This window comes from Salinimicrobium catena (assembly GCF_900102915.1).
Lineage (GTDB): Bacteria > Bacteroidota > Bacteroidia > Flavobacteriales > Flavobacteriaceae > Salinimicrobium > Salinimicrobium catena.
In genome coordinates this window covers 236,788-294,458 of record NZ_FNGG01000003.1, presented here as the reverse complement: position 1 = coordinate 294,458, position 57,671 = coordinate 236,788, and the positions used below count along the sequence as shown (strand labels likewise).

At 44.5% G+C, this 57,671-nt stretch carries 47 protein-coding genes (2 of these 47 only partly in view); 22 read left to right on the top strand and 25 right to left on the bottom strand.

The window, feature by feature from the left end; all coding sequences use genetic code 11:
* Nucleotides 1-1,468: the 5' portion of a flavin monoamine oxidase family protein gene (locus BLS64_RS09155; protein WP_093113213.1), read on the bottom strand. 11 nt of this gene lie to the left of the window's left edge; 1,468 of the gene's 1,479 nt are visible here — the first part of the coding sequence; its start codon is at nt 1,466-1,468; its stop codon lies beyond the left edge, outside the window.
* Nucleotides 1,469-1,763: 295 nt separating this feature from the next.
* Between BLS64_RS09155 and BLS64_RS09150 the strand changes: the two genes are divergently transcribed.
* Nucleotides 1,764-2,222: a hypothetical protein gene (locus tag BLS64_RS09150; RefSeq protein WP_093113212.1), complete on the top strand. Its 459-nt coding sequence runs from the start codon at nt 1,764-1,766 to the stop codon at nt 2,220-2,222.
* A 70-nt stretch (nt 2,223-2,292) separates the two neighbouring features.
* Here BLS64_RS09150 and BLS64_RS09145 read toward each other — a convergent pair whose 3' ends face one another.
* Both BLS64_RS09145 and BLS64_RS09140 read right to left on the bottom strand, forming a co-directional pair.
* Nucleotides 2,293-4,137: an adenylate/guanylate cyclase domain-containing protein gene (locus BLS64_RS09145; protein ID WP_093113211.1), complete on the bottom strand. Its 1,845-nt coding sequence runs from the start codon at nt 4,135-4,137 to the stop codon at nt 2,293-2,295.
* Nucleotides 4,138-4,144: 7 nt separating this feature from the next.
* The gene (locus BLS64_RS09140) at nt 4,145-4,555 is read right to left on the bottom strand and encodes a hypothetical protein (RefSeq protein WP_093113210.1); all 411 of its coding nucleotides are present in this window, start codon (nt 4,553-4,555) and stop codon (nt 4,145-4,147) included.
* A 255-nt stretch (nt 4,556-4,810) separates the two neighbouring features.
* Between BLS64_RS09140 and BLS64_RS09135 the strand changes: the two genes are divergently transcribed.
* Together BLS64_RS09135 and BLS64_RS09130 are read left to right on the top strand one after the other, a co-directional pair.
* Entirely contained in the window at nt 4,811-5,722 is a 912-nt protein-coding gene (locus tag BLS64_RS09135) for a YitT family protein (protein WP_245693408.1), read from the top strand.
* Between the two features lie 5 nt (nt 5,723-5,727).
* Nucleotides 5,728-6,306 (top strand): HD domain-containing protein, encoded by a 579-nt coding sequence (locus BLS64_RS09130; protein WP_093113209.1) that lies wholly within the window; start codon nt 5,728-5,730, stop codon nt 6,304-6,306.
* Between the two features lie 2 nt (nt 6,307-6,308).
* Here BLS64_RS09130 and BLS64_RS09125 read toward each other — a convergent pair whose 3' ends face one another.
* The gene (locus BLS64_RS09125; RefSeq protein WP_093113208.1) at nt 6,309-8,798 is read right to left on the bottom strand and encodes a glycogen/starch/alpha-glucan phosphorylase; all 2,490 of its coding nucleotides are present in this window, start codon (nt 8,796-8,798) and stop codon (nt 6,309-6,311) included.
* Between the two features lie 213 nt (nt 8,799-9,011).
* On the opposite strand from BLS64_RS09125, the gene BLS64_RS09120 reads away from it, so the two are divergent.
* A complete protein-coding gene (locus BLS64_RS09120; RefSeq protein WP_093113207.1) occupies nt 9,012-9,497 on the top strand; it encodes a glutathione peroxidase in 486 nt (161 codons plus the stop codon).
* Nucleotides 9,498-9,555: 58 nt separating this feature from the next.
* Here BLS64_RS09120 and BLS64_RS09115 read toward each other — a convergent pair whose 3' ends face one another.
* Nucleotides 9,556-11,115 carry a glycogen synthase gene (locus BLS64_RS09115; RefSeq protein ID WP_093113206.1) on the bottom strand — a complete coding sequence of 520 codons (1,560 nt, stop codon included), beginning with the start codon at nt 11,113-11,115 and terminating at the stop codon, nt 9,556-9,558.
* A 219-nt stretch (nt 11,116-11,334) separates the two neighbouring features.
* Here BLS64_RS09115 and xseA point away from each other — a divergent pair, with 219 nt between their 5' ends.
* Together xseA and xseB are read left to right on the top strand one after the other, a co-directional pair.
* Nucleotides 11,335-12,648, top strand: a complete 1,314-nt coding sequence (gene xseA / locus BLS64_RS09110) for an exodeoxyribonuclease VII large subunit (RefSeq protein ID WP_093113205.1) — start codon at nt 11,335-11,337, stop codon at nt 12,646-12,648.
* Nucleotides 12,645-12,860 (top strand): exodeoxyribonuclease VII small subunit, encoded by a 216-nt coding sequence (xseB, locus tag BLS64_RS09105; protein ID WP_093113204.1) that lies wholly within the window; start codon nt 12,645-12,647, stop codon nt 12,858-12,860. The genes xseA and xseB overlap by 4 nt, the downstream gene beginning before the upstream one ends.
* A 53-nt stretch (nt 12,861-12,913) precedes the next feature.
* Here the strand turns inward: xseB and BLS64_RS09100 are convergent, their stop codons facing one another.
* The 5 genes from BLS64_RS09100 to BLS64_RS09080 all read right to left on the bottom strand — a co-directional run bounded on the left by BLS64_RS09100 (nt 12,914) and on the right by BLS64_RS09080 (nt 18,670).
* Nucleotides 12,914-14,455 (bottom strand): SulP family inorganic anion transporter, encoded by a 1,542-nt coding sequence (locus BLS64_RS09100; RefSeq protein ID WP_093113203.1) that lies wholly within the window; start codon nt 14,453-14,455, stop codon nt 12,914-12,916.
* Between the two features lie 172 nt (nt 14,456-14,627).
* Nucleotides 14,628-15,053, bottom strand: coding sequence for a response regulator (locus tag BLS64_RS09095; protein WP_093113202.1), 426 nt, complete (start codon nt 15,051-15,053; stop codon nt 14,628-14,630).
* Complete coding sequence (locus tag BLS64_RS09090) at nt 15,043-16,881, bottom strand: PAS domain-containing protein (RefSeq protein WP_093113201.1); 1,839 nt, start codon at nt 16,879-16,881, stop codon at nt 15,043-15,045. The genes BLS64_RS09095 and BLS64_RS09090 overlap by 11 nt, the downstream gene beginning before the upstream one ends.
* 326 nt (nt 16,882-17,207) lie before the next feature.
* A complete protein-coding gene (locus BLS64_RS09085) occupies nt 17,208-17,438 on the bottom strand; it encodes a ferredoxin (RefSeq protein WP_093113200.1) in 231 nt (76 codons plus the stop codon).
* Nucleotides 17,438-18,670: a peptidase U32 family protein gene (locus tag BLS64_RS09080; protein WP_093113199.1), complete on the bottom strand. Its 1,233-nt coding sequence runs from the start codon at nt 18,668-18,670 to the stop codon at nt 17,438-17,440. The genes BLS64_RS09085 and BLS64_RS09080 overlap by 1 nt, the downstream gene beginning before the upstream one ends.
* A gap of 213 nt (nt 18,671-18,883) precedes the next feature.
* Here BLS64_RS09080 and BLS64_RS09075 point away from each other — a divergent pair, with 213 nt between their 5' ends.
* Together BLS64_RS09075 and BLS64_RS09070 are read left to right on the top strand one after the other, a co-directional pair.
* Nucleotides 18,884-19,855, top strand: coding sequence for a DUF438 domain-containing protein (locus BLS64_RS09075; RefSeq protein WP_093113198.1), 972 nt, complete (start codon nt 18,884-18,886; stop codon nt 19,853-19,855).
* Nucleotides 19,856-19,951: 96 nt separating this feature from the next.
* Entirely contained in the window at nt 19,952-20,554 is a 603-nt protein-coding gene (locus BLS64_RS09070) for a hypothetical protein (protein ID WP_093113290.1), read from the top strand.
* 4 nt (nt 20,555-20,558) lie between these two features.
* Here the strand turns inward: BLS64_RS09070 and BLS64_RS09065 are convergent, their stop codons facing one another.
* Complete coding sequence (locus tag BLS64_RS09065) at nt 20,559-20,891, bottom strand: DUF3140 domain-containing protein (protein WP_093113197.1); 333 nt, start codon at nt 20,889-20,891, stop codon at nt 20,559-20,561.
* Nucleotides 20,892-20,895: 4 nt separating this feature from the next.
* Nucleotides 20,896-21,393, bottom strand: a complete 498-nt coding sequence (locus tag BLS64_RS09060) for a VOC family protein (RefSeq protein WP_093113196.1) — start codon at nt 21,391-21,393, stop codon at nt 20,896-20,898.
* 125 nt (nt 21,394-21,518) lie between these two features.
* On the opposite strand from BLS64_RS09060, the gene BLS64_RS09055 reads away from it, so the two are divergent.
* From BLS64_RS09055 to BLS64_RS09040, 4 genes are all read left to right on the top strand, one after another.
* A complete protein-coding gene (locus BLS64_RS09055; RefSeq protein WP_176763459.1) occupies nt 21,519-22,010 on the top strand; it encodes a rhodanese-like domain-containing protein in 492 nt (163 codons plus the stop codon).
* Between the two features lie 85 nt (nt 22,011-22,095).
* Complete coding sequence (locus BLS64_RS09050; RefSeq protein ID WP_093113195.1) at nt 22,096-23,031, top strand: NAD-dependent epimerase/dehydratase family protein; 936 nt, start codon at nt 22,096-22,098, stop codon at nt 23,029-23,031.
* 138 nt (nt 23,032-23,169) lie between these two features.
* Nucleotides 23,170-23,538, top strand: a complete 369-nt coding sequence (locus BLS64_RS09045) for a SpoIIAA family protein (RefSeq protein ID WP_093113194.1) — start codon at nt 23,170-23,172, stop codon at nt 23,536-23,538.
* Nucleotides 23,525-24,154: a class I SAM-dependent DNA methyltransferase gene (locus tag BLS64_RS09040; RefSeq protein ID WP_093113193.1), complete on the top strand. Its 630-nt coding sequence runs from the start codon at nt 23,525-23,527 to the stop codon at nt 24,152-24,154. The genes BLS64_RS09045 and BLS64_RS09040 overlap by 14 nt, the downstream gene beginning before the upstream one ends.
* Here the strand turns inward: BLS64_RS09040 and BLS64_RS09035 are convergent, their stop codons facing one another.
* From BLS64_RS09035 to BLS64_RS09015, 5 genes are all read right to left on the bottom strand, one after another.
* Nucleotides 24,155-24,712 carry a biliverdin-producing heme oxygenase gene (locus BLS64_RS09035; RefSeq protein ID WP_093113192.1) on the bottom strand — a complete coding sequence of 186 codons (558 nt, stop codon included), beginning with the start codon at nt 24,710-24,712 and terminating at the stop codon, nt 24,155-24,157.
* Nucleotides 24,693-25,271: a response regulator gene (locus BLS64_RS09030; RefSeq protein WP_245693407.1), complete on the bottom strand. Its 579-nt coding sequence runs from the start codon at nt 25,269-25,271 to the stop codon at nt 24,693-24,695. Before BLS64_RS09030 ends, BLS64_RS09035 begins: the two co-directional genes overlap by 20 nt.
* A complete protein-coding gene (locus BLS64_RS09025; RefSeq protein WP_093113191.1) occupies nt 25,268-27,499 on the bottom strand; it encodes an ATP-binding protein in 2,232 nt (743 codons plus the stop codon). Before BLS64_RS09025 ends, BLS64_RS09030 begins: the two co-directional genes overlap by 4 nt.
* A gap of 4 nt (nt 27,500-27,503) precedes the next feature.
* Nucleotides 27,504-31,157 carry a chemotaxis protein CheB gene (locus BLS64_RS09020; protein ID WP_093113190.1) on the bottom strand — a complete coding sequence of 1,218 codons (3,654 nt, stop codon included), beginning with the start codon at nt 31,155-31,157 and terminating at the stop codon, nt 27,504-27,506.
* Between the two features lie 352 nt (nt 31,158-31,509).
* Nucleotides 31,510-34,404 (bottom strand): MopE-related protein, encoded by a 2,895-nt coding sequence (locus BLS64_RS09015; RefSeq protein WP_176763458.1) that lies wholly within the window; start codon nt 34,402-34,404, stop codon nt 31,510-31,512.
* A gap of 487 nt (nt 34,405-34,891) precedes the next feature.
* Here BLS64_RS09015 and BLS64_RS09010 point away from each other — a divergent pair, with 487 nt between their 5' ends.
* From BLS64_RS09010 to BLS64_RS08975, 8 genes are all read left to right on the top strand, one after another.
* Nucleotides 34,892-36,037: a carboxypeptidase-like regulatory domain-containing protein gene (locus BLS64_RS09010; RefSeq protein ID WP_176763457.1), complete on the top strand. Its 1,146-nt coding sequence runs from the start codon at nt 34,892-34,894 to the stop codon at nt 36,035-36,037.
* A gap of 209 nt (nt 36,038-36,246) precedes the next feature.
* Nucleotides 36,247-37,464, top strand: coding sequence for an exonuclease SbcCD subunit D C-terminal domain-containing protein (locus BLS64_RS09005; RefSeq protein WP_093113187.1), 1,218 nt, complete (start codon nt 36,247-36,249; stop codon nt 37,462-37,464).
* Between the two features lie 3 nt (nt 37,465-37,467).
* Nucleotides 37,468-40,488, top strand: a complete 3,021-nt coding sequence (locus BLS64_RS09000; RefSeq protein ID WP_093113186.1) for an AAA family ATPase — start codon at nt 37,468-37,470, stop codon at nt 40,486-40,488.
* 101 nt (nt 40,489-40,589) lie between these two features.
* Nucleotides 40,590-41,270: a type 1 glutamine amidotransferase domain-containing protein gene (locus BLS64_RS08995; protein ID WP_218124608.1), complete on the top strand. Its 681-nt coding sequence runs from the start codon at nt 40,590-40,592 to the stop codon at nt 41,268-41,270.
* 102 nt (nt 41,271-41,372) lie between these two features.
* Nucleotides 41,373-42,029 carry a helix-turn-helix transcriptional regulator gene (locus BLS64_RS08990; protein ID WP_093113185.1) on the top strand — a complete coding sequence of 219 codons (657 nt, stop codon included), beginning with the start codon at nt 41,373-41,375 and terminating at the stop codon, nt 42,027-42,029.
* Between the two features lie 109 nt (nt 42,030-42,138).
* Nucleotides 42,139-42,888 carry a helix-turn-helix transcriptional regulator gene (locus tag BLS64_RS08985; protein ID WP_093113184.1) on the top strand — a complete coding sequence of 250 codons (750 nt, stop codon included), beginning with the start codon at nt 42,139-42,141 and terminating at the stop codon, nt 42,886-42,888.
* 185 nt (nt 42,889-43,073) lie between these two features.
* On the top strand, nt 43,074-43,646 hold the full coding sequence (locus BLS64_RS08980) for a pseudouridine synthase (protein ID WP_093113183.1): 573 nt from the start codon (nt 43,074-43,076) through the stop codon (nt 43,644-43,646).
* A 68-nt stretch (nt 43,647-43,714) separates the two neighbouring features.
* Nucleotides 43,715-44,578, top strand: coding sequence for a universal stress protein (locus tag BLS64_RS08975; protein WP_093113182.1), 864 nt, complete (start codon nt 43,715-43,717; stop codon nt 44,576-44,578).
* Here BLS64_RS08975 and BLS64_RS08970 read toward each other — a convergent pair.
* From BLS64_RS08970 to BLS64_RS08955, 4 genes are read right to left on the bottom strand one after another with little or no spacing between them, the layout of a single operon-like run.
* Nucleotides 44,532-45,242: a DUF6064 family protein gene (locus BLS64_RS08970; protein ID WP_093113181.1), complete on the bottom strand. Its 711-nt coding sequence runs from the start codon at nt 45,240-45,242 to the stop codon at nt 44,532-44,534. The two genes, BLS64_RS08975 and BLS64_RS08970, sit on opposite strands and share 47 nt — an antisense overlap.
* A gap of 58 nt (nt 45,243-45,300) precedes the next feature.
* Nucleotides 45,301-45,975, bottom strand: coding sequence for an ABC transporter ATP-binding protein (locus BLS64_RS08965; protein ID WP_093113180.1), 675 nt, complete (start codon nt 45,973-45,975; stop codon nt 45,301-45,303).
* A 5-nt stretch (nt 45,976-45,980) separates the two neighbouring features.
* Nucleotides 45,981-47,243, bottom strand: a complete 1,263-nt coding sequence (locus BLS64_RS08960) for an ABC transporter permease (RefSeq protein ID WP_093113179.1) — start codon at nt 47,241-47,243, stop codon at nt 45,981-45,983.
* Nucleotides 47,240-48,295 (bottom strand): efflux RND transporter periplasmic adaptor subunit, encoded by a 1,056-nt coding sequence (locus BLS64_RS08955; RefSeq protein WP_245693405.1) that lies wholly within the window; start codon nt 48,293-48,295, stop codon nt 47,240-47,242. The genes BLS64_RS08960 and BLS64_RS08955 overlap by 4 nt, the downstream gene beginning before the upstream one ends.
* A gap of 135 nt (nt 48,296-48,430) precedes the next feature.
* Here BLS64_RS08955 and BLS64_RS08950 point away from each other — a divergent pair, with 135 nt between their 5' ends.
* The gene (locus BLS64_RS08950) at nt 48,431-48,817 is read left to right on the top strand and encodes a hypothetical protein (RefSeq protein WP_093113177.1); all 387 of its coding nucleotides are present in this window, start codon (nt 48,431-48,433) and stop codon (nt 48,815-48,817) included.
* A gap of 18 nt (nt 48,818-48,835) precedes the next feature.
* Entirely contained in the window at nt 48,836-51,220 is a 2,385-nt protein-coding gene (gene ppsA, locus BLS64_RS08945) for a phosphoenolpyruvate synthase (RefSeq protein WP_093113176.1), read from the top strand.
* Between the two features lie 6 nt (nt 51,221-51,226).
* Here ppsA and ypfJ read toward each other — a convergent pair whose 3' ends face one another.
* From ypfJ to BLS64_RS08925, 4 genes are all read right to left on the bottom strand, one after another.
* Entirely contained in the window at nt 51,227-52,072 is an 846-nt protein-coding gene (ypfJ, locus tag BLS64_RS08940) for a KPN_02809 family neutral zinc metallopeptidase (protein WP_093113287.1), read from the bottom strand.
* 98 nt (nt 52,073-52,170) lie between these two features.
* Entirely contained in the window at nt 52,171-54,576 is a 2,406-nt protein-coding gene (locus BLS64_RS08935) for a glycoside hydrolase family 65 protein (protein ID WP_176763456.1), read from the bottom strand.
* A gap of 5 nt (nt 54,577-54,581) precedes the next feature.
* Nucleotides 54,582-56,105 carry a trehalose-phosphatase gene (otsB, locus tag BLS64_RS08930; RefSeq protein WP_093113174.1) on the bottom strand — a complete coding sequence of 508 codons (1,524 nt, stop codon included), beginning with the start codon at nt 56,103-56,105 and terminating at the stop codon, nt 54,582-54,584.
* A gap of 17 nt (nt 56,106-56,122) precedes the next feature.
* Nucleotides 56,123-57,671, bottom strand: partial view of a cation-translocating P-type ATPase gene (locus tag BLS64_RS08925; protein WP_093113173.1) — the 3' portion only. Its footprint extends 1,175 nt past the window's final position; 1,549 of the gene's 2,724 nt are visible here — the last part of the coding sequence; the start codon falls outside the window, past its right edge; it ends in the stop codon at nt 56,123-56,125.

Sequence of the window (57,671 nt, the reverse complement as noted above, 5' to 3'; positions counted from 1 at the left end):
CTATTTTTTGTGCAGCACGCATCCCAGATCTAAGGGCACCCTCCATGGTACTTCTAAGCACGCTGGTGTGTTCCCCGGCAAAATGTATACGGCCATGGGAAGACTGCAGGTCTTCCAGGTATGCAGTAACATCTCCGGGAGCTGGCCAGCTGGGGCCGCCTAAAGCATATGGATCAGTACTCCACGCCTTCACATGACCTTTCTGAAAATGGTCTTCAATTCCAGGATATACTTTTTCCATCTGAGTCTTAATCTCCTTGATCACCTCCTCTTCTGGCAGACGGGCAAGGCTTTCTGCTTTCGGTCCGGCCACATATCCTTCAAGTACAGCCGGATTATTCTGTGGATCCTGAGAATGGAAATAAGGATTAACCTGCCCTACTGCAAGATCTGTATGAGCAGCGCCAGATAGGCCTTCCTCAAGCCAGTAAGGATTATCCACTTTTAAGAAAGTTCGCGTTAGGTGCATTACCGGCATATTTTCAAGTGCCGACCTTTTTGCTGCAGAAAGCTGCGGCTCAAAAGCAATTTTCTGGGTTACCTTTAAAGGAACGGCCACGATCGCCTCATCGGCTGTGTATTCCTTACCATTTTTATCTCTCACAACTACCCCTCTTCCGTTATCTTTGACCTGAGCCACTTCCACTCCATATTCTATATTATCTTTCATTTTATCAGCCATAATCTGGGGCAACTTATCGTTTCCACCTTTCAGGATAAAGGGAACACCGCCCATCATGAAAAGCCCGAAGTCTGAAACTCCTGTAGACAAGGCCGAAGTTTCTCCGGGCACTGCGGCAAACCACTGGGTGTTTCGAATGAGCTTGATGGCGCCCTCACTGGCCCCTTGTTTTATTAAATATTCTTCCAGAGATTGGTGATCCAGATTAACCACTGGTTCTTTCTTCCACAAATCGGGTTCTCCAACTTCTTGGGGCAATGTGTCTATTATATACATCTTGACCAGAGCCATTGGATCCATTCCCTGCTCTTTCTCATTGAGCTCATAAGGCCAGACTACCTGTTCCCCAGGACTATAGGTGATGCGTTTTCCATTAAGATGATAAACCGTCTTTTCCGGCATGGGATAAGGCATTGTTTCCAGTCCAAACTCCTCGATCAGGTTTTTCGCGACAGTGTAGGTAGCTCCATAGGCGGCTGCTCCCTCCTCGGCATATAATCCCTCTGAAAAAGGTTTTCTAAGAGTAGAAACCCTGCCGCCGGAACGGTTTCTAGCCTCCAGCACGGTAACGTCATGCCCGGCTTTCTTTAACTCCCAGGCAGCTCCAAGCCCGGCAAGTCCTGCACCGATCACCAGAACTTTCCTGGGGTTATTAGTCTTACCCGAAAGAAACTCTGCCGCGCTGAGACTCCCTGGAAAGAAAATTCCGGTTCCCAAAGCACCAATTCCGATACTGAGCTGCTGTAAAAATAGTTTCCTGGAAATGTGATTTTTCCTTGCTTTCATAACGTGTATATTTAGGTTGGTTATTCTTTTTATCAAAAGGTTAAAATCGCAGGGGGTAGAACCGGGGTGAGGTAAAAAACAGATTTACAACCTATTACCACTCTAATATAAAATTTTTTTTTGATCCTGCTGAACCTCTGATCATCCAAAATGACCTACAACTTGGTTCCGGTCTTAGATCGATGAATAGGCCGCTTTCAACGAAAATCCGCTCCCTATAAGAACCCATATTCTTAAAAATCAGTAAATTAAAAGTAATTAATATCATTTTTTAACTATCTAAAAACCAGAAGTCATGAAATTATTCAAACTATCATTCACCGTCCTGGCCTTTCTTTTTTGTTTTCATTCCATTTCTGCTCAGGAAGAGGAGATGAAGCCCAAGAAATATGATAATCCCGAATATTATGTAATCACATATCTGAAGTTCGATACCGGAAAAACCCAATCGGCAAAGAAGATTATAAAGGATTATTTTGCGGCTGCAGGAGAAAATGCAGGTATTCCGGGACCTGCCATGATGCTGGATCTTGTAACCGGGGAATGGGATATGATGATAACCTGGCACTTAAAAGATGGACCGGAAGCTCTGAATTGGGAAATAAGTCCAGAAGATGTTAAGTGGGGAAAAGCCTTCCATGAACTTGCCGGAAGCCCTGAGAAAGCCGAAGAGATCAATAAGGAGTGGCAATCTTACGTCAAATCATCAAAAACCCAGCTGGCACGTAGGTATCAGTCGTCTCCAACTAAATAAATGCAAATATCCCTCATTTTTAGATAGACAGCAGCTTTACCTACTTATTGAAAAAACATGTAGCCCTGTATCATTTTCCTGAAAGCTGCATCTCATTCTGAGGCCAGGAAGCAGGATCTTTCATACAATCCACAAAATACATTTTCATCATGCCTTTATGCTTGACCGGAATTTCTCCGCGGAAGCTGCACTGGAATTTTTCCTTTATGAGTTGGTAAGTGTTCTCTGAAATATTGATCTTCCCGTTCTCTGAAGTGGTTTCCATTCGTGAAGCGATATTCACAGCATCTCCCCAAATGTCATAGGCGAACTTTTTACTGCCCACTACCCCCGCCACTACCGGCCCCGTGTTGATCCCGATCCTGATGTCAAAGCGGGTTTCCACTTCTGAAGTAAGATTTTTTGCATCATTCACAAAATCCAGCATTTCACAGGCTGCAGCCACTACCCGTTCTGCATGATCTTCAGATGGAAATGGGACCCCCGAAGCGCACATGTAGGCATCTCCCACTGTTTTGATCTTTTCGAGCCCGAATTTTTCCACGATCCTGTCAAATTCAGAAAAATAGAAATCCACACTCTTTACCAGTTCTTCCGGGGAAAGATTTTCGGCATAATGAGTGAAATTTTTAAAGTCGGTAAACAAAATAGTTGCCGATTCGAACCTTTTTGCCGCTACCCTTCCTTTCTCCTTTAATTCCAATGCGGTCTCCTGCGGAAGTATGTTCAGCAACAGCAGCTCAGACCGATTTTTTTCCTTTTCAATGATCTTTTTTGTCCTTCCAATGAATTTGTTCCTCCGGTAAAGACCAAGGGCTAACAGAAGGATCAATCCCAGGGCAATGATAGAAGCCACAACGATGATCTGCTGATTCTTTCTCTGCTCATTGAGCAGGTCAACTTCATTCTGCTTCTTCGCCAGTTCATAGTCTGTTCGCAGGTTGGCCATATTACGATAGGCTTCCACATTCTCCAGGTTATCCTTGAACCTGACGAATTGTTTGTAATGCTTAAGGGCTTCCTCGCTATCCCCAACAGATTCATACAGCTGGGAAAGCTGAAAATGGGCATTCTTAAGGTCTTCCTTAAGTTGAAAATTTTCAGCGGCCTCCAGGCTTCTTTCTGCGAATCTTATAGCTGCCAACGTATCGCCTCTTTCCAGGGCGACTTCTGCAAGGGTACCGGCAAAATCTGTGATAGCTATGTAATCTTCATATTGTTCAAGAGTATCAATAGCCCTGTTTAAAAGACCTTCTGCCCGGTCCATTTGCCCCTGCCGAGCATAAATACGGCCCAAATTCCCTAAACTGTAAGCTTCGTAATCAGACCTTTTGTATTTTTTAAAGATCGTTCTTGCCTGACGGGTCACAAGTAAAGCGGAATCTAACTTTCCGCTTTCATACAGGTCATCTCCAAAATTATAAAGAGTTAGGCCAACAGCCAGAGAATCACCTCCTCTTCTCAAAGCTTCGATCCCTCTGTTATAATAAGAAAAGGCCAAAGTAGAATTGTCACTCTCTGAGTAAACATTAGCAATTTCTATATAGGTATTTCCAAGGCTGGAAATACTATCTATAGCGTCAGCCAATTCCGCGGCTTTGAAAAGGTCTTCCAAAGCCTTATCATATTCTCCCTTCCTTTGCCAGGCTACTCCCCTTTTGTGATTTCCTTTCATTAAGAAGTACCTGTTGGAACTTTCCAGTGAGGCTTTTATAAGCAGATCAGAAAATTTAACAATGCTATCCGGTGCCATCGAACCATAACTTATAGCTCTTAATAGTTCCAGATCATTTTGGCGGGAAGGAGTGGAGTAAAATATTTGTTTTAGACTATCAAGATCATAGCGCTCCTGACCTATACCCGGGAAGCCCGGTAATAGGAAAAGTAGTATTACGATGATTCGTAAAGTATACATCGAAAAATTAGTTTTCTTCCATTGCAAGTTTAGGATCAACCCTGTACACAGAATGTTTATTGTGATTTATGGTGAATTCGATATAATATCCCTCCACTCCCTTAATAAATTCATCCTTAACATTAGCCTTGTATTTACCATTAGAATCCGGTCCTTTTCCACGTGACTGCAATAACTCGGGTTCGTGGGTTTCCTTTTTGGTAATATTGGTTATTTGGATCGTATCATCAGATTCATCTCTGGCATTTCCAGACCATGTTACTTTTTTACCCTTACTGATTTGAGAAGTAAAATTTTTCGGATCCTTAGAAGGTTGTTTATTACTGCGGTTGTCTGTCAATGTTACATGGCTGTCTACATTGTGCTTATTGATGTTCTTGGTATCGACCTGCATAGTGATATCAGTATCTTGTCCCATAATTGAAAAAGTTTGGTTAATTAACTGATAATTAAGATAATAAAGATTGTATCGATTTTAAATAATTTTCGGTAAAGGGTAAATATCTGCTGTCAACTGCATTAAATTTCTGCCTTCCTTATGATAATTAAATAAAAAACTTATATTTATAAGAAGCTCCCTCTTTAGCCGAATCCATTTGTTCTTCCCCCAGAGAGCAATTTCTTTTAACCATCAAACTTTAAAAGAAGATACTCTTAACTAAATCAATTCAGTTTGGAATCCAAAAACCGACTTCAGGAGAACGGGCATAAAAGCATTGACTGGGGCTCACTTATTTCTATACAATCGATCTTGTATTCTATCCTGGGAGTATTTTCAGCAATGATCGCTTTGGAGGGTTTTATGCTGCCCAATCACTTTCTTGATGGCGGAGTAACGGGTATTTCCATCCTGGTGGAAGAGATCCTGCAAGTACCTTTCACCTACCTGCTGGTGGTCTTTAACCTGCCTTTTCTTTACCTGGGCTACCGAAGGATCGGAAAAACTTTTGCCTTCAGGGCCCTCCTATCCATTCTAATGCTCACCGTCCTCATGCATTTCATAGAGATCCCTGCGGTCACTGAAGACAAGGTGCTCATTGCCGTTTTTGGAGGATTCCTGATCGGCCTCGGAATTGGCCTGGTGATCAAGGCGGGAGGTGTGCTCGACGGAATTGAGATCATGGCCTTATACACCACCCGAAAATCGGCTTTTTCAACGGCAGAGATCATCATTGCATTCAATGCCCTTATCTTTTTGAGCGCAGCCTTTGTTTTTGATATAGAAACAGCGATGTATTCTTTTTTAGTATATTTCACAGCTGCACGCACTACAGATTATGTGGTGGATGGCTTTGAAGAATTCACTGCGCTCACCATCATTTCAGGTGAATGTGAGGAAGTAAAATCCTTAATTGTAAATGAATTTGGAAAAGCAATAACTGTGTATAAAGGCGAAAGAGGCTATCTTCCCAATTCATTCAAAGTGAAGCATGATTGTGATATCGTAATGACCATCGTAACCCGGCTGGAAATTCACCGAATAAAAGAAGCTACCCTTCAAATAGATCCCAATGCCTTTTTCTTCGTTCAGCGAATAAAAGAAGTTAAAGGAGGTATAGGAAAACACACCTCAAAAAACCTATAAAGACCATGTTCGACAAGATTTATAAAAAATTGATGTCACGGCTCGAGAAGAGTCTGCCCTCCTGGCTGTATTACCACAGCCCCGATCACACCAGGTATGTTCTGGAAAAAGCGATCTTTCTGGCTGAAAAAGAAAGTGTTTCAGGAAAAGATCTTTTACTGCTGAAGATCGCTGCGGTGTACCACGATGCCGGTTTCCTGGTAGGACCAAAAGATCATGAAAGAACAGGATGCAGGATCGCTGCTGAAGACTTACAGAAATATGACCTCTCTAATAAGGATATAGAAAAGATCTGCGGTATGATCATGGCCACCCGCATTCCTCAAAAACCGAACACCCGGCTCGAAAGGATCCTGGCAGATGCCGACCTGGAATACCTGGGGACCGACAAGTTCGAAGAATTTGGGCAAGACCTTTACAAGGAGCGTCTACACCTGGATCCGCGATTAAGCCTTGATGACTGGAATAAGGTACAGGTAGAATTCATTTCAAACCATCAATACCACACCAACTTCTGTAAGACTTACAGGGAGCCGATCAAACAGGAAAACCTGCGACTCCTGCTACAGGAGATCGACCAATAGATTTAAACCACCTTTACGGTCTCCACTTTCCAGATGTCTTCACAGTAATCAGATATTGACCTGTCAGATGAAAATTTTCCCATATTGATCACATTTAGTATAGATCTTTTCGCCCATTCATTCTGGTCCTTCCATGTTTTATGGACCTCATCCATAGCCTCTATGTAGGACTGGTAATCCTTTAATAACAGATATGGGTCCTGTTGTAACAGGTTGTCGTATATGGGCCGGAAGAGTTCCTTGTCTCCTTTTGATAATTTTCCTGAGATAAGAAAATCCATTACCTCTCTCAAATCATTATTCTGTTCATAGATCCTGTACGGATGATAACCTGCTTTTTTTGTTTCCTGTACCTCCTCGGTAGTAAGACCGAAAAGAAAGAAATTCTTCTCCCCTACCTCTTCTCTTATCTCCACATTGGCGCCATCAAGGGTTCCAATGGTAAGTGCTCCATTGAGCGAAAATTTCATATTTCCGGTACCCGAGGCCTCTTTCCCTGCCATGGAGATCTGTTCAGAAAGATCGGCAGCGGGATATACCTGTTGTGCCAGTTTAACGCTGAAATTAGGAAGGAAAACCACTTTCAACTTCTTATTAACTTCAGGATCATTATTGATCAGGTCAGCAACAGCAGTGATGAGCTTAATGATCCTCTTGGCCATAAAATATCCGGGAGCGGCCTTACCTCCAAAAATAAAAGAGGTAGGCGAAATATCTTTTCCTTTTCCATTTTTGAGACGCAGATACAGACTTAAAATGTGCAGGACTTTAAGGTGCTGGCGTTTGTATTCGTGGATACGTTTTACATGGATGTCAAAGAGCATTGAAGGATCTAGTTTTACCCCTGTCCGCTCTTCGATCAATGCTGTTAATCTTTCCTTGTTCTTAAATTTGATATTCCTCCACTCTTCCTGAAAGCTTTTGTCGTCAGCAAATTTCTCAAGATTGCGCAAAGCCGAAAGATCTGTAAGCCATTCTTTGCCTATCTTTCGGGTGATGAGATCTGCCAGTCCCGGATTGCTTAACGCCAGGAACCGTCGATGTGCAACTCCATTGGTCACATTGGTGAATTTTTCAGGCCAGAGCTCGGCAAAATCCTGAAGGACCATACTTTTCAACAAGCGGGAATGCAGTGCCGATACGCCATTCACCTTGTGACTACCCACAGTAGCCAAGTGAGCCATTCGAATACTTGGCTCTCCCCTGTCATCGATCAAAGACATCCTGGAGATCTGTTCTGTACTGAAATTCTGTTTGCGGAGTTCGTTCAGGAAACGGCTGTTGATCTCGTAAATGATCTCGAGGTGTCGGGGCAGCAATCTTCCCAGCAGGTTTACAGACCATTTTTCAAGAGCTTCGGGCAGCAGGGTGTGATTGGTGTAGGCGAAGGTATGCCGGGTGACATGCCAGGCTTCATCCCATTCCATCTGATGTATATCTACCAGGATCCGCATCAGCTCGGCCACTGCGATGGAAGGATGGGTATCATTTAGCTGAATGTTGAACTTTTCATGGAAGTTTTCCAGTTCCCGCCCCTGCAGCAAGTGCAACCTAATGATATCCTGCAGCGAACAGGACACGAAAAAATACTGCTGTTTCAACCTCAGTTCTTTTCCTGAAAGATTTTCATCATTGGGATATAAAACCTTGGTAATATTCTCGGAACGCATCTTCTTCTCCACTGCCCGATAATAATCTCCCATATTATAGGCTGCAAAGTCAAAAGACTCTATAGCCTCGGCGCTCCACAGGCGCATGATGATCCCGTTGCTCCTGTAGCCCAGAATAGGCGTGTCGTATGCTGTTCCCCTAATTTCAGAATCGGGGATCCAGTTAACCTGTAATTTATTATTCGAGTCATACTTATGCTCGGTATATCCTCCGAATTTCACCTCAAAGGCGATCTCGGGCCGTACCACTTCCCACGGGTTGCCGTAATGCAACCATTTATCGGTCACCTCGGCCTGCCAGCCGTCTTTGAGGGTCTGGTTGAAGATCCCGAATTCGTAGCGTATGCCGTAGCCAATAGAAGGCACACCCAGGGTGGCCATTGAGTCAAGGTAACAGGAAGCCAGCCTTCCCAGACCCCCGTTTCCAAGCCCCGGTTCCACTTCCTGCTCCAGGATCTTGTCCAGATCAAGGTCCAGATCGGCCAGGGCTTCACGGGTGGTTTTTGTAATGCTCAGATTAAGCAGATTATTCCCCAGGTGCGGCCCGGGAAGATATTCCGCAGAAAGATAGGCGACCCCGCGGGAATCCTGCTCGGCATATTCTTCAAGGGAACGTACATATTGCCTAAATACCCAATCGCGGACCGCGAGCGCGAGCGCGCTATAGTAATCGTTATCTGTAGCCACTGTAGGGATTCGTCCCAATCCGTAAAACAACTTTTCTAAAAATGACTTTTTTATCTCTTCCTTTGAAAGGTCTAAACCCGATCCAGGTTTGGAGGAAGTGAAATAGTCTTCAATATTTTTGTTTTGAGTTTTCATAGGGTCAATTTTCAGAAGAAATTACTAAATATTACACGAACCTAAAACCATAAAACCCACTATATGAAAACTTTAAGAGTGATTTTTATATAACCGCTATGGGAATTTCCCTTTTCTATTTTGTCGTCTTTGCCTAACAGCTAAAAAAAAGGCGATATTTGCTTTGATCACCTCCAGGGTAGTACAGTGAATAATTTCCTTAAGCAAAACCAAATGAACAGTGAATTCTATGATCTTACAGCTCTCGATCTTCAGGGAAAGGAAGTAAAGATGGATAAGTTTACAGGCAAAACAGTACTTGTAGTCAATACTGCTTCCAATTGTGGTTTTACTCCGCAGTTTGAAGGCCTTGAGAAACTGTATAAAAAATACCAGGATAAGGGACTAGTGATCCTTGGATTTCCCTGCAACCAGTTCGCAAATCAGGAGCCGGGGGATGAACGATCAATAGCCGAAGGATGTGTGGTCAATTACGGCGTAACTTTTCCCATGTTCTCAAAAGTAGAGGTCAACGGAAAAGGTGCCCACCCGATATTCAAATTCCTCAAAAATGAATTGCCAGGGCTTCTGGGAAAAAAGATCAAATGGAATTTCACCAAATTCCTGATCGATAGTACCGGCAGACCGGTGAAGCGCTTTTCACCGACAACCAAACCTGAGAAAATTGAGAAGCACCTACTAGACCGATTGAAAAACTAGTCCAAAGCTTATTTACTAAGCCTGTTGATCATAATGCGGGCTTCCCATTATATTCCTGTTAAGCGATACCCACTTCCATAGCGTTGCCTGTGTACAGTAGTTTATAATACTCGTCCACAGATTTCTTCCAGGTAAACCTCATTTTACGGGCATTGAGCTGGATCTGTTTCCAGGTGCTCTTTTCATGTTCGAACAGGTACAAAGCCTCCTTGAAACCTTCTACCATGTTGTAGACCTTTTCGTCATAGGTCTTACCGTCAAAAGTAAACCCGGTGTGAACATGCTGTACGGTATCCTTTAAGCCTCCGGTGTGGTGTACCAGGCAGGGCTGCCCGTGGCGCATCGCAAGCATCTGACTTATTCCGCAGGGTTCAAATAGACTCGGCATGAAATACAGGTCAGAATCGCGGTATATGGAATTCACCACTTCTTCGCTCTGGGTATTTATAAAAATGAAATTTCTCTTCTTGTAACTGATGTCCCGCAGCAGTTCTTCATAATCTGGCGCGCCTGTGCCCAGTAACACATAGATCCCTCCCACTCTTTCCAGCTTGTCCAGGATCTGTATAAGGGCTTCGGGCGACCGTTTGAAGAAATAGAATTTCTGCTCAGTAAGGCGTGCCACGCTGGCACAGATAAAATTCGGCCTCTTTTTTAAGAACGGCACAACCTTTTCACCGGTATGGGCCAAAAATTCAGCTTTTTGTCGGTTATGTTCTTTTTGAAGTTGTTTAAAAATACCGGTGGCAATATTCGGAAATAACTTGTTCTTCTTGGTTTCTTTCAGGTCGTGATAATTCGATCCGTTGAGGATTCCGTGGAAGCGTCCGTCCTTATCAGCCTGTCTCAGATCATTTTCCAGGCCTTCTCCGCCAACAAATTCGGGAGCTTCGCTTGGCAATAGCACATCCTGCTTATAGGAAGGCGAAACGGTATGAACCGCATCTGCAAACCTTATCCCAATGGCCATAAGGTTATAACAATCGGCATATCTTGGATCCCGCAGGGCATCCTTGTCAAAATCTATCTTCGGAAACCAGTTCTTCAGGGAAGAATAACTATTCTCGAATGGCCTAATTCCCTGCAGGGCAAGATTGTGGATACAGTATACAAACCTCAACTTTTCCAAAGCCGAATAAGCGGGATGATATTCTTTCAGGAACAGCAAGGTGCTGGAATGCCAGTCATGCAAATGAACAATATCCAATTTTCCGAATTTCTTCTGCTTTATGGCCTCGGCCACCGCGGTACAGAAAATGGTAAATTTGATCACATCTGTGTAAAATGGCTCGAATGCATCGTGCTGATAAATGCCCCCAAGATTTCCGGCCTCAATTTCTGGATGGTGGATCACATAATGGCTGATGTTCTCATCCTCCTCTTTTGCCTTGACTTCATACAGATAGGTGACGTAAGTTACCTCCCGTAATTGCACATTCAATTTAGAGATCAAAGTCCCTTCCTGGTGAAGTCTTGAATAGGACGGAGTGACCACATGCACCCGATCTCCCCTTTTTGAGATCTGTCGCGGCACATCTCTTATCACATCACCCACACCCCCTACTTTACAATTGGAAATTGCATCATTCTCTGAAGCGACAAAGAGGAAATTGTTCATAATTTTACGATTAAGATTAGCTTGTTCTTCCGGCTTCGAAAATAGCTGAATAACACCTAACAAACAGCATTTCAGTAAGTTAAAGATGTATTAAAAAAGTAGGAAGGCTTCCCAATTTTACAAACATCCAAAATCATTTTGATTTTTTTTTCGGACGCATGGTTGGCAGCAGTGTAAAAGGGAAATTCGTAGTTTAGCAGGAAAAGTAATTTCTCCGCCTTGATCGAAAAAACTGTCTACAGCCTCTCTCAACTGGCACGCTCTATACAAAAGGTGATGAATGCTCATTGCAGTAAGGTGGTATGGCTTAAGGCTGAGATCGTAAAGCTGAATTATTATTCAAAATCAGGTCATTGTTACCCGGCTCTGGTTGAAAAAAAAGACGGCAAGGTCATCGCAGAGATGAGAGGAAATATCTGGAAAGATACCTTTGAGAATATAAATGTGAAGTTCAGGAAGGTACTAAAAGAAGAGCTTAAAGATGATATGACCGTGGTACTGCAGGGATCGGTGACCTATCATCCTGTTCATGGTCTCGCTCTGAACATCCTGGATATCGATCCCGAATTCACACTGGGAGAACTGGCCAGGGAAAAAGCCCTGACCCTGGAAAAGTTGAAAAATGAAGGAATTATCCATACCAATAAAGAAAAGGACCTGCCGCTTTTGCCAAAGACCATTGCTGTGATCTCTGTTGAAAGCAGTAAAGGCTACCAGGATTTTCTGAGTGTCATAAACAGTAATGCGCAAGGGTACAAATTCCATCACCTGCTGTTTCCGGCCATCTTGCAGGGAGATAGGGCCGTAACCACCATAAGTCAACAGCTGGAGAAGATCAAACGTTTTTCCGAAGTTTTTGACGCCGTGGCCATAATTCGTGGCGGGGGCGGCGAGATAGGTCTTAGCTGTTTTGACGATCTTGACCTGGCAAGGAAGATCGCTACCTTTCCAATTCCGGTGCTAACGGGAATTGGCCACTCTACCAATGAAACGGTGAGCGAAATGGTCAGTTACCAAAGTTTCATCACGCCCACAAAGATCGCGGAATTTTTGTTGCAGAAATTTCATGATTTTGCGGTGCCGGTACAGCAGGCTTCCGAAAAGATCACCAAAGAAGTGAACTGGTTATTCCGCGACCAAAAGTCGGGCCTGCAGGAGAGCGCAAGGCTATTCAATTCCCTTAGCATTAGAGCGCTGGACCGGAACAAAGCCAATTTAGAGGAAGTTTCCCGGTCTTTGCTGAGCGGCAGCAAAAAACTCTTCCGAAGTAAAACAACGGAACTGAACCTTCTCGAAAAGGATCTGCTTCAGGCCACGAAAACACCCTTCAAAGAAGCCATTCAGAAATTACATTTTTCAGAAGAAAAACTGCGGCTGCTTTCTCCTGAAAATGTCTTGAAAAGAGGTTACAGCATTACCCGGCAGGACGGAAAAGCCCTTAGGGATGCCCGGGAGGCAGACCCCGAAAAAGCTTTGGAAATAAGCCTTTACAAAGGAAAGATCATAAGCCGAATAGAAAAAACAGAAAAATGAACGAAGAAATCACCTATACCGAAGCCTATAACGAGCTCCAGGAGATCGTTACCGAGATGGAAAACTCAGAGATCCAGATCGATGAGCTGGACACCCGCATCAAAAGGGCTTCCCTGCTTCTAAAGATCTGTAAGGACAAGCTTTTCAAAACCGAAAAAGAGGTGTCGGCAGTCCTGGAAGAGATCAGGAATTATTCTGTGGAAGGAAAATAAAAAAGGGTGTCAAAAAGGACATTTTTGGCACCCTTTGAAAAATATAGTTGGCGTTAAGCCTTATCTGTAGCCACTTTCCAGGTAGGGTCTTCCAGGATATTCACCTCAATGATCTCATCGGCGTTTTGCAGCAGGTTACGGCAGTCGCGGCTAAGGTGCCTTAAATGCAGTTTTTTGCCCTGCTTCAGGTAGCGTTCGGTGAGTTTATTGACGGCTTCAATGCCGGACATGTCCACTATCCTGCTTTCAGAAAAATCTATGATCACCTCTTCAGGATCGTTCAGCACATCGAACTTTTCATTGAAGGCGGTCACACTTCCGAAGAAAAGCGGACCATAGATCTCATAATGCTTTACTCCTTTATCGTCAACATATTTTCGGGCACGGATGCGTTTGGCGTTATCCCACGCGAAGACCAGCGCCGAAATGATCACCCCAACCAGCACGGCAAGAGCCAGGTTGTGAAGGAAAATGGTTACCAGCGTGACCAGCACCATCACCAGCACGTCTGACTTTGGCATTCTGCGGAAGGTTCTTAAACTCGCCCATTCAAAGGTTCCTATGGCCACCATGATCATCACTCCCGTAAGGGCAGCCATGGGTAAAAGTTCAATAAGATCGGCAGCGAACATGATGAAGACCAGCAGCATCACAGCCGCCACTATTCCCGAAAGCCTTGCGCGGGCTCCCGAAGAAACATTGATAAGACTTTGTCCAAGCATGGCACATCCTCCCATTCCCGAGAAAAATCCTGAAAGTACATTTGCGGTACCCTGGGCCACACATTCTTTATTACCACGGCCGCGGGTTTCGGTTATTTCATCCAGAATATTCAACGTCAGTAGACTTTCAATAAGACCTACTCCTGCCATAATTGCGGCATAAGGAAGTATTAAGGCAAATGTTTCCCAGGTGAAAGGCACCATTGGAATGTGGAACGGAGGAAATCCTCCCTGTATAGAGGCAATATCTCCTACCGTTTTTGTATCAATACCTAAGAAGGCTACAACTCCAAAAATAACAAGGATTGCAGCAAGAGAGGATGGAAAAACTTTTGTCAGCTTAGGGAGACCCCAGATGATCAGCATAGTGGTCAATACCAAGGCTAACAAGATGTAGAGGGGCTCTCCTGTCATCCATACAAGTTCCCCGGCTTCGTTCACTGTTTTGAACTGATCCAATTGAGAGGTGAAAATAATGATTGCAAGACCGTTTACAAATCCGAATATCACCGAATGAGGCACAAGTCTTATAAGTTTTCCCAGACGCAGCACTCCGGCCAGTACCTGGATCAGTCCCGCAAGAACTACTGTGGCAAAAACATATTCGGGACCATGAGAAACTGCCAAAGCAACGATCACCACAGCAACCGCACCGGTGGCACCGGAGATCATTCCGGGTCTTCCTCCTAAAATGGACGTAACCAGCCCCATCATGAAAGCTGCGTAAAGACCGGTCAAAGGGGAAAGTCCTGCGATAATGGCAAAAGCCACTGCTTCGGGGATCAAAGCCAAAGCTACCGTTAGGCCTGCCAGGATCTCGGTCCTGTAATTTACTTTTTGTTTAAAATCGAAAAGATTGAAGATCTTCTTCATCTAAAAATGGATTAAATATTAGAGATAGGAAATGTTGATCCTTTGTACAAGGATATATAGAAGACTGAAAAAGGTATTTTTCAGGGCGGAGTAACCGGGGAAACGGATGATTTTGTCTTGCTCGTCATATGAGCCGGCAAAACTATGACTTTTTTTAAAATAGGGAAATCTCTTACCGGGATTTAAGCACAGGTTCAAAGTACCCGTACACTTCGGGCAGTTGTAGGATATCTTGTAGCACTGAGGGAGTAATGGGTTTGGTATAGTATCCTATCACCTGTTGATATGAGGCTGCTTTTTCTTCATCTTCCCAGAAAAGGGAAGAGGTCACCACAACCACATTCACTTTTTCTGCGTAGGTACTATCCTTACAGGCCTCCAGGAAATCCCAGCCGTTCATTTCGGGCATGTTCAGGTCAAGAATTACCAGGATCTTTTCTGAATCTCCTGCATTCCGCTCTAAAAACTCCAGGGCTTCCCGGCCATTTTTGCACATCACAGGAGACAGAGAGACCGCCTTTTCCAGAAGGAACTTCTGGATCCGCGCTACCACCTGGTCATCTTCTGCAATAAGTATTTGGCTCGAACTATTTTTCAATTTTAATGCCTTCGGTTTTCCTGATTATACCTGTAACGATCCTGTCCAGTTCTTCTGCAGAATCTTTGATCAACTGCAGGATCTCTTCTTTTTCCCATTCGCCATTGTAGTCCTCATCAAAAAGGTTGAGTAGCCCTTTTAAACGGGCAATGGGTGCCCGTACAATGTGGGCTTGCTCCCAGGCTACTTCTTTTAAAAGCTTATTTTGTTTTTTGATCTTCTTCAACATCTGCCGCGATTCGGTCACATCAAGAGTCGCGCCAACCATTCTTACCGCCTTCCCCTCAGGGTCACGAATGATGTACCCCCGGTCTATCACGTAGGCATTTTGGCCATTGGGCTTCCATATCTTATACTCTTCCCTCCATTTATCAAGAGAAGGATCTTCAAGAGTCTTGTATAGAGAATCTTTGATACGATACCGGTCTTTCTCCACGATACGTTCAAACCAAAAATTCTCTACAGAAGATTTTTCATGCACCTCGATCCCGAACATCTTTTTAAATGCCTTACCACGATCAATATAACCTTTCGTGATGTCCCAATCCCAGATCATCTCTTTGGTGGCCTTCATGGCATAGGTGAATCGCTTATTGGCCAAGCGTAAGGCATTACGCCTGTTTACAAGGCCGGAGATATCACTGGTCGCGCCTATAAGTCGTACTGCCTTCCCTGCTTCATCCCGCAGGATCATACCGCGGTCGATAAGATGTGCGTAACTGCCATCGGCCCTTTTTATCCTGTAAGTGGTTCTTATCTGTGACCTGTTAGTATCGGCCAGCGCGCTTTTTAGAATTTTCCGAAGGTCTTCAAGTTCTTCAGGATGAACATGTTCTTTCCAGAATCGCCGCTGATCTATCTCGTCGCGTTGATAGCCAAACTGTTTCTCCTTTCCTGTAAAAAAGCGTTTTACAGAATCAGTGACAAGATCCCAGTCGTAAATAAGATCCCCGGTTGCCGCGGCTGCCAATTCGTAGCGTTCATGCAGCTGCTGTAATTCGCAGTTCTTTTGAATAAGATCGGTCACCTCTCGGGAATTGATCACCACTCCTTCAACATTAGGATCATCAACCATGTTGGTGACGTTAGTTTCAAACCATCTCCAGACCCCATCTGCGTCTCGGTACCGAAAGGGTGCAATCCTAAGCTTCTTTTTTTCTTTTATCTGTGAAAATTCTTCAAATACCCGTCCTTTGTCCTCCGGGTGAATAAAATCAAAGGCATTTTGTTCATTGAAATCTTGCGGTGGAATTCCCAGAATGGAAATAGAAGATTCACTGACGAATTTATAGTTTCCCTCAATATCCAGAATTCCTACCAGATCAAAGGCTTCCTGCACCAGGGCTTGATAACGTTTCTTCCGCTTCCAAAGTTCTTTTTCCTTTTGTTCAAGCTCTGTCGCTATTTGTTTTCTTGCCCTCTCTTTGAAGATCTCGGCTGTTTGATCTGTTGCAGTATGAAGAATATACTTTACAGTTTCATCTTTACTAAAGATGGGAGTGTTTTCGGCCTCCCAGTATTTTTCTTCTGTCTCTCCCGTCTCATGGTTTACAAGGTCTAACCTAAAACAAGAAACCTTATCAGGTTTGGCCGAGCTTCTTACTTTTTCAACAGAGTTTTCCAGTTTACCCAGCACCTCGATTTCCTGCGGAGTGGTTTGAGGAAAGACCTCCCTTACTTTCTTTCCGATTAATTCTCCCTCCTTCTTTCCCGTGACCTCAAAATATTTTTTATTGACATCCCTGATCCGCAACCCTCCCTCTACCGGTTCTAAAAGAACCGCAGGCAAAGGCAAACTTGAAAACATTTCCAGGTAAAAGTCGGTCATAAGGTTGGCAGTTTTTGAGACAAAGCTGTTTTAAAATTACAAAGGTTTATTTGAAATGGCTGATAAAACAATCATAAAGAAAGGAAAGAAATTTGGACTTATCAACAGTAAAATTTACATTTTATCGTTGATTGGAATATTTTTTAATCAAAATTGTAGGAAATTTCCTAATTTTTATTTCTGTCATAGTCGCTCAAGATCAACCTGCAAAGAAAGAATAGTTTCTGAAAATTTCGCTTTGAAAATATCCTTTTAAACGGATTTAATTTTCCGGTTAAATTTGATCTAAAAAAGGAAGAGTAACAGCAGATTATACTGAAAACGAATCAGATCTCTTTTACTGAAATGATCTTGACGGGGCAGGCTTTTGCGGCCGCTTCTGAAGCTTCGGCTATGGAATGATCGGGAGATTTGAGGGTGTGAAAGCCTTTCTTGTCAGTGGCTTTGAGCAGAACCGATTTGCCGTCCTTTTTGGACATCCGGAATTGCTCGGGTGCCAGCTCCACGCAATAGTTACAGCCAATGCATTTGTTCCGTTGAAGGGTAATGACCACCATTAGGCCTCAACAAGTTTATATAGTTTGTCTGAAAGTCTTACCCTAAAAGGTAATTTTATGGTACAGCTATCCCCTTTAGATGCTTTTTCTGCAGCCGCGTCGTTCACGAACATTTCATCCAGGTCAAACTCCTTAGCCCCTGTGGTGGGACCTGTCACCAGGATCCTGTCGCCCTTTTTGATGTCATAGGCCTCGATCTGGAATTCGGCAATTCCGGCTTTTGGAAAATAATGCATCCCCTTACCCACATATACTTTTTTCTGAGTGGCCTGTGAGCCTGAAGTTTTGCTCCACTCCCCCATTTTCTGGCCCAGGTAATATCCGCTCCAGAATCCGCGGTTGTAGACGGTACTCAATTCTCCCATCCATTTTTCCACCTTTTCTTCGGAATAAGTTCCTTCATACCAGGCATCAATGGCTTCCCTGTAGGCCCGGGTAACGGTTGCCACATATTCGGGGGCACGCCCTCTTCCTTCAATTTTCAACACCTGCACTCCCGCTTCCATGACCTCATCCAAAAAATTGATGGTGCACAGGTCTTTTGGGGACATCATGTATTCGTTGTCGATCTCGATCTCAAAACCAGATTCCTGGTCAATGACCATATATTTTTTCCGGCAGTTTTGTTTGCAGGCGCCGCGATTGGCCGAAGAATTATGGGAATGAAGGCTTAGATAACATTTTCCGGAGACCGCCATGCAAAGCGCACCGTGGCCAAAGATCTCTATCTTTACCGGCTTTCCTGAAGGGCCTGTAATATTCTCTTTTTGGATCTGCTCTGTGATCTTTTTTACCTGCCTAAGGCTAAGCTCCCTGGACAAGACCATGGTCTCGGCAAAAAGGCTGTAGAACTTCACCGTTTCCACATTGGTGATATTGAGCTGGGTGGAAATGTGAATATCTATGCCCATACTCCTGGCCGAGGCGATCACCGCCTGGTCTGATGCGATCACGGCAGTCACTCCCGCTTCCTTTGCTTTAGAGAGCAGGTGCTTGATGAGGGAAAGATCGTGGTCGTAGATAATGGTATTGAGGGTAAGATAGGTGCGAACCTTTTTTGCTTCACAGCGCTCTACGATCTCCGCCAGGTCATCTATGGTAAAATTGATAGAGGCACGCGCCCTCATGTTTAATTGTTCTACCCCAAAATAAACCGAATCTGCCCCGTTGTCAAGGGCTGCCTGTAAAGATTCAAAATTCCCCGCCGGGGCCATCAATTCCATTCTTTCCATTTCTAAAGCAAAAAAGCCGCGGTAGATGTTGTGAATTCCGGGGCAAAATTTTCAGGCTGCAAATAAAAAAACTATGAAAAAGGTAAAATATGACACAGATCATATTTTGAAAATGGATCTTTTCGTTCAGGGCCAAAACTGACTTGTGACCAGGGTCATAATTCAGACCAAAAGGTTCTGTTTTCTTTGTTCCTGAAAATAAATCAGATCAAAATGACAGAAACCATAGACATTTCGAACCTTCCGCAGGGACATCCTGTGAGCATATATTTTGAGGAAAAGGCACTGATCCAGAAACTGGCCGAAGAACTGCAGCAAACAGACCCTGAAGCCGAGGCCCAAAAATTCTATAACATCTTCAATCAGCTGTCGGGAATTGAAAGACGGTTTGAGCGAAAGGAGAATCAGTTATTTCCGTATTTGGAGAAACGCGGATGGAACGGGCCCTCTCAGGGAATGTGGTCTTTTCAAGATAACCTGAGGGAGCAGTTCAGATTGCTTCGGAAGAAGATCGAAGCAAGGGACTTCGAAGAGGTGCAACGTGATTCGCAATATTTAATAAGCGGGATTTACAGGCTGCTGCTGGTAGAGCAAAATGTGCTCTTTCCCAATGCCCTTAATATGCTGACGGAAGAGGACTGGAAACAGGTGCGCAAAGGCGAAGAAGAGATCGGCTGGATGCTGGCTGAAACTCCCGCTGCTTTCCCCAAAGAACAGGAAGAATACGTTCACCCCAGCCAGGACCATATCAAGCGGGAACTCTCCTTTTCACTTGAAGACCGGCATCATTATGATGAAGGGTATATGACGGTGGAACAGGTGAACCTGCTGTTAAAGACCATGCCGCTGGACCTCACCTATGTTGATGAAAATGATAAAGTGATCTTCTACAACCGGGGCGAGGAACGGGTATTCCCACGAAGCGCCGGGATCATTGGCCGTGAAGTTAAATTCTGCCACCCTCCAAAAAGTGTGGGCACCGTGTTGAGGATCCTCGAAGAATTCAGGAAAGGAACGAAGAACGAATCTTCATTCTGGATCAATTACAAGGGCCGGTTGATCTACATCAGGTATTTCGCGGTGCGGGACAAAGAAAAGAAATATCGCGGCGTGATCGAGATGTCACAGGACATTACCGACATCAAGAACATTGAAGGCGAAAAGAGGTTGCTGGACTGGAATTAAAATAAAGATTCAAGAGCTTCAGGAGACTGTATACCAGGTTTCTCTGACCGCTTTTTTGTACATTTATTGGAATATCAACCATTAAAATTCAAAAACATGAAATTGCTGAAGCTCTTTTTTCTCCTCCTATTACCGGCAGGCATCTATGCGCAGGCCGATGTTCCTTCACCCGAGGTACAGATAAAAACCGCCGTGCTTGCCGCGCCCGAAGACCTGCGTGACGGAGCAATGGTCTACGGCTATGATGATTCCGGAAAGATGGTGGTCCTCAGAGAAGGAACCAATAACCTCATGTGTCTTGCAGATGATCCCGCCAAAAAGGGTATTTCGGTTTCCTGTTATTCTAAAAAACTGGAACCATTTATGGCCCGCGGAAGACAACTCATCGCTGAAGGGAAATCCGAAATGGAGAAAAGGGAGATCCGTCAAAGAGAGGCCGAATCGGGAGAACTTCAAATGCCCGATGCTCCCAGTATGACCTACATCTTATCCGGAAGTGAAGAAAATTATGATCGTAATACGGGTGAATTGAAAGACGCGAATTTCAGGTATGTGATCTACATTCCTTATGCCACCGCCGAGTCCACAGGTTTACCAACCAAACCCTTTGCCCCGGGAATGCCCTGGATCATGGACCCCGGCACCCACAGGGCCCATATCATGGTAACTCCTCCCACGAAATCCAAAGAAAAGGAGTAAATTATTATTTTACAGGGTCATGGCCCCAGTTCATTAAGCTGTACCTCCAGGGGGTGTTTTTTACATCCCCTTCAGGTCGCTGAGCTTTATGCCTTTTGATGTACCCATTCACTTTTTGCATATGCTCGTAATCTGAGGTGCTGAGTTCGGCTTTTTTGGTACGCTTTATCTTTACGATCTTTTTGGCGCTTTTCCGGCCAATGGATTCCCCGTCACCGCTATCCAGCCCTACTTCCTTTGACTCTTCCTTTTCAAGCCAGTCCTCAATTTCTCCAGGGCTCATATTCACCAACTCATTAAACTCCTTGTAAACTTCCTCTTTTTCTTCTTCTTTCATAGTTCTATTTCTTATTGATCTCTTTCAGCAGATCCTCCAGGTCAAGCCTGCGGGTAAACATTTGCAGAGATCCGTCAGGCTTTTTAGGCCACTGTTCCCTGGGACGATCGTGGTACAACTCCACTCCGTTACCATCGGGATCATCAAGATAAATGGCTTCAGAAACTCCGTGATCGGCAGCACCGGTAAGTGGATAATTGGAGTCGCGCAGTCGCTGAAGAATTTCAGCAAGATCTTTCCGGGTTGGATAAAGGATCGCAACATGGTAAAGTCCCACTCCGGTTGGAGCCGCTTTGGGAGCATCTTCACTGTGCCAGGTGTTCAAACCAATATGATGATGATAGCCGCCCGCCGAAAGAAACACTGCGGAATTTCCCATTCGTTCGGTCACCTCAAAACCTAAGAGGTCACGATAGAACTTAAGGGCCCGTTCAAGATTGGAAACCTTCAGGTGAACATGGCCAATCGTGGTTTGAGAAGGAGCTTTATACTTTTCTGGCATTTTTAGATTTTTTTATCCTATAAAAGATAAGGATTAAATTCAACTTCCGCAGCAAGAGAGAAAGCAGGGGGAGAACAGGATAAAGTCCGGGTGAAAATCTTATTTTTGACAATAAATTTTCGACCATGTTCAAACGTACCTTTATCGCCCTTTTGATCCTGATGGCCATACCTGTTTTCCAGGCCTGCCAGGATTCTCCTTCTAATCAGCAACAACAAAAGCAAGAACAGCAAAAGCAGGAAAAACAAGAACCGTGGTCTGAAGAACAGCTCATGGAACCGGCAGAACTTGCCGGAACTTTAAAAGCTGATGACCAGGACATCCCCGTCATAATAAGCCTTGGTGCCGGTAATATTATCGGGAATTCAAAGGATACCGGTCCTTCAGGTGAAAAAGAGGGACTTCAAAATTTGAGGAATGAGGTTAAAGATCTTCCAAGAGATACAGACCTTGTAATTTATTGCGGCTGCTGTCCCTTTGAACACTGCCCTAACGTGAGACCTGCATTCAGTTTACTCAATGAAATGGGCTTTGAGAATCATAAACTGCTCAACCTTCGGGATAATATAAAGGTAGACTGGATAGACAAGGGATACCCGGTAAGTAGGCAGCAATAGATACAGAAAGATCTGCACGAAGAAAAATGTTCAAATATTTGTTGGGATATTCAGTATCTTTAATAGTAAACATTCCTGACAGCTCATGCAGACGATCTTAGGGGCAGGCGGTCCTATTGGTACCGAACTGGCAAAAGCATTAACAGTATATACCGGCAACATCAGGCTGGTTAGCAGAAATCCCAAAAGGGTAAATCCCGAAGATGAACTTCTTGCCGGAGACCTGCTGGATTATGCCGTGGTTGATGAAGCAGTCAAAGGATCTGAAGTGGTTTATCTAACCATTGGTTTTCCATATGATCATAAGGTATGGGAAAGGAACTGGCCCAAACTGATCTCAGATGTTATTAAAGCCTGTAAAGAACACGACTGCAAACTGGTCTTCTTTGATAATGCCTATATGTATGATAAGGACAAGCTGGACTGTATCACAGAAAGCACACCGGTAAATCCCTCTTCAAAAAAGGGACAGGTAAGGGCCAGGATAGCTGAAATGATCATGCAGGAAGTATGGACAGGAAAACTCACCGCCCTCATCGCCAGGTCGGCTGACTTTTATGGCCCGGGAATAGAGAACAACAGTTTACTTATAGAAACGGTTTTCAAGCCAATTTACAAAGGGAAAAAGGCGATATGGTTAGGTTCTGCCAGGTATAAACACTCCTTTACCTATACGCCCGATGCAGGGAAAGCCACGGCTTTACTCGGCAACACAGAAGATGCTTTTAACCAGGTTTGGCATTTGCCTACTGCTCCTAATCCTTTTACCGGAAAACAATGGATCAATGAGATCGCAAGACAAATGAACAGAAAACCCGGCTACTGGTCCATTCCAAAATGGATTGTAAGGTTCATGGGCTTGTTCATGCCCATAATGCGTGAAACTGTGGAAATGATGTACCAGTACAACAGGGACTACGTTTTCGACAGCTCAAAATTTCGGGAGAGATTTGACTGGCAGGCAACCTCCTGCAAACAGGCGATAAGAGAAATCATAAAAGCTGACTTTCCGTCAAAATAAGTACCGGAGGAGTCGGAAGGAATCTTTTTACGAAGATCTTAGGTAACATTAACAATAACTTAACCTAAGGGCAACTTTCCGGGCTTGGCAAAATCTCGTTTTATTCTGAAATTGTAGAAGGACTTCAAAAAGTGAGGTATGACATCTATTCAGACCGATCAAAATATCGTCTATACCATTGCTGAAGGTCAGCTGGATGACGAAGATTACAATCGCATCATTCCGCTGCTGAAGGAAAAGATAGACAACTTCGGAAAAGTGCGCTGGTATTTTGAAATGAAAGACTTTACAGGCTGGACCTTTAGTGCCATGTGGAAAGATCTTAAGTTTGATGTGAAGAACAGGAATAACCTGGAAAGAGTTGCCATGGTTGGAGATAAAACCTGGGAAAAACAGCTCACTCAGCTGATGAAGCCTTTTACAGAAGCTGAAATTAAATTCTATGAATCTGAGGATAGAGAGAAAGCCAGATACTGGATAAAAGCGATTACAGATGAAGATCAATGAATCATATAACGCGTGGGCAAAATCTTATGATTCCATGGAAAATAAGACAAGAGACCTTGAGGCCGTCGTCCTGAGGGAGACCTTTCTTAATCCGCATTATGGAAACATCCTGGAGTTGGGCTGCGGCACCGGTAAAAATACCGGCTGGCTGTCGCAAAAGGCCGATCATGTTAATGCTCTTGATTTTTCTTCTGAAATGATCGCCAAAGCCAGGGCCAAGGTAGAAGCAGATAACATCACTTTCACCCAGACAGACATCAACACACCCTGGCCGGTAAAACCGGGTTGGTCAAATCTTATTACCTGCAGCCTGGTACTCGAGCATATTGAAGACCTGGATTTCATTTTTCGGGAGGCTGCACGAGTATTAAAAAGAAGGGGGAATTTTTACATTTGCGAACTGCATCCATGGAAGCAGTATTCGGGAAGCCAGGCACGGTTTGAAACTTCTGACGGCGTACATAAACCCACCGCCTTTGTTCACCATATCTCAGACTACTTAAATGCAGCAAAAGCCAATGGCTTTAAATTGATCGATCTTAAAGAATATTTTGATGACCGTGAAAAGGAGAACATTCCAAGATTGATCTCCCTGGTCCTGGAAAATGAAGCCTGATCATGAATGCAGGACAGTTCTCTCCATCCTGAAGACTTCCCGGAAGAACCGGAAGGTATCCTTTGCCTTTTCCAAAGCTTCCTCTTGTTCCTTTTCTGAAAAATCCTGCTGAGAAAGTTCATTTTTGAAATCGTTCCAGGCCTTTAAGCTATCCTTGTCCCCATTGAAGAAATGGTGCTTTTCTATGGAAGATAGTCCGGCACACTTTTTAATGTTCCTGGCGAGGACCATTCCTCCCAGCGCAGAACCTTCCACAACGTAAGCAGCGCCAAACGCCTCTGCCCTGGAATTACAGCTGAACTCAAACTCAGGAGCAAACTTTGAGATCTTAAGCTGTTCAAGGTCCTTCTGCAGTTGTTTATGCTTTTGTCCCTGATAACCCTTGATAAAAGGCGCAATGGCATTTTCGGTCTTTTGGTATGCCAGAAAATTCTGCAGTAAAAGCAGCTTATAGGTTTCCACGTCCATGCTATGGTCCATTATGAACCTTGCCAGGTTCTCCTCCTCTACCTGTTGATGCAGGTCTTTGGTTGCTTCTTTAAGCCTTTCCGTCTTCATCTCCTAAATCAAATTTGCTCAGGTTTTCCTTGATCCTGATAATGTTTTCTTTCTGTTCTTTGTTGTCGCTGTTCAGACTTTCCAGGTAATCATAGATCTGGTTAACAGCAATACGATTCTCCCTTAACCTTTCCCTAAGCTCATCTTTGGAGCTGAGGTTAAAAACCACTTTTTTGAGAAGAGGCTTTAGCCTTTCCTCAAGATCGTTCATATCCTTCTTTAGAATATATCCCCAGGCTCCTGCCAAAATGGTATTTGCAGCAAGTTCTTCATCATTGATGGTCCCTGTAAGGAAAATGAAAGGTACGCTGCCGTCTATTTCCTGCACCAGCTGCAGCACATCAAGGCCTGTACAGGAAGGCAGGTTATAATCTGATATCACCACATCGGGCGCAAAGTTCACCATGCGTTCTCTACAGGCAGTTAGATCTTCTACCACAGCTATCTCGGGCTTTTCTACGATCTTTTTGATGGTCCTTTTGGTAAGGATCACATCTGCCTCATTATCCTCAACTAACAATATTCGTAATGGGATCGTGATCATTCTGTTCAGTTTCATTTTCCTTCACCGGGGTTGGTGTAAAAGTAAAAAGTAGTGCCTTCATTCCCGGCGCTTTCAACCCAAATCTCTCCCCGATGTTTATCTATAATCTTTTTTACTATTGCAAGACCTATGCCGCTGCCTTTAAAATCTTTGCCGGCCACACGGGTAAAGCTTTCAAATATCTGTCCAAAATCTTTTTCGTCAATGCCAATCCCGTTGTCTGAAATAAAGTAGACCTGTTCCTCGTTTTTAATTGTCATCCCTATCTGCACTTCAGGATTTTCCTTTTGAGCTGAATACTTAAGCGCATTACTAATAAGGTTTGACCAAAGCTGAAGGAGCATTCTGCGGTCTCCTTTCATCGCCGGAAGATCTTCCTGCACCATTAACCGGGTGTGTGGGTAATTTGCCCTCACATTGATCATTTCCAAAAACTCATTAATAAGATCTTTCACAGGAATTTCCTGAAGCCGTAGTGCGCCCAGTTGGGAAATCCTGGAATAGGAAAGAATATCATCAATAAGGCTGTGCGTTTTCTGGATCAGGTCTGAACCCATTTTTAGCAGTTTTTGACCGTCTTCATCCAGGCTATGCCCATAATCTTCTGTAAGGATCTGCAAGTAACCTTCCAGCCCCCTAATTGGGGCCCTAAGATCATGCGAAAGTCCGTAACTAAAAAGCTCCAGCTCTTTATTGGCTTCCAGCAATTTCTCGTTAAGAGCCTCTATCTCATGTCTTTGTCGGGCCAGTAAAATATGACTAATGTTCTCTCCAAGCGTCTTTACAACGCTTATATCATAATCTTTAAAAGCCTTTGAGACGCCGGTGACCTGTTCGCTCCATTTGGAAAAGGATTTTCTGGGGCTCAACCGCTTTTTCTCTTCATCGTAAAAAGCTTTATTGGCAGGATCACCACCCCAGTTCACGTTCTCCACCTCTTCGGGCCTTAGCCAAAGAATGTACTTATCTTCTGCCAGCCTAAGGCTTAGTAATCCGGATATTTTCTTCTTATAAGAATCGGCTTCGGGAAAAAGTTCTGATAACTTTCGGGTGAAAAAAAGGTTTTCCTCTTTTCTTGCTATAAAATTCTGCAAAAGACTGTCCATTTTCTCCTTTTCCGGGACACTTCCGCAGAATTTCCATTCCCCCTGGAAATACAGAGCTCCCCCACTGCAGGAAATAAGATCGGTAAATTTCACCGGTCCTTCCGCAAGGGCTTCAAAAAGGCCATTTCTTTCCCGTATTTGTTCTACCAGCTGATTCCTGATCTTTTCTGAAACCTCGGTGTTCTTAATGAAGTTGTTCGACTCCTGCAGGGCGATCTTGGTTGAGAACATCTCTGCCAGAAATCGGGCGCTTTCCCGCTGATAGTAACTGATGAATTTCGCTGTTCTGTGATGGCATGCGATAAGCCCCCAGAGTTTGCCACCCACGACAATGGCCGAGGTCATAGAAGCTCCCACCTCCATATTGATCAAATATTCGATATGTATGGGTGAAACCGCCCTGAGGTCCAAATGGGAAAGATCAAGGGGTTTTTCTGTAAGCGGAGAGATCTCGGGAAGGATCGCCTGAGGTGTATAATGTACATCGGCTATCATTCTTACCCGATTCTTGAGAAAAAGTGCGCGTGACTGCGGCGGAATGTCGGTAGCCGGATATTTTAGACCCAGCCAGCTTTCCATTTCCGGTGCTTTACGCTCTGCAACCACCTCCCCGTTCCATTCTTCATCAAATTTATAGATCATTACCCTGTCATACCCGAAAATTTGCTGGGTAAGCAGGGCCGCCGACCGGCAAAGCTCAGCAATAGAGCCTGAGGCCTGTAATTTGTTAAGTATCCTGGTAAGGTGCTTCTGAAAGAAAAAAGAATCTGAAACCTCTTCAAGGGGTTCAAATTCAAGCACCAGATTTATTCCTGAAAAATGGGCCAGCAAAAGAAAATCTTTGCCGTTCACCTTGACCTGCAGCGGAAGGGCTGTATCTTTTACAGCCAGTTTATCCTTAAAAAAAGATACCTGCTCCTCCCCAAGAAGCCTGGCAAGGGGCTCGTCCAAAAGTTCATTTCCTGCAATTGAAAAATACTCCAGGCTATTGGCACCTGCCTGGGTGATCTTCAAACTGAGCGGGTCACACACCAGGATCACGCCATACTCCTGCGTTTTTCCTATAATATGTATGGGTTCTTTCGCACAATTATCCAGATCTATTTTTTCCGGATACTTCCGAGAGGTCAGGGCCATTATATCATTCCGCTTTAAGTTTGAAATAGAAGGAACTTCCAACACCTACCTGTGAATCTACCCACATGGTTCCTTCGTGAAGGTGTACGATCTTCTCAACATGCGCCAGGCCTACCCCTGTTCCGTCTTTCTTACTCTCTTTTTCCACCCGGTTAAAGATGGTAAATATGTTTAATTGATCCTCTTTGGAGATCCCCACCCCGTTATCTACTACAGAAAAGATCCAGTAGTCTGCTTCTCTATACGCCGAAATACGCACTTCAGGTTTACGATCTTCGGGGGTGTATTTGATGGCATTGCTGATAAGGTTCTGGAAGAGCAGCCTAAGCTCCACTTCATACCCCATGATCTTCGGAAGGTCACCGCAGTGAATTTTTGCTCCACTGTCTTTGATGCTCTTTCCAAGGTCGTATTTCACCACCTCTACCAGCTCTTTAGTGTCAACACTCTTTTTCTTTCCATTTCGGCCAATCCTGGAATGTTCGAGTAAGGCTTTGATCTGCCTGGACAGCCTGGAAGAAGCATCTTCTATATAATTGATATAGTTTTTGCCCTTATCATCAAGCCTGGTTGAATAGATCTTCCCAAGCACATCACTTCCAAACTTAATAGTGGAGAGCGGTTCCTGTAGATCGTGGGAACAAATGGACACGAATTGCTCAAGGTCGCTGTTGGCGCGCTCAAGATCTGCCTTCTGCTCCTGTAGTTTCTTTTCAACTGCCTTAAGTTCAGAAATATCAGCATAAGTATAGCGGATGGAAAGCACAGCGTCATTCTCGTCCCTCTCTGCTATCGCGTTAAGAATAACAGGAATGGTATCGCCGTTCTTGGTAAGCAGTTTTTGCTCCAGATTCACCAGTTTCCCGTCAGTCTGGAATTGCTTGTTAGATTTTATTGCCTCCAACTGTGCCTCTTCACTGTACAGGTCAAAGATAGGACGTCCTATAAGCTCTTCTTTAGATTTATATTTAAGTTGTTTCACCGCCATTTTATTGCACTCGGTGATCAAAGAACTCTGAGGGTCCACACTTATATGCATCATAGGATTTTCCTCATAGAAGCTCCTGTACCTTCTTTCACTCGCCTGCAACTTCTCTCTGGATTTTTGCAGAAGCTCAACATCAATAAAGGTGATCACGACCCCATTCACTTTCTGGTTGGAATCTATGTATGGAGACAGGCGTCTTAAGTAGTGGTTCCCATTTTTAGCGACAACCACCTTTTCTAAAGTCTTACCTGTGTTCAAAACCCTGTTACATCTGTCTACAAGGTTATTTTTCCCCATACTACCGGTAAAGTGACTAATAGGCCTTCCTATATCGGAATTGAGAAAACTGAAGTGTTCTTTAATAGCAGGAGTAAATCTTCTAATAGACAATGAGGAATCCAGGAAGATCGTACCTATCTGAGTACTCTCCAAAAGGTTGTTCATATCTGCATTAAGGGCCGCGAGATCATCTACCTTTTGAATATTCTCGGCGTTGACCGTATTGATCTCCTCATTCACACTTTGCAGCTCCTCATTGGTACTTTGCAACTCCTCGTTAGAAGCCAGTAATTCCTCGTTTGCCGCCTGCAACTCTTCGTTACTGGTCTCGATCTCTTCAAGGGAAGCCTGCAGCTCCTCTTTGGTCTGCTTTAATTCTTCCTCAAGATTTGAAACATATTCTTTGGTTCTCTTGGTAAGGGTTATATTATCGACTTCTTCAACGCCGTCAAGTTTCAGCTCCTTTTCGATGAAAGTGATCACATAATGAGTCCCTCCCTCAAGGTTTTGTTGCTCAAAAGGTTTTACAATAATGTCTACTCCCTTTTTCTTTCCCTCATGACTAAATGCCGCATCTTTGTAATAAACTTTCTGTTGAAGTTTGTCTGCTTTCTTCAGGGTATTCTGTACCAGATATTTGAGGTCAGACTCCAGCATTTCAAGCAGGTTGATCGAAAACCCGCTGGTTGGAAGGTTGGCATATTTCCTGAATTCTCCTATCGCCTCCAGGATGTTGTATTCGTCATCTATGAAAACACTGGCCCCGTTAAAATGCTCCAGAAGAGTTTCGTTGAACTCATTGTTCATCTTTTGCTTTACGGGACGGTTTGGAGTTCTTCCCTTATTCGACTCCTTAGAGCCAATATTTTCAAGAAGAGAAGAGGTTGCCGCGTGTGAGATTCCAGAAGTAAGCCTTTTTGAAGGATTAACATTGCGATAGATCTTCCACTTTCGGTCTATTTCCTGGAATTGCTGACGATGACTTTGCACGCTTTCACTGGTACCCAACACCAGCACGCCGTTTTGCTTAAGTGCGTAATGCAAAACTCCCAGAGCTTTCTTTTGAATGGCAGGCTGAAAATAGATCAGCAGGTTCCGGCAGGAAACCAGGTCCATATTGCTGAAAGGAGGGTTTTTAATAACGTTGTGCCTGGAAAAAACTACTGATCTCCTGAGCTTTTCCACCACCCGGTAAGAATGGGGTTTATTAATGAAATATTTTGCCAGGAAATCTGCCGGTACATCTGCGGCTATGCTTTCCGGATATTTTCCTTTACTACCAATTTCCAGATGTTTTTCAGAGATATCTGTAGCAAAGATCTTCACCTCCAGATCCTTTTCCTGCTTTTCCATCTCCTCAAAGATGCACATGGCAAAAGAATAGGCTTCCTCTCCGGTACTACAGGCTACATTCCACAACTTCAAAATATCTCCATCCTTCTTATCTCTCACCAGTTCTGGAATGATGTTTTCCTGAAGCAACTCCCAAACCTTTCCATCTCTGAAAAATTTGGTCACCCCTATCAGAAATTCCCTGTATAAGATCTCGACCTCTCCTTCCCGGGAGGTGAGGAAAGAATAATATTCGGCCAAAGACCTGCATTTGCAGACATTCACACGCCGCGCCACTCTTCGGGCAAGGGTGGACCGTTTGTATTCCCTAAAATCCAGCCCTGTTTCCTTATTGACATAATTGAGGATCTTCATCAGTTCAGATCGGTCGAACTCTACGTCTCCGTCTTCAAAATGAAAAACTTCAGGCGCAGATATGAAGTTTTGAAGTTCACCTCCCATTTTCTTCACCGGGATCACATAATCTACCAGGCCGGTATTAATAGCACTTTGAGGCATACCGTTGAACTGCGCTTCATCAGGCTCCTGCACCATGATCATTCCATCACTTTCTTTGATGGCGCGTGCACCACGGGTTCCATCGCTGCCGGTGCCACTCAATATCACCCCTATCGCCTTTTCCTTTCTCTCCCTCGCCAAAGATTCAAAGAACATGTCTATGGGAAGATTGAGGGTTTGGTCTTTAGGTTTTTCTTTAAGAAACAGCTTTCCTTCCTTGAGAATTAGATTATTGACAGGCGGGATCAAATAGATCGTTCCCGGCTTCACATCCATTTTGTCCGAAATTTCGGTAATGGGAAGCTGGGTATTTCTTTTCAACAATTCCCCCATCATACTTTTATAATCGGGAGAGAGATGCTGGATCACTACGTAGGCATTTTGAGAGTCATTGGGAACGTTCTCAAAAAATGCTTTTAAAGCCTCCAATCCACCGGCACTGGCACCAATGGCCACAATGCGGGTTTCTTTTATTTCAGAAGAATCTTTTTGAGGGATCTCAGCAAGGGTTGAAGGGGAATTATTATTGGTTTTCCTCATGGGAATGTATGGGATATAACTTAAATTAAAATATGCTAAATGTCCAAAAATAAGGGATGTAACTCCAGCCCTTGGCCGCTTTTGCCATTAAGATTAACGTTTTACAAAAATTAACTAAATTCTTTTTTCAGAAGCGTGAAGTTATCACAATCTATCAAAACGTATTGTTAATGATATGTTAAGCATCCCTACGCATAGGCACTTCAGCTGAAAATCGATGTCCTTTGTCGGTATATGAAATTTCATTCTCTGGCTACAAAACCAGTTAAATCCAGATCCTTACTAACCGTTTCATCTACGGATTTCATACATGCTCAATATCCTTTTTCTTCTACAGCCTGAAGAGAGTCTACTACAGCCCCTTCATAAGCTGTACCTGGTATTGCTGATAAGGTCCCATTAGATTAAGAATATAAATTCCCTCGCTCCACCCACTATGATCAATGTTCCAGAAGATATTACCACCTTCTGAGGGAACTTCAAAAATGGTCTGAACCAAGACCCTTCCGAGGTTATCATAGATCTCTGCAGTAAAGGACTGTCCACCGAGAGCATTTGGAAAGGATATGTAAAATCCGGTTTCATCGATGGGGTTTGGAAATACACTTACTTCCTCGCTATTTTGAAAAGTAGAAGTATCTGCTTTTACGGTAGAAACTGAAGCAGGCGAACTACAACCGGTTCCTGATGCATTTACAGTAGACTTCATCTCACCTCCAAAGCTGTCCATCCAGTAAACAGAAACCTGAGTTTGTCCTTTAGAGGCCGCCTGGGTGGTGAAGGTGGTGGTTTCTCCGGCCCCTAAAGTAAATGTTCCTGATTCATTGCTTTTACGCACCTCCCATCGCCCGGTAGTAGAACAACTGCCTTCGTTAGAAAGGGTCCAGTAGACAGTTGAACCGGAAGTACATTCGGTAATGATCAAAGAATCTGTTCCTATACAGACTGCATTTTCACAGGCATCACCTATCCCGTTTCCATCGGCATCCAGTTGGTCAGGATTAGAAACCTCAGGACAATTATCCACAGAATCTGCAATTCCATCCTTGTCTGTATCCACTATTGAGCTTGTAGCGTCTGCTCCATCACAGTCCTGGTCAACCCCGTCATCAGGAATGTCTTCTGCAGCGGGGTTTATAGTCGGTTCAGAATCATTGCAATCTCCGGCAATCATAACATAATTCCCTTCAGGTTTTGTGCAGGATGAAATATTTGTTGCCGCAGAATCTACTCCAAAGGTATCATTGTCGGCATCAACATACCAGGTTTGCAGAGTACAATTTCCAGTGACCTGTACTTCGGTGCTGAATTCGGAGGTATTTCCTGCAGCATCAGTGGCGGTGGCTACAATTAAATTGCCCGGTTGTAAGCTGCTAGTAGCCGGGGTCACCAAAGAAGCCGAAGCGGAATTCTTTCCTTTCGGAATATCATTCTCGGTGTAGATAATTTCCCCCAAATATTCTATTCCTTGCCGGTTTCCATCACTTTTGTAGATATCAATGGTCAATGGAAAGGCGGAATATCCGGGCTCTGAAGAAATGGTATAGCTTACATTTAAGGTTCCATCCTCCAAAGAAGCTCCTTCACTCAAATCCGGATAATTTTGAAGATGATTGGCCCCGTCATCTGCATCATTCCTGTCATTCTGGGTAACTCCATCAGAATTCAGATCTATTCCAATGTCTGAATTTCCAAAAATTCTGTTTCCCCAAAGCGAATTCTGTAAAGGCTGAGTTTTGACCTGAGATCCAATGTAATCAGAATAATATATAACAATCCCGGCACCAGTATTAAATGCTATTGTATTACTCTGCCCTAATGAAGAACTTCCTATTTCATTATTTTCACTACCATTCACAATCATGATCCCATTCTCACCATTGCCCAAAGGAGAAACCCCATCAACTTTGGTACCTATAAGGTTATTGTACACTTTTGTGTCTTTGGAAGCGTGAAAACTTAATCCGATGCTTTCATTTCCGGAAATTACGTTGTTTGCAATAGTAGTTGCATGAGCGGTTATTGACATCCCTCTATAATTGGGTATTGCCCGCTGTCCAGAGGGGTCAGTTCCTATGTAATTTCCAAGGACCTTATTTCCAACAATAGGATATTCTGGTGACGCACCAATCGTAATAGCATTAAAATAAATATTTCCTGAAATGACATTGCCTTCACCCGGATTGAGCCCTCCTATTGTATTTCCCGAGGCCGACGAAGTCCACAGTCTTATACCCTGCTGCCGTGACTCTCCAAGATCAGTAAGCATTTCACCATCCACGCTCAGACCAATGTAATTTCCGGAGATAACATTGTCAGGACTTAAAACATACACACCCGTTCTTATATTTCCAGAAATTACGTTCCTTTCCTGCGCTGTAGCACCTCCAATGAAGGTGTTATTCGCTCCTACGTGCGTTACGATACCCCAGTGGTTAGGAACTGCCCGAGTACCTGTTGCATCTGTACCTATAAAATTTCCCAGTATCCTATTCTCAAAGGATTCTTCCCCGTGAATGTAAATACCTATTCCCCACCCATCTTGTATAAAATTTCCGGAAATAACATTTCTGTCGCTTACCTGTTCCCCTCCAATTGTATTTCCTGAACTATTTACCAATGCCATTCCGAAAGTATTAGAAAATGCAGATATACCATTAAAAGCAATACCCAAAAAATTTCCTGTAAAATGATGAGATCCTGTAGAATTAGCATATATCGCAGTTCCATTCTGAAGGATATCGGCTTCTCCCATCATATTGAAGTTACCCATGACAAAACCCTTTATTTTACTACCAGAGGACTGTCCCTCTAATTTAAATCCGAATCTGGCTACTCCCTTGCCATCTACCACAATTACAGGTGTAGACCAGGAATAACCACTTTGAGTGGTCGCATCAAGAATAATTGTTTCTTTGATAGGAGGAAGGTCTTGAGTTAAATTAAAGACGAAAGGAGATGTACCCTGAAGATCAAAAATAATTTTATCAATTTCAGAAGTCTGGTTTGCGGTTTCTATAGCTGCACGTAAGGTGCATTTTCCATTCCTGTCAGCGCATATTCCATCTGTAAGATCAGTATCGGGATCATCATTAGTACTTTCTACAATAATGATATTCTGTCCAACCATGCTGACGCAAAAACAAAAGATAATTAGCGGTGTAAGAATAATAGTCTTTATCTTTCCATTTAATTGAAAGATAGACCTCCATAATAACCTTCCTGAAGACGTGTAAAACTTTTCCATGTTGACCATTTATAGCTTCCCCATCGTAGGGCTTTTGGACAAGCAGAAGTTATTGAATGAGCTTTTCCAGGTTAGGGAAAGTGGAAAGATGCTGTAAAAAAACGTGATAAATAAGACTATTAAAGCAGGTATAGCAATACATACTTTTTAGTTCCAACTTAAATATAACGATTTAAACCACTGAAAATAAAAGTGATACATATTTTTCGATAAAAGCATCAAAACATCGGAAGAAGTAATACCCTACAAACCATTTTATCTTTATTTGATCCTTTCTATTCTTTTTCCCAGAGCTTAAATAATTAACTATTTTTCAGTAAATTAGGGAGACTATCTTTTAATCTCTACTACCATGAATAATGCACCTATCTTTTTTTGCAGGAAACTGAGTTTTTTAATTGTCTTCTTCACGTTTGTACAAGTATCCTGGGGGCTTTCCACAGGCGATGAACACTCTTTATTCCAGGTAAGTGAGTACAAGGGAAAAGTGGTGAATTCATCCGGTGACCCTATCAACTCCGCCTACCTGGCTGTTGAAGGCACTAACATTTCTACCGTTACAAACAGTGACGGATATTTTTCCCTGAAGATCCCTGCTGATATGCAGGAGGTTTCTGTCACCGTTTCCCATCTGGGCTACAGGAGCAGGACGCTTCCCCTTGAATTCTTCAAGTCAGAAAACGTGGTGATCGAACTACAGGAAACCATGGAAGAGCTTTCCGAAGTAAGTATTCTTAGCTATACCGACCCGAGAGCTGTGGTGGAAAACATGCTGAAAAATCGCGGCAACAACTACTTTGAGGACAGGGCAACCATGACCGCCTTTTACCGTGAAACCATCAAACGCGGAAGAAAGAACGTCTCCCTTTCTGAAGCCGTGGTAACTATTCACAAAACTCCCTACAACTCAATGAGTGATGACGACATTGCTTTGGTAAAAGCACGAAAAACAGCCGATTATGACCGTTTGGATACAGTAGCCCTGAAGTTAAGAGGCGGACCCTATAACCCGCTAAGCATTGACCTGATGAAAAATCCTACGTACATCTTCGGTCAGGATGAACTGGAAAGGTTCGAGTTCAGTTTTGATCAACCTACCAAAATAAACGACCGGTATCTCTACGTTGTTAACTTTAAAGAAGAAGACCAGGGAATGCCATGGTATTACGGGAAACTCTATATTGACGCACGCTCCTTCACCCTTGTAAAAGCTTCTTTTAATTTAAACGTGGACAACCGCTCTGCGGCAACCGATCTTTTCGTGAAAAAGAAACCCGGCGGCACCAAAGTCTATCCGGTAGAGGTTCACTACGATATTCAGTATAGGGAGCGGGACGGAAGGTGGTATTACGGCTATGGCAACACAAACCTGGAATTCGTGGTCAACTGGAAACGCCGCCTTTTCAATTCCCGGTACAAAGTGAGCAGTGAATTGGCAGTTACCGACTGGAAGATCAATACTGAAGGTAAAGTTAAGAAGGATAATACATTTTTAAGCAACAGAGTGGTAATGGCCGATGACATATCGGGATTTGCCGATGTAGGTTTCTGGGGTGAGAACAACATCATTGAACCCGATAAATCTATTGAAAATGCCATAGATAAGATAAGGAAGAGGCTTGAAGAAAACTAACAAGTTTCTTCTTTCGCAGAACTAAAAAATAGCTCCCGGGTGACCTGGAGCAATCATTGACAGCCGCCGATTCTATTCGGCGGTTTTTGTATTAAAATTGGCTCACCGACAGCTTTTGTCGCCGACCTTTTTTTACTTTGCAAACAAGAAGCTTATATCGTATTTTCGAACCCGCCTCTTTCCCCTGATTAAAACAAAATTTCTGATCCATGAAGATCCTCCATACGGCAGACTGGCACATTGGTAAAAAACTGCATAAAACTGAACTTTCCGAAGATTTTGACCTGTTCATCGACTGGCTCTGCGAGCTGCTTGAAAAGGAGCAGGTTGAGCTGCTGCTTATTTCGGGAGATGTTTTTGACCTTGCCAACCCCTCTTCCGAAGCCAGGAAACAATACTACCGGGCGCTCATAAAACTGAAGCGGTTCGACTGCAAGATCATTTTGACCGGCGGAAACCACGATTCCCCGGCCATGCTCGATGCTCCTAAAGAAGTGCTTCGGGAACTCGATATACACATCATTGGAGGATTGCCTGAAAGTATGGAAGAGGTCGTTATTCCAGTCTTCGGAAAAGAGGGCCAGCCCGAACTGCTTGTGGCTGCCTTGCCCTTCCTGAGGGATTCTGACCTGCGGAGTGCCAATGATGGCATCACCTATGAAGACCGGCTGGAGGCCACCAGAAAAGGTATCCAGAATTGCTTTATTGGAGCTGCAGATCTCTGCAGAAAAGAATACCCGGGAATTCCCGTGGTGGCTATGGGCCATTTATTTGCCGCAGGAATAGAGACTTCAGAGAGCGAGCGCGATATTCAGCTGGGCAACCAGGCGGCCTTTGAAGCCTCTCGCTTTGGCGATCACTTCAGCTATATCGCCCTGGGCCACATCCATAAACCCCAGCGGGTTTCGGCTGCGGTGCCCGCCTTCTACAGTGGTTCTCCCCTGCCCCTGTCTTTCAGCGAAAGAAAAGATGAAAAAAGGGTGTTGTTGATCGACACTCAAACCGGCTGGGAACCACGGAGTATTAACATCCCTTCTTTCAGAAAACTTCTGAAGGTAAGCGGAAACCTGGAAGAACTGCGCCAAAAGCTGCAAGAGCTTTCAGAAGAAAAAGAGCTGGAAAGCCTTATTGAAGTAGAATTGCTGGAAGAACAATATGACGCCGTTAAGCTTTACGATCTGGATGAGCTGGTCTCTAATTTTAACAAGCCGGGTTACCGCATCGTAAAACACCGGGCCACCTTTCAGAAACAAAGAAAAGGCGCCTCTGAAGCCTACGAAACAGGCGTTGCTCTGCAAGACCTGAAACCAAAAGATGTTTTCCTGGAACTTATCGCCAACCATGAATATGAAGAGGAGACACGGCAGGAGATCCTCAGCGCCTTTGACGAGATCATGGAGGAAGTTAACCAGGATGAAAAACTGTAGTTTATGAAGATCTTAAAAATCGAATTTCAGAATATAAATTCTTTGAAAGGGACCCACGAAATTGATTTTTCTGCAGCTCCCTTCACCTCCAGTTCTCTTTTCGCGATCACCGGCCCCACAGGCAGTGGAAAAAGTACCATTCTGGATGTCATCTCCCTGGCACTTTTCAACCAGGTGCCACGGCTGGGCAGGATCTCAAAGAACGAGATCCTGAACAAGGGTGCTATTCTTACCCGCAATCAAAAAGAAGCTTTTGCACAGGTCACTTATGAATCAGGAAGCGGTGTTTTTGCTTCCCTGTGGAGCATTTCCACCAACAGCAACAACAACCTGCGAGATTACGAGATGCAGATCTTTGATCTTGCGACAGGAAAAGCGCTGGACCTGAAAAAATCTGATGTCCCTGCAAAGAACGAGGAGTTAATAGGGCTTAACTATAACCAGTTCATCAAATCTGTTTTGCTGGCCCAGGGGGAATTCGCTCAATTTCTCAGAGCCAAAAAAGACGAAAGAGGAGAACTTCTGGAAAAGATCACCGGCACCGGCATTTACAGGCAGGTGGGCATCAGGGCCTTTCAGAAGTATAAGGAGGCGAATGCCCAGATAGAAGACAGGCGCAAGGAAATAGAACTGCTGCAGAAGGAGCTGCTGGATGAAGAGCAGCTAAAGGTCCTGCGGAAGTCCTTTCAGGAAAAGGAAGAACAGATCTCGCCACTTGAAAAGCAGATAAATGAACTTGAAAAAAGCCTGGACCTGAAAAAGAACATCAGGGATCAGCAAAGACAGATAGCCGAACAGGAAAAACTAAAGTTGGAGGTTGAGCAGGACTGGAAAAAATTCGAAGCTGAAAATATCCTTTTGCAGAAGCATGAGGAAATACAGCTTTTCGCCGAAGAGCTGCGGGCCTGGAGAAGCCATACCGAAACCCTGAACGACTTGCAAAAAGAGATCTCTCTAACAGTTCAAAAAGAAGAAGAGGTCGAAAAAGGAATTTTCAACTGCCTTAAAGAGGTAAGCGATTTCATTCAGGCAAATTCTGCAGCCGAAGAAGTGGAAGATAATCTGCAGCGTTTTCTTAAGAACATCCAGCAATTGCAGCAGGCACGAAAGGAGAAATTGAGCTCTTATGAAAACCTGAAGCGGCAGTTCGATCTTGAAGTGAGGGAGGTGCCCTTTCAACTGAACGGGGACCTTGAAGCTTCGGAAAAGAAACTGCTGGAAATGCAGTTTTTGAGCAGGAAGAAATTGGAAGGGTTAAGTTCCTGCCTGGAAAATATTGACCTGGAGGAAGCGGGAGAAGAAAAATTGAGGCTGAAAAGAGAACTGGAAAAAGCCCGCCTGGCTCATAAGAAGTTCGGGGCAATTGAAAATCTTTCAGCTGAACTTCTCAAAAACCACAAAGAACAGGAAGAGCTTCTCCCCCACCTGCAAAGCCTTCCGAAGGACTTAGAGCTAAAACAGGCGCAAGCCGCAACACTTTCAGAAAGATTGGAGAAGCTCCAGTTAAAGCTCCAAAACCAGGTGTTACAGGCAAGTTTAGAAGAGCACCGGGCACATTTAAAAGACGGGGAACCCTGTCCGCTTTGCGGGGCGCTGGAACATCCCTTCGCGACAGACCTTCCGCAGCAGGAAACCGGACTAAGGGAAGAGTTAAAAACCACCGAAACCCGGCTGAAAGACCTGCAAAGCAAAATAGTCGCCGAAAAAACCACTTTACAGCACCATGAACAGCGAACCTCGGCGCTTCAAAAAGAGGCTCAACGAATGGAACAGGAGCTCGATCTTCAAAAAAGTGAATTCAAAGAGGAATTTTCTGAATTCATGACGGCGGAAGAAGTGAATTGGGAAGAACTTTGCGCAGGTTATGAAGAACAAATGCAGCAGCTGGAAACCCATCAGCAAGAGGATAGAAAGCTAAAGGCCATTTCTGCGGGACTTCCGTTGATCGAAGAGCTTAAGCTGGTGCTTGAAGAAGGCAAGGGAATAAAGGAACAGCTGGATTCTTTATATACCGGAAATAATATTCAGAAGGATTGCCTCGACCTGCAAAACAGGTGGACCGAATTTCAGCATAATAAAAAGAGCCTGGCCAGACAAAAAGCCGACCTGGAACAAAAACTGATAACCAGGCGCAGCCAACTACAGGAGCTTGAAAAGGAGTTAGAGTTAAAGATAAAAGAGAAGGGCTGCAGATCAATTTCTGAAGCCTTGGAGCGATTACTCCCGGAAGCGCGATATGTTGAGCTTCGAAGACAACGGGAAGAACTAAACTCCAGAAATAAAGAAATACGATCTGCTTTGAAAACTCTGAACGCACAGCTGGAAAAGCTTCGGGAGAATGAGGTGGAAGCAACTTCAGAAGAGCTGGAACAAAAGCTGCAGGAGAAACGAACGAACCTTAAAAATATCACTGCAGAGTTTGAAGAACTAAGATGGAAGATAAGGAACGATGAGAAACTGCAGGCCAGGATCAAAAAGATCGAACAGAGTCTGCAATCAGAAAAACAGCACATTCGCCGCTGGGAATTACTAAACCAGTTAATTGGCGATGCCACCGGCAAGAAGTTCAACGATTTTGCGCAGGACCTGAGCCTTTCCCAGTTGTTGCGGCTGGCCAATATCCGATTAAAAGATCTTAGCGATCGATACAAAATTGATAAGCCTGAAGCGGGCGAAGATGACAGCCTCGTAGCCATAGACGAGCACATGGGCGGGCAGCGAAGATCGGTAAAGACACTTTCGGGAGGAGAGACCTTTATCCTTAGTTTGTCGATGGCCCTGGCCCTGTCTGACCTGGCCTCCAAAAATGTGGAGATCAACAGCCTTTTCATAGATGAAGGTTTTGGAACCCTGGATCCCGAAACGCTTGATCAAACATTGACCACCCTGGAGAAACTACAGGCCGAATCTTCAAAGACCATCGGGATCATCAGCCATGTGGATTCATTAAAAGAACGTATCGCAACGCAGGTAAGGCTAAAAAGGAACGGGCAGGGCTACAGCTCCCTTGAGGTGACTTCCTGAACATAAAGCCTCTTTTTATTAATAAAATAATAAAATGAAAGGAGGCTTTCCCGGTTTCATTTAAAACTCTTAAATTCAAACCACTAACCAAAACTGAAGAGATGAAAAAGATCTTGATGGTGCTTACCTCGCACAGCGACCTGGTAAACACCGATTCAAAAACAGGAGTTTGGCTGGGAGAATTTACAGACCCCTACTACGAATTCATAGATAAAGGATATGAAGTGACACTGGCGAGCCCAAAGGGAGGAAAACCACCGGTTGATCCGCGCAGCCAGCTCACCGAAAATATTACCTCCTCCAACAGGAGGTTTCAGAAGGACGAAAAAGCACAAAAAGACTTTGAATTCACTAATAAATTAGAAGACCTGCACGCAGAGGATTTTGACGCTGTTTTCTTTCCCGGCGGGCACGGCCCAATGGGTGACCTGGCCACTGATGAGATCACGGCACACCTGGTAGTGGATTTTTACCGCCAGCAGAAACCTATCGGCGCCATTTGTCACGGCCCTGCTGCCCTTCTAACGGCAGCCATAGAAGAACCCGAGCTGCTGATAGACAAAGAAGTGACCGCCTTTTCTAATGCCGAGGAAAAAATGGTGGGCTTGAGAGACAACATCCCTTTTAGCCTTGAAGACCGTTTAAAAACTTTGGGAGCCAAATATACCTCTGCGACCATTCCCTTCACTTCGAAAGTAAAGGTTTCAGGAAGGTTAGTGACAGGGCAAAATCCGGCTTCCGCAGAAAAAGCGGCAAAAGAGGTCATCAAGCTACTCGGCTGAAGTCGGTTACATCCTCTTGCCCCTTTCAACCCGTGAATACTACCGATTTTTTGGCAGTTTAGTGATTTCAGGAAGAACGAATTTACTTTCTTTGCCATTACTATGACGATCGAAGAAAAAATCGAGCAATTTGCGCCGGTAGCCGAACATCTACCCGGGGTGGTGGTGATCCATAAAATCGAAGGATTTGCACCATTGTACATGTCTTCAATGGGATTGGACCTTATTGGGATGAACCTTGAAGAACTGAAGAAAGTTGGGGAAGATTACAATAAAAGGTTTCTAAATGAAGCTTTTATGGATGATTACCTGGTGTTTCTTAAGAAGATGATAAAGGAAAAAGGTGATGACCATACCTATAATTTTTTTCACCAGGTTCAACTAAAAGAAGGAGAAGAATACGTTTGGTATAATTCCACCATTAAAGTCTTTTACAAGGATGATAATGGCTTTCCCACCCATTCTGTCACCATAGCTTTTCCCCTTGGCGATCTGGAACATATTCCGCAGAAAGCAGAAAAAATGCTTGATGAAAGTTTCTTTCTTAAAAGGAACCGCCAGAAGTTTCACAGCCTGAGCAGCCGCGGAAAAGAGGTTTTGCGGCTGGTAGCCCTTGGAAAAACTTCTGCTGAAATTGCCGAAGAGCTCCACCTTTCTACTGAAACAGTGAATTCACACCGAAAGATCGTAAAGCAAAAACTTGGCATTACTTCAACCTACCAGTTTACCAAGTACGCCCGATCTTTTGATCTTATTTAAAATTTTGTAACAATTACCCATTTCTGGGTACTAACCATTACCCCTAAATCTAGCTCGACTTTCCTGCAGGATGTAGTGGCCAGCTATGTCTAACCAAAAATTTTAAGATTTGGAAACAGCAGAAGACAAGATCAAACATCTTGAACCCTTTGCCGAACTCCTACCCGGGGTGGTCGTGATCCATGAGATCGTCGATTTTGCAGACTTTAAAACGGTATATATGAGTTCCAAAGGACTGGACCAGTTGGGGGTGAGCATGAGCGAACTTTCAGAAATGGGCAGCAAGTACCATGAGCGGTTCTTCAACAATGAAGATATGGAAGGCTTCATGATAAAGCTCGAAAAGCTGTTAAAGGAAAGGGATCCTAAGGAAACCTTTACCTTCTTTCAACAGGTAAAGTTCAAGGACAGGGATGAATGGGTGTGGCACATAGGCTCCATTCGCATATTTCACCAGGACAATGACGGTAACCCTACCCACACCATTACGGTCAGTTTTCCAGTAGATCAAATGAAACATATCCCTAATAAAGCGGAACGCCTTTTGGCTGAAAATACCTTCTACAAGAACAACCTTGAAAAATTCCACAGCCTGGGCGACCGGGCGAAAGAAGTTCTGCGCCTGGTGGCATTAGGAAGAAGTTCTGCTGAAATTTCAGAAGAGCTGAATATCACAGTGGACACTGTAAACACTCACCGAAAAATAATAAAAAGGAAATTGGGTATTCAAACTACCTACGAATTCACGGAGTATGCTCACGCTTTCGACCTGATATATAAAAAAAATCGGGGCCCCTACACCCCCGATTTTTTAATCCATCGGGCTAACATTACATCTTTTCCCGATTTCATGTTGTAAAAATAGAGGAATAAGAGACTTCACACAATACCCACTTTTGGTGAATTTTTTCAGAATTTTACATTTTTTTACTGAAAATCAGCATTATCTGTACACTTTACATTTATAAATTCTCAAATAATCTGCTGTTTTACTGCTTTAATCCAATCTCATCTCTTTTCTTATTTTAGCAGCAAAACAAGAAAGTGCATCGACATTTCAAGATATACAAACCCTACGGTTATCTTAGTCAATTCATCACCAATCAAAAGACCCGGAAGAACAAAAAGTTACTGGGGGAACTATTTGATTTCCCTGAGGCCACCATGTCTATAGGAAGGCTTGACCAGGATTCTGAAGGCCTCCTCTTACTTACCACCGATGGCAAGGTAAGCGCAGATATCACCGGCAGGAAGGTAGAAAAGGAATACTATGTTCAGGTGGATGGTCTCATAGATGAAACGGCCATAGAGAAAATGACCTGCGGAGTGGAAATCGGGATCCAGGGGAAAAAATACATGACCAATCCCTGCAAAGCCTCCATACTCTCCTCCTCTCCCAGTTTTCCAGAACGCGCCAAAAAGATAAGGGATGAAAGGCATGGCCCAACCAGCTGGATAAGTGTGACTCTTACAGAAGGAAAATTCCGCCAGGTAAAGAAGATGACCGCCGCTGTAGGTTTTCCAACCTTGCGGCTTGTCAGGGTAAGGGTCGGCAACGAACTGCTTGATAATATGGATGCAGGAGAAGTAAGGGAAGTGGAAGAATTCAGCTACTAATAAAATTGACGGCTGTCATTGCTGCACTTAAGAGTATTCCTTAAATTAAAGGTATAAATCCTGTAGCGATGAAAAACATCCTTTTGCCCACCGATTTCTCAAAATGCTCCACAAATGCCATTTTGTATGTGCTGAACCTTTTCAAAGGCACCTCCTGTACTTTTCATCTTTTAAGCGTTTACAAATCTTCCAGCTATACCAGCGGAGATCTCATGCAGGCTTCTACAGATGCCTCTCTCTACGACATCCTTATTTCAGAAAACAAGCGTAAACTGGACAAGCTCATTGCTAAAATGGAGAAAAATTGCGCCGGGGAAGATTTTCAATACGATGCTATAACAGATTACAATGTTTTTACCGACTCCATCAATAAATTCATCGAAACCGAAAATATCGACCTTATTGCAATGGGCACCGATGGGGTTTCTGATGCCCAGGAAAGGATCTTTGGAAGCCACACCCTTAGAGTGATCAGGAAGGTAGATTCGCCTTTGCTGATCATTCCCGAAAATGCCACTTTCCATTCCCTTCGGCAATTATTGCTGAGCCTGGACCAAACGGTTGAATTCGAAAAAGAAGCTCTTCAGCCATTATTGAAGCTGATCGGCAACCATTCCTTCAGTTTACACATTCTGAAGATCACAAAAACCGATGCCGATGCTGAAGCAGAAGCCGAGGAAGAGATGATTTTAAAACAGCATTTTGAGATCTATAATCCTTCCTACCATAAGGTGAGCGACGTTCCCGTCAATGAAGCCATCAACACCTTTGTGCAGTCCATGGAAATTGACATGAATATTCTGCCTGTCAAAAAAGAAGAATTCCTTGAGCGGCTTTTTGGTTCGAATCTTTCAAAGATCATTTATTCCACAACGATTCCCCTATTCATTCTGCATAGTAAGGAAGAGGGAGACGAAAAAGATGAAGAATAAAAAGCTTTTTTTTAAGGCTGACTTCCCTCCCATTGTTCTTCGGATACTTCGAAAAGATAAGGAACAAGGCCCCTGTAATTCCGGCCACCAGAAGGCTGTAATCCTCTTTCATATCCAGATTAAGAGCTGCGGAAAAGCCGATGAAACTCCACAGCAAGGGAATAATAAAGATATACCACGGAAGCTTTTTTGCCGAGAACAATAAAATTCCGAAGGTAAAAATGGTCGTGGGGCACGGAAGCCCGAAGGTGGGAGTCTGAGGATAGGAATGGCCGAAAAAAGCAGATAAAAATGGATAAACCAGGAATGAAAATATCACGAACAGAAATCCTACGATGCCTTTAATATCCAGTTTCCACCTATACACCAGCTGTTTTCCCAAAACCCCGCTCCAGATAAATATTGCCGATTGAATAATGAAAAAAATTCCAAACAGGAAGGCAAGGGAATTAATGGTACTAAAATATAGCAGGTGATATACAGCTCCCATCCAGAACCAAAGTATAGCCAATGCTACATTGACCGCCACTCCTTCTGTTCTTTTTCTTATCATAATAAAGGTGATGGCAAAGATGCCGAGAAGATAAAGCAGCATTTGCAGCGGCCACAAAGAAAGATTGTATTCTTCGAACAGGTTGAGGAATTCATCTGAAGTAAAAGGCATGACCAAAGAGTTACCTTTTAAAGATAGCTGATGCAAAGGGTTATAAAAATGACAAATATCAGGCTAAGATCCTGCCGTCTTCCATTTGAATGATGCGATCGGTCTTGTCGGCGAAATCCTGGTCGTGAGTTACAATTAGCAGGGATAGTCCCTGCTCATCGCTGAGTTCTCTAAAAATATTGAAAACGTTCTCTGAATTATGACTGTCGAGGTTCCCCGTTGGCTCATCTCCCATGATAATGACGGGATCGTTGATAAGTGCCCGTGCGATGGCGACCCTTTGTTTCTCCCCGCCCGAAATTTGGGATGCCTTTTTCAGAGCGAGTTTGTCAATTCCAAGGATCTGTAGTTTCTCCATGGCCTTCTGCTCAATTTCCTCGTAGGATCTTTCGGCCAGCTTCCGGGCCGGCAGCATCACATTTTCCAGTACGGTGAATTCAGCTAAAAGATAATGGAACTGAAACACGAAACCTATGTGCTTGTTCCTTATGTAAGCAAGCTTGTCTGCAGGCTGGCCCGAAACAAGTTCCCCGTGCAGGAACAGCTGGCCTTCATAATCTGTATCCATGGTAGAAAGCACATAAAGCAACGTGGACTTTCCACAGCCAGATTTTCCCATAATAGAGGCGAATTCCCCCTCTTTCACCGAAAAAGAGATATCCTTCAGCACGTGAAAAAGTACCGGCTTTTTAAAATGTTTGTTGATATTCCTGGCTTCGAGTATGTTTTCCATCCTGCTTATAATCGATTTATGATCCTAACCGGATCTATTTTTTTCGCTCTTTTAGAGGGAAGATATCCGGCAAGGAAAGTGGCAACTATTGCAAAACTGATCCCGATGATATAGAACCACGGATCAAAATTCACCGGATAGGTCTCTATGGTGGGCAATGCCTCTGTCTCAAAAGGTGTATTGCTTATCACCACCGAAAGCAGGTACCCGACCAACAACCCGGTGACCCCGCCAATGATCCCAATGATAAGAGCCTGGCTCATAAATACCCATTGCACATCCCTGCCCGTAAAACCTGTCGCCTTCAAAATGGCTATATCGTTCATTTTTTCGTAGATAAGCATATTCAGGATATTGTAGATCCCAAAACCTGCCACCAGCAGCAAAGTCACCGATACCGAGTAGGAAATGAGATTCCTTACCGTATTTCCCGTTTCGAACTGCGCATTGGCCGTTTGCACATCTACAGCTCGTAGCCCGTATTGTTCCTCTATCTTCTTTGCCAAACCAACAGCGTCATCTGTATCATAAAGTTTAACGTTTATGTCTGTGATGTAATTTTCAGGCTGCCCCAGGATCTTCTGCGCGGTTTTAAGGTTGGTATAGCTCTGTATATTATCAATATCTGAAATTCCGCTCTGGTAGATCCCGACCACTTTAAGCGGGAAAAGCTCTCCCTGCACCGTATTCACCTGAACCCTTTCCCCTATTTCAAGGGACATCTTTTCTGCTACGCCGGAACCAAGAATGATCGCATTGGCGGTATTTTCAAGGTCTTGCGGACTTCCCTCAACTATGTAGTCACCAAGATTTGAGAGTTCCGCTTCCTGCAGAATATTTACCCCGGTTAGGTTTCCTCCCAGGTCTATGGGCCCGGCGATATAAAATATCTGCGTCTTCACCTGTGGCAAAGCGCCCCTCACCCGAGGGTCCTTCTCTAAAAGATCGATCAGCGGTTGCGCATTGTGGATCTTTTTTTGAGTCTGCTTTGGTTTGATGGACCTCACCATATTTAAAGAACCGCTCAAAGCCTCATAAATATCTACGGGCTGCTGCTTTGACGGCTGTATCTCATTATAAATATGGATGTGTGGGGTCTGATTTAAAATAAGGTCGTCCAGCATGTTGTTAAGTCCGGTCATAAAGCTCACCAGCGTGATATATGAACCAATGCCAAACGTGACACCCAGGGCAGCGATTATCGTCTGCTTCAGCTTGCTAAGCAGGTGGGTTTTGGCGATGCTCATTATGACCGACCTCTGAATCATTCCTTTGGCTTATAAATGAGGGTTTCTGCAGTGATCCCTTCCAGGATCTCTACGGAATCCAGGCTCTCCAGGCCGACAGTCACCTGTACCTCTCCATCTTTGGTCTTTACTTTATTCTTCCCCACCAGATACGCCCTGGGAATCACCAAAGTGCTGTCTTTTTTTGCAGTCAGGATATTGGCCTCTCCAGAAAGGCCGGGGTACAACACCTCAGGTGCTTCCGTAAAAAGGGCTTCAACCAGGAAGGTCTGGTTGCGTTCATCTTTTTCAGGATAGATCTTGCTTACCTCGGCCTCAAAAACGTGATCTCCGTAGGCATCTAAGGTGAGAAGAACGGGTTGTCCTACCTTTACCCTCACTATATCCACTTCATCTACCAGCATTTCAATCACGAAATCCTCCTCTTTTCCTATTGATGCCAGGGGCTGGGAAGAAGTGATCAACTCGCCGGGATTTTTATGCAGAGCGTAGACTTTCCCGTTTATCTTGCTGGTCACCGAAAAATCCCTGGTGTTTACCAGGGCAAGTCGGTAAGTGTTCTCTGCCTGCTCCAGTTGGGTTTGCAGTTCATCTTCGGTTCGTGAATACTTTTTCTGAAGCAACTCAAGCGAATTGGATGAAAGCTCGTAAGCCAGCTTCCTGGACTCAAAAGTGGCTTTAGACCCTATCCCCTGTGCCCATAATTTCTCCTGCCGGTAATAATTAATGGAATCATCTTTATACTTGAGCCTTGCTGCCTTCAGTTCTTCTTCTATGCTGCTGAGTATCCCTGAACTTCCACGATAATTTTTCTTAGCCAGGTCCAGAGCGGCACGGGCATTTTCTGTGGCAAGTTTTGGGCTGGTGTTGATGATCTGCGCGATCACCTCCCCTTTGGCCACCAGGTCACCCTCTTCTACCAGGTTTTCGTCCAACAGCCCGCTAACCGGGGCGTAAGCCTGGTAAAGACTATCGGGCTGTATGGTCACCGAAGAATAGACCGATTCTGTAATTCCGGTTTTAACGGGATAGGTCTTTTCCTGCTCATTTCCGCAGGAAATAAGCAGGAACATTAGAAAAATTGCGTGCAGCAACCGAACCATACAAAATCTTTTCCCAAAATTAACCGATACTCAGCCCTTTCCGAATGACATATATCATATTATAAATGGCTGGGTCATAGTAAATTTAATCAAAGTCTCAAAGCTATGGAGATCTCCTATTTCTTAGCCAAATTCTGGGGTTGGTATCTGCTGATCTTCTTTTTCATCCTTAGTTTCAATCCGGAAAGGATCAAGCAGATCAATGCCGATCTTAAAGACCAGAAATTCCAGATCCTTATCGCTTTTACAGCCATTGTGATCGGCCTTTTGAATGTTCTGTTCCACAACGTGTGGGAGCCAGACTGGCGATTCATTATAACCCTGCTTGGCTGGATAGCCCTTTTCTCTGGACTGGGGCTGTTCATTTTTCCCACCCACACCAGCCGTAAATTGGCGGTGATCAACGTGAAACTAATCCAGCTCCTCTACTTTTTACTGTTCCTGCTGGGGGTTTTCTTGCTCAATGTAGGCTATCAGGTCGTGATGTATTAGAATTAAAAAAGATCGAAAATGAAAGACCTTATCAAAAAATTTTCAGAGTTATCTATAGAAGATGTTCCCCTGGTAGGAGGAAAAAATGCCTCTTTAGGAGAGATGTATAATGAGCTTTCTTCGGAAGGTGTACAGGTGCCCAACGGCTTCGCCACCACTTCTGAAGCTTTTTGGGTATTCCTGAAGGAAAATGACCTGGAAGAGAACCTGAAGCAGCTCATGCAGCAACTGGATCATGAGAATTATACCAATCTTTCCGAAACCGGAAAAAAAGCCAGGGAGACTATAATGAACGCCCGACTTCCTGAAGAACTTGCGAAGGCGATTGTTGCTGCCTACAATGAACTGGGAGATCAAAAGGACGTCCAGGTGGCCGTTCGCAGCAGTGCCACGGCAGAGGATCTCCCCCAGGCCAGTTTCGCAGGCCAGCATGAATCGTATCTGAATATTTCCGGAAAAGAGGCCCTGCTGCAGGCAGTTCAGAAATGCTACGCCTCTTTATATACAGACCGGGCCATAAAATATAGGGAAGATCAGGGATTTGAGCATAGCGAGGTAGCACTCTCGGTAGGCGTGCAGAAAATGGTACGCTCAGACCGTGGCTGCTCGGGCGTGGGCTTTACCATAGAACCGGAATCTGGTTTTAGGGATGTGATACATCTATCGGGAGTATGGGGACTTGGGGAGAATATTGTGCAGGGAACGGTAAACCCCGATGAATTTTTCATTTTTAAGCCTACCCTGCAAAAGGACAAACAAGCCATTATTCAGAAAAAACTGGGGCGTAAGGAAAAAACCATGGTCTATGCCGCCTCTAACGGACATTCATCAACTGTAAACATTGAGACAGAAGCCTCCAAACAGGACCAGTACGTTCTGAATGATGAGGAAGTTCTTACCCTTGGCCGTTGGGCCCTGTTGATCGAACAACATTATGGAAAGGCTATGGATATTGAATGGGCAAAAGACGGGATCTCCAATGAATTGTTCATTACCCAGGCCCGGCCCGAGACCGTTCATCACACTCTTAAAGAGGAGCTTCAGTTCGAGTACAGGCTAAAGGACAAAGGAGAGATCCTGGTAAAAGGCAATGCCATAGGATCAAAGATCGCGGTAGGTACCGCCCGCATTTTAGAGTCACCCCGTGAAGCCGACAAACTGCAGGAGGGAGACATCCTCATCACCGAAACCACAAGTCCGGACTGGGACCCCATCTTAAAAAGGGTCGCTGGTGTCATTACCGATCGTGGCGGAAGAACCAGCCACGCCGCCATTGTAGCCCGTGAACTGGGAGTGCCTGCCGTGGTAGGTACATATTTTGCCACTCAGAACATTAGTGACGGAGAGACGGTCACCGTATCCTGTGCCGAAGGAAAGACCGGAATTGTCTACAAAGGCAGCCTGGAATATGAGAAACAGGAACTTGATTTCGACCAGATAAAACTTCCGGGAACCGAAGCCAAGCTTATTCTTTCAGATCCCGAAATGGCCTTTCAGCTTTCATTTTACCCAAACAACGGGGTTGGCCTGCTGCGTATGGAATTCATCATCACCCATATGGTCAAAGTGCATCCCATGTCCCTGATCAAATTTGAGGAACTGGAAGATCCCGAAACCAGGAAAAAAATAGAGGAACTAACGGCAGACTACGGAAGGAAAGAAGATTATTTCATTGATCAACTTAGCCAGGGAATTGCAAGTATGGCGGCGGCATTTTATCCTAAAGAGGTGATCGTAAGAATGAGTGATTTTAAAACGAATGAATATGCCAATCTTATTGGCGGCACCCAGTTTGAACCCAAAGAAGAGAACCCAATGCTTGGCTTTAGAGGAGCTTCAAGGTACTACAGCGATCTCTATAAAGACGGGTTTGCCCTGGAATGCAGAGCCATTCAAAGAGTGAGGGACGAGATGGGGCTTGAAAATGTGAAGGTGATGATCCCTTTTTGCCGTACCATTGAGGAGGGTAAAAAAGTGGTAGAAATAATGGCCCAAAACGGATTGAAGCAGGGCGACAAGGGACTGGAGGTCTATGTGATGGTAGAGATCCCCAGCAACGTGATCTTACTTGAAGAATTTGCAGAGATCTTTGACGGTTTTTCAATAGGCTCCAATGACCTAACCCAACTAACCCTGGGAATTGACAGGGATTCGCAGATGATGGGTTCGTTATTTGACGAGAATGACGCCGCGGCAAAAAAGATGATCTCCATGGCCATTCAAAAAGCTAAAAAAGCGGGTAAAAAGATCGGACTATGTGGACAGGCTCCCAGTGATTTCGCGGACTTCGCCTCCTTTTTGGTTAACGAAGGGATCAGCAGTATTTCATTTAACCCCGATGCCTTGCTGAACGGGATTAACAATATCAACCGGGCAGAAGAGAACAGAAAAGTGGAAACCTAATATCGTCTAGAAGCCCAATGACGGGAAGGTATTTCCGCTTTGAAGTTCACCAGTTTTGTAGCCTTTCATGAACCATTCCATGCGTTGCTGTGAAGTACCGTGTGTAAAGGCATCTGGAACCACGCGGCCCGATGTGCGTCTTTGTATGGCATCATCACCCACAGCGCTGGCAGCGCTCATCGCCTCTCCAATATCGCCTTCTTCAAGATATTCCCTGTTATGATGTGCCCACAGCCCGGCATAGAAATCTGCCTGCAACTCAAGTGCCACGGAAAGCTGATTCGCCTCGGCAGTGCTCATTCCCTGCTGTAGCTGTCTTACCTGCTGCATGGTTCCCAACAGGCCCTGCACATGATGTCCCACCTCGTGGGCGATCACATAGGCTATGGCAAAATCCCCTTTTTCGGCACCAAAGCGGGTGTGAAGCGCTTCAAAAAAGCTAAGGTCCATATAGATCTTTTCATCGGCAGGACAGTAAAAGGGTCCGGAAGCAGCCGATGCGCCCCCGCAGGCTGTTCTTACAGCATCTGAGAACAGCACCATTCCCGGTTCCCGATAAGTACTTCCGTTTTGCTGAAAGATCTCATGCCACACATCTTCGGTATCGGCGAGCACTGTTGCGCTAAAATCTCCCAGTTCCTTTTCTTCAGCTGTTAATTCCCTGGCCTCAGTAGTAGTTCCGGATTGATCCTGAAGTTGTTCAAGTACTTCTGTAGCATCACCTCCCGAAAACAGCTGAAATAAAACAATGATCAATCCTATAAGGCCGCCGCCGATGGCTATTTTACCCCCGGTTGAACTGCCCCTTCGATCCTCAACGTTTGAACTTTTTCTTCTGCCTCTCCATTTCATATTATTCGGTTTAATGATCATAAATTAGGAATAGATTTCCTGGCATTGTGTTTCTTAAATCCTAAAATTGATTTTGTGAAGAAAAATTTCCGAAGGTATCACTTGCGGTAATCTATGTGATACTCTTCGCCCTTGATCATCTTGAATTCTTCTTTGTTCACGATGATCCTTATAACGTCCTGCCAGCCGCCATGGCTCTTAAGGCAAAGACTGGAATCTGTAAGGTGCACTTCCAACCAGTGTTTCCTGTACCTGCACCTGAAGGTGATCTTTTTAACATTTTCGGGAAGCTGCGGATTAAAATAAAGACACTCCTTTTTGAACTCCATCCCGGTATAACAACGGTGTATGAGGTCTACCGTACCGGCCATAGCTCCCAGGTGGATCCCTTCGGCCGTAGTACCTCCCTGTATATCATTAAAATCGCTGATCAAAGCCTTTTTAAAATCGTGCCAGGAGCGCTCACGGTGAGACCGCGCATAAACCCAGGAATGCACTACCTTGCTAAGCGTCGAACCATGGGAGGTGATGTCCTGATAATAGGAAATATTTGCAGGGATCTGCTCCTGTGTATCAAATTCATATCCCATACGTTCAAAGATCTCGGTAAGCTCCTCCGCTGAAAAAAGGTAGAATAACATCAGTACATCGGGCTGTTTGACCGCCTTATAATTCTCCACACTGTCGCCTTCACTCTCTAAAACTCTGTCCAGACGGATATTTTCTCCATACTTTTCATTGTACTTTTTCCAATCCAGGTCCTTCAGGTTATGAAAACCCTCGAATTGCTCAATGATCTTTCCCTGCTTGATAAAAGGAATGAACATGTTTCTGATTACCCTGTCCCAGCGCGCCAGTTCATCTTCATCTATCTCCAGGATGCTCATGAGCTGGCGTTCACGGCGGGTATTCAGCTTATCCATTGCCTCTTTGGCATGCACCAGGCACCACACGGCCATGAAATTGGTGTAGGCATTGTTCTTTAAACCTGCTTCTTCTGAATCTTTATAAGCAGTATGGTACTCATCTGGTCCCACCACATTGTGGATCTCGTATTTTTGACGCTCCTCATTAAAGACAGCCATACTGCTCCAGAACTTCGCGATCTCCAGCATGATCTCTGCCCCGTAGAAGGATAAGAACTGAAGGTCGCCCGTAGCCTGGAAATACTGCCACACATTATAGGCTATAGCCGCGTTCACGTGGCGCTGCAGGTAGGTATTATCGGGAAGCCACCTGCCCGACTCGGGGTTGAGGTGGATCACCTGGCTTTCTTCTCTCCCGTTACTGCCGCTTTGCCACGGAAACATGGCTCCCTTAAATCCATTCTCGCGGGCAGCGAACCGGGCTTCGGGCAGGCGCCTGTACCGGTACATCAACAGCGCCCGGGTAAGTTCGGGGATACTGATGTTGTAAAAGGGAAAAATGTAAAGCTCATCCCAGAATATGTGCCCGCGGTAGGCTTCTCCGTGCCATCCCCGGGCGGGAATGCCCGAATCCAGATCAATGGTATTTAAAGTGAAGGTCTGGAAAAGGTGAAAAATATGGAACCTCAGCAATAATTGATCATTGGTATCATCGGCTTCAAGGGTAATTTCGCACTGCTCCCACAATTCATCCCATGCCTGCCGGTGCGATTTTCTGAGTTCGGCAAAATTCGGAATTCGTTTCACCAATTTCTTGGCTTCAGATAAAGGGTCAGAAATGGCTTTATCTTTTGAAGTGTAAATGCTCACGAGCTTCTCAATGCGGGCCGTCTTCTTCTCCTGCAGCTCAAAAGTGAGCTCCTGCGCCACGTATTTTTCTTCGGAAAAAGATTGGCGCTCCACAGAACTGTCGTAAAGATCAAAGAAAACGGAGGTTTCGGCTGCCTGCGCCATGACGATCTCAGACTGGCAGCTCATCGCCTTCAGAAAGATCCCGTCTTCTTCAAAATTGCCTTTATTAAGCAGGTTAAGATGTTTGCTGTTGAAATCGCGGTACCTTGCCACACCGGTATTGCTCACCCCGCCATCAAGAGCCGAGTGTATTGTGACTTTACCCGACCAGTTCTGCGGAATGATCTCCCATTCAACGGCCGCCAAATGCATATTGCTCATGCTCACTATCCTTCGGCTTACCAACAGGGTCTCCCGCTGTTCTTTATCGCAGAATTGTATCCTGCGCTCCAGCACTCCTTCCCTAAGGTCCAATTCCTGAAAAAAATCTGTGATCTCAACCTCATCTATGTTGAACCACTCCCCTTCTTCCGGTTTGAACTTGAGAATGGTCCAATCTGGCCATCTTACCAGGTCTTCGTTCTCAATGATCTTTCCGTGGATCTCAGACTGCAACCGATTGTATCCGCCAGCCAGATAAGTTCCGGGGTAATGAGAGGCAGATTCATGAACCCCGTCTATGGCTCCGCGAGCGGCAAAATATCCATTCCCGAGGGTACATAAGGCTTCCCGCAGCCTTTCTTCCGCAGGGTCATAATTAGAATATGTTACCTTCCACCCTTCCATTTTACCTATAGATTCAACAGCCTTTTGAAGAATTGTTTTACCTGCTCCAGGTCTTCCAGGTGGTAATCTGCATAGGTGTCGCGGCCATGATCTCCAACCAGGATACCCAGACCGTTGGCTACAAATTTGAAAGCGTCCTCATCGGTTACATCGTCCCCTACATAGACAGAGAAAGTGTCTTTTCCTTTATTGATTTCCTTTTTCAGGAATTCCACAGCCTTTCCTTTATGCCAGTCAATTGCCGGACGAATCTCGATCACTTTCTTTCCACCTGCCCCTATTACCTGCGGATGATCCTTTAGAACAGCTTCTACTATCTCATGCACCTCCCGCTCCCTTTCTGGCAGTACCTGCCTGTAATGCACGGCAAGGGTAAATTTCTTGCGCTCAAAATCAACTCCCGGAAGGTGTTCCAGTTTTTCTTTTAGGATAGGTTGGAGCTCATTAAAAACGGGCATTACCTTTACCGCTTCCTCATGATCACGGGCAAAACCTTTAGGCCCAGATATCTCGAACCCGTGACTGCCGGCATAGAACAGTTCCGGCAGCCCCACTCTTTTTTTCACGTCTGCAAGTCCGCGGCCGCTCACCACAGCCACCGGATATTTCTCCGCAAGATCTTCCACCAATTCCCGCATCTCATCTGAAATTTCTGCGTCTTCATGATGCTCGACGATTGGCGACAACGTCCCGTCAAAATCCAGGAAAAGCAAAGGAGTTTGACCTTTGAACTGAGCCGATAGCTCACCAAAACATTTTATAGCCGATGGCAGCACCTTGGGATCTTTACTTTTTTTGAACTCCATATCCAACTGCTTTAGATTATCCACAACCAGGTTTGCCCCCTTCTCTAAAAGTTCCTTTTCATTAGAAGCATTTTTGATGCCTATCACCAACCGGAATTCCCCTTTCTTTCCGGCCTCCACTCCTGCCTGTGCATCTTCTACCACAAGAGTTTCCTGCGGCGGGATATCAAGCTGCCGTGCCGCTTCCAAAAAGGTATCTGGCGCAGGTTTTCCCGGCAGATTCTTTTCTTCGGCTGTGATGCCATCAACCCGTACCTCAAAGAGATCACTAAGTCCGCTAAGGTCAAGGATCTTTTGGCAATTTTTGCTGGCAGAGACCACAGCGGTCTTAATGCCTTGCGCCTTCCAAGATCGAATCACCTCTACATTCTGTTCAAAAACCTGCACTCCTTCCTGCGCCAGGAGCTCCTGGTAGATGCTGTTCTTCCGGTTTCCTATTCCGCAGACAGTTTCAGCATCACGGCCATCTTCCGCAGAGCCATAAGGCAGATCGATTCCGCGAGACCTTAAAAAGGCCATAACCCCGTCATACCTTGAAATTCCGTCAATGTATTTCGGATAATCCTCCTCGATCACAAATGCTTGAAACTGCTCTTTTCCGACCTCTGCCCGTTTAGAGTTATACTCGTCAAAAACCGACTTCCAGGCACGCGCGTGCTGAGAAGCCGTTTGGGTGAGGACCCCGTCAAGATCTATAATTGCAGCTCTAATTGCGTACTTCATTTTATTTGGTTTGGTAGTTAAAAATCGTTTCTAAAAAGCTTAATTATCTGAATTATGATGGTAGGCAACAGGCTGGCAACTGCTATGAGCAACCATTCCCTACTTCCCAGGGAGACAAAAGCCAGTACTTCGGCCAAAACCGGGATGAAATAGGCGGCCATAAGCACCACAACACAAAAGATCACGGCGAGCCATACATACTTATTGCGAGTCACCTGGTTATTGAACACGTTTTCTTTTGCCTCTCGCATGTTAAGCACATGAAGGAATTGTGCAAAGGCCAGGCTGAAAAAAGCGATATTGTTGTTGATCTCTTCGGAAGTTTCCCAAACGAAATGTCCGTAAAAATAGGCTCCTGAAACGGCTCCCCCTATGATCAGTCCATAAATGCCTATCTGCAGCCAGTTCTTCCTGGTAATTATAGGCTCTTTAGGATCTTTGGGAGGCATTTTCATTACCTCTTCATTTCCTTCGCCTACTCCCAGTGCCAGTGCCGGAAAAACATCAGACAACAAGTTAAGAAAGAGCAACTGCAATGGCAAAATGGGAAGTATGAAAAGGGTGAAACTGATGAGGGCGATCAAAATGATCTCCCCAAGATGATAGGAAAGCTGGTACATCACAAATCGCCTGATGTTTCCAAATATGATCCGTCCCTGTTTTACGGCAACAACAATAGAATCAAAAGAATCATCTTTCAGCACCACGTCCGATACCTCCTGGGCTACCTGGGTGCCGCGTTTACCCATGGCAATACCGATATCTGCTTTCTTGAGGGCCGGGGCGTCATTCACCCCGTCACCCGTCATGCCAACGATCTCCCCCTGTTCCTGAAAATGTTTGATCAAAACCAACTTTTGCTCTGGATCTACTCTCGAAAAAACCTGGGTATTTCCTAATTTTTGATGGTTGCCGTCATTCATTTCCTTCTGCAAGTGTTTACCGTGCATTACCCTGTCCTCCCCTTCTTCTTCAGAAAAAAGATGCACTTGTTTCCCCACATTTTTGGCTGTTCCCGGATGATCGCCGGTTACCATCACTACCTTTATTCCCGCCTCCTTGCAAACCTCCATGGACTTTGCCACCTCCTTTCGCGGCGGATCAAGGAATCCTATAAGACCAACAAAAATGAGATCATGCAGAAAATCTTCGGCTTCTTCACCCTCCGGAAGAATATCTGTGTTTTTGTATGCGAATGCCAGCACGCGAAGACCGTCTTCGGAAAGTTCATTGTTCCTCTCCTTCCATTTCTCCTTTTCATCTTCGGAAAGATCACTTATCTCACCTTCTTTCAGGATCTTTACACATCGCTCAATAATGGCATCTGGAGAGCCTTTTCCGGCCACATAATACTCATCATTTTCGGCACAAATTGTTCCCATGACCATTGAATCTGAATCGAAAGGGTCGTGCATTTCCCGTTCAAGTTCCTCCATTTCTTTGAATAGGTCAGGATCGACCTTCTTTACCAGGTTCAAGAGAGCGAGTTCCAAAGGATCTCCCTGCCCGGCGGGATGACCGTCTTCCTCTTCAGTCCTCTGCTCCCCATTTTCGGGCAGGGACGCA

Excerpts from the sequence above, each read along its gene's own strand:
- BLS64_RS09000 (WP_093113186.1), top strand. The coding sequence starts at position 37,468 with ATGAAGATCTTAAAAATCGAATTTCAGAATATAAATTCTTTGAAAGGG.
- otsB (WP_093113174.1), bottom strand. The coding sequence starts at position 56,105 with ATGAAGTACGCAATTAGAGCTGCAATTATAGATCTTGACGGGGTCCTC.
- BLS64_RS09025 (WP_093113191.1), bottom strand. The coding sequence starts at position 27,499 with ATGGCCCTGACCTCTCGGAAGTATCCGGAAAAAATAGATCTGGATAAT.
- BLS64_RS09045 (WP_093113194.1), top strand. The coding sequence starts at position 23,170 with ATGACATCTATTCAGACCGATCAAAATATCGTCTATACCATTGCTGAA.
- ppsA (WP_093113176.1), top strand. The coding sequence starts at position 48,836 with ATGAAAGACCTTATCAAAAAATTTTCAGAGTTATCTATAGAAGATGTT.
- BLS64_RS09050 (WP_093113195.1), top strand. The coding sequence starts at position 22,096 with ATGCAGACGATCTTAGGGGCAGGCGGTCCTATTGGTACCGAACTGGCA.
- BLS64_RS08965 (WP_093113180.1), bottom strand. The coding sequence starts at position 45,975 with ATGGAAAACATACTCGAAGCCAGGAATATCAACAAACATTTTAAAAAG.
- BLS64_RS09080 (WP_093113199.1), bottom strand. The coding sequence starts at position 18,670 with ATGGAAAGAATGGAATTGATGGCCCCGGCGGGGAATTTTGAATCTTTA.
- BLS64_RS09115 (WP_093113206.1), bottom strand. The coding sequence starts at position 11,115 with ATGAACAATTTCCTCTTTGTCGCTTCAGAGAATGATGCAATTTCCAAT.
- BLS64_RS09125 (WP_093113208.1), bottom strand. The coding sequence starts at position 8,798 with ATGAAAACTCAAAACAAAAATATTGAAGACTATTTCACTTCCTCCAAA.
- BLS64_RS09015 (WP_176763458.1), bottom strand. The coding sequence starts at position 34,404 with ATGGAAAAGTTTTACACGTCTTCAGGAAGGTTATTATGGAGGTCTATC.
- BLS64_RS09130 (WP_093113209.1), top strand. The coding sequence starts at position 5,728 with ATGTTCGACAAGATTTATAAAAAATTGATGTCACGGCTCGAGAAGAGT.
- BLS64_RS08950 (WP_093113177.1), top strand. The coding sequence starts at position 48,431 with ATGGAGATCTCCTATTTCTTAGCCAAATTCTGGGGTTGGTATCTGCTG.
- BLS64_RS09075 (WP_093113198.1), top strand. The coding sequence starts at position 18,884 with ATGACAGAAACCATAGACATTTCGAACCTTCCGCAGGGACATCCTGTG.
- BLS64_RS09140 (WP_093113210.1), bottom strand. The coding sequence starts at position 4,555 with ATGGGACAAGATACTGATATCACTATGCAGGTCGATACCAAGAACATC.
- BLS64_RS08960 (WP_093113179.1), bottom strand. The coding sequence starts at position 47,243 with ATGATTCAGAGGTCGGTCATAATGAGCATCGCCAAAACCCACCTGCTT.
- BLS64_RS08995 (WP_218124608.1), top strand. The coding sequence starts at position 40,590 with ATGAAAAAGATCTTGATGGTGCTTACCTCGCACAGCGACCTGGTAAAC.
- BLS64_RS09040 (WP_093113193.1), top strand. The coding sequence starts at position 23,525 with ATGAAGATCAATGAATCATATAACGCGTGGGCAAAATCTTATGATTCC.
- BLS64_RS09120 (WP_093113207.1), top strand. The coding sequence starts at position 9,012 with ATGAACAGTGAATTCTATGATCTTACAGCTCTCGATCTTCAGGGAAAG.
- BLS64_RS09150 (WP_093113212.1), top strand. The coding sequence starts at position 1,764 with ATGAAATTATTCAAACTATCATTCACCGTCCTGGCCTTTCTTTTTTGT.
- BLS64_RS09070 (WP_093113290.1), top strand. The coding sequence starts at position 19,952 with ATGAAATTGCTGAAGCTCTTTTTTCTCCTCCTATTACCGGCAGGCATC.
- BLS64_RS08990 (WP_093113185.1), top strand. The coding sequence starts at position 41,373 with ATGACGATCGAAGAAAAAATCGAGCAATTTGCGCCGGTAGCCGAACAT.
- BLS64_RS09055 (WP_176763459.1), top strand. The coding sequence starts at position 21,519 with ATGTTCAAACGTACCTTTATCGCCCTTTTGATCCTGATGGCCATACCT.
- BLS64_RS08935 (WP_176763456.1), bottom strand. The coding sequence starts at position 54,576 with ATGGAAGGGTGGAAGGTAACATATTCTAATTATGACCCTGCGGAAGAA.
- BLS64_RS09030 (WP_245693407.1), bottom strand. The coding sequence starts at position 25,271 with ATGAAACTGAACAGAATGATCACGATCCCATTACGAATATTGTTAGTT.
- BLS64_RS08970 (WP_093113181.1), bottom strand. The coding sequence starts at position 45,242 with ATGCCTTTTACTTCAGATGAATTCCTCAACCTGTTCGAAGAATACAAT.
- BLS64_RS09020 (WP_093113190.1), bottom strand. The coding sequence starts at position 31,157 with ATGAGGAAAACCAATAATAATTCCCCTTCAACCCTTGCTGAGATCCCT.
- BLS64_RS09090 (WP_093113201.1), bottom strand. The coding sequence starts at position 16,881 with ATGACCGACTTTTACCTGGAAATGTTTTCAAGTTTGCCTTTGCCTGCG.
- BLS64_RS08975 (WP_093113182.1), top strand. The coding sequence starts at position 43,715 with ATGAAAAACATCCTTTTGCCCACCGATTTCTCAAAATGCTCCACAAAT.
- BLS64_RS09100 (WP_093113203.1), bottom strand. The coding sequence starts at position 14,455 with ATGAAGAAGATCTTCAATCTTTTCGATTTTAAACAAAAAGTAAATTAC.
- BLS64_RS09145 (WP_093113211.1), bottom strand. The coding sequence starts at position 4,137 with ATGTATACTTTACGAATCATCGTAATACTACTTTTCCTATTACCGGGC.
- BLS64_RS09035 (WP_093113192.1), bottom strand. The coding sequence starts at position 24,712 with ATGAAGACGGAAAGGCTTAAAGAAGCAACCAAAGACCTGCATCAACAG.
- xseB (WP_093113204.1), top strand. The coding sequence starts at position 12,645 with ATGAACGAAGAAATCACCTATACCGAAGCCTATAACGAGCTCCAGGAG.
- BLS64_RS09085 (WP_093113200.1), bottom strand. The coding sequence starts at position 17,438 with ATGGTGGTCATTACCCTTCAACGGAACAAATGCATTGGCTGTAACTAT.
- BLS64_RS09060 (WP_093113196.1), bottom strand. The coding sequence starts at position 21,393 with ATGCCAGAAAAGTATAAAGCTCCTTCTCAAACCACGATTGGCCATGTT.
- BLS64_RS08955 (WP_245693405.1), bottom strand. The coding sequence starts at position 48,295 with ATGTTCCTGCTTATTTCCTGCGGAAATGAGCAGGAAAAGACCTATCCC.
- ypfJ (WP_093113287.1), bottom strand. The coding sequence starts at position 52,072 with ATGAAATGGAGAGGCAGAAGAAAAAGTTCAAACGTTGAGGATCGAAGG.
- BLS64_RS09065 (WP_093113197.1), bottom strand. The coding sequence starts at position 20,891 with ATGAAAGAAGAAGAAAAAGAGGAAGTTTACAAGGAGTTTAATGAGTTG.
- BLS64_RS09005 (WP_093113187.1), top strand. The coding sequence starts at position 36,247 with ATGAAGATCCTCCATACGGCAGACTGGCACATTGGTAAAAAACTGCAT.